Origin of the sequence: uncultured Bacteroides sp. (assembly GCF_902472605.1) — a bacterium.
Taxonomy (GTDB): Bacteria; Bacteroidota; Bacteroidia; order Bacteroidales; family Bacteroidaceae; genus Phocaeicola.
On record NZ_CABROP010000014.1, the window covers coordinates 1 to 57671 of the forward strand.

The window sequence follows — 57671 nt, forward strand, 5'->3', positions numbered from 1 at the left end:
AATTCATATTTTGCTCCCAATACATTCTTAGGGTTAATTTGCCAGTTGAGACCTACATTGGCATTATAAGTTGTGCTGACAGGCAATATGATAATGTCAGAATTCAGCTCATACAGATTATGCCCGGTATTTATCATGGTGACATTGTTCTGCTGCTGATATCGCTTTGAATGATCGAAAGCAAAGGCCCCGAATATGCCAAGATTATTCTTCCTGAAATTGAGAGAAAGGTTGTCCGAATTAGACCAGGAGTGAGCAGCCCGGACGACACCTTGTATTGAGCCGCTTAATCCGTCTCCTTGTTTCTTGATTGTGCGGACTAATAACACCGATTTTACTTCCGCGCCATATTTAGACCCCGGATTACTGATGACTTCTACACTTGCAATATCTTTTGATGACAATCTATATAATTCACTATTGTCTGTCAGTTTTCTCCCATTCACATATATGATTGGTGTCCCTTTGCCAAAAACAGTAAATTTGTCATCTTCACGCATCACGCCCGGAAGTTGTCCGATTACATCCATTGCATTTCCGAGCAGGCTCAAAACAGACCCATTTACAGTTGTAATTATGCCTCCTTTAGTCAAATGTTGAGAAGGCCGTTGTGCCGTTACTGTAACTTCGTCCAGCAGAATATTGTCTGAAACGAGCACGAGTGTTCCAATATCATTCTTTCCATCCAGTGTTTTTATGATAGTCTTATATCCGAGAGCGGAAATTTGTAGAAGCCCTGCGTTTGAATAATCGGTTAAAAAATCAAATTTACCGCTTGCGTCTGTTACTGTTCCTGCGATATATACGGAATCAGTACCCATCAAAATAACATTTGCAAACTCTACGGGGTTCTGGTTCTCATCACATACCACACCTTTGATTTGTGCCTTGACAGTAAATGGCACAATCATTAAAACGAAAATAAATAAAAGATTTCTTTTCATACTTGCTTGCATTTTTATGACTCAATGCAAAAGTATGATTTTAGTTATAGGGGCTTTAGGACTATGCATTGCAGATTTGTTGCAATGTGCGTTTCAGTGTTTCACATTTGTTTCAATGCTTGTATATTATGATGTATATCAGTTTGTTATCTACCGAATATAAATTGATACATCTGAGGGGCAAGCTTTTCTTTAAGTCTGCTTTTTCGGGTTCTGATAGCGTTTTCAGAAGCTCCCATGCACTTGGAAATCGTTGTATTATTTATTTTCAGAAGACAAAAGAGACAGAGTGTCAGATCATCCAGATTGACTCCATTGCCTGCCGCTTTTATATCGATTATCATGTCTGTGAATTCTTCGAATAACTGTTTCCTGAGTCTGTCCCTTTCTGCAGGCGGAAGAAAAGAACCATTGGCATGCTTGTCATTCCCTTCCAATATTTGAAGTTTCTTCATCCATCCATTCCGAATGAAATTGTCTCTGCAAATATCAGCTCTTTTTTTCCAAATCTTAGTCAATTCAGAATTTTGGCCATTTTCAGAATCGATAGATTGTAATTCTATCTGATTGACACGAATTTGGTCCAGTTCTTTTCTTATTTTGATATATCGTTTCTTGTTATTTCTGTCGTATAGGAAGAACAATATTATACCAAAGAATACGATTGACAGTATGATGACAATCTTTCTTTGAGTTCTTAGTTGAGATTCATGAATGTGTTTCTGCAATAGTAAGTTGTTGCTTGAAATCTCACTATTCAGAGCTTCTTTTCTTGAAATGACTTGTGAAATTGAATCGTTCCTTGTAATCCCTTCACTTGCAGAAACTTCTTCATCCAAGGTGTATTTTATACATGCATTGAGTATTCTAAGACTGTTGTATGTATTGATTGAATACTTATCAGGGGCACTACTATATAACGAATCAGCTTTGTCGCAAAAAGATTTTGCAATGCCTGTATGCCTGTTGTTTAGATTGAGAAAACCTAAAGTAATTAACCTTCCCAAACTGTTTTCAGGTAATTCCGTTAAATAGCTTTTGGCTTTTTCGTAATTTACGCCTGGTGTATTTGCATAATTCAGCACATAGGTTGTATAATTAGATTCTTCTTTATTTTGTTGTGAAAAATCAATGGCACGGGCGATATAAACCAATGCGGAGTCATTTTCATTGATGAAGCCATAGCAGGCTCCAATTTGGTGCAGAGCATAGGCCTTTTGTTGTGCTGTCTCCGCATAAGTCAATGCTTTCCTTGCATATAGTATTGCTTTATTGTAATCTTTTTCAGCAGATGGTTCACAATAAATATCTGCCAGTTTCATATACAAAGAATATAGCTGGGTTTTATTTCCCTCACCTATCATGTTGATTGACTGCTGCCAATAATAGGACATTGAATCTTGTTGTCCACGCCACATAGCCTGATAGGCTTTGAGCTGATAGGCCTTGAATAGCTCTATGCTGTCACAATTCTGCTTGAAATATGATATACTGTTGTCCAAAAGGCTATCGGAAGCAAAGGCTTTGTTTTGTTGAAGTTTTACTGTAGCAAGTAGTATACCGCATCGTGCTCTTTGCTGCTGTGTCAATTTTGAATATGGATATAATGTTTCCAGTATCGTTTGGGCAGAATCGGGATGCTCAACGGCCATTGATTCTGCCGTATCCAAGATCCTCTCTTTTTGTGCGGAATTGTTACATGCACATAATGCGACTACTAATATAATGACATATAGTATATTTTTCATATTTGTCCATTTTCATGCAAAAGTATATATTTCTTTTAAGAAACCGTTAAGAAAAAAAGGATACATCAAACAGAATATTTATTGGTATTGAAATAAGATAGCTCCGAGCATCAAACCGAGAAGAAAGGTAAAATATCGGCTACTCTTTGAAAAGAAAACTTGGAAGAATCTTTCGCATAGGGTACCTAATTTAAAGTAACTTTGCATAAACATATCACTGGATTTCAGTGATATGTTCTCTATCTATACTTGATATAAAACTTATTTGTGTTCTTTGGAGTCATATTTATGCGACTTATACATTTCCCTTTTTTGAAGAAGTTGTTCTATAGTTTCTCTTCATATGTTCACAACATAGATCTATCCATTTAAATCTGTGAGCTGCATCATAAAATTTAGGCGAGCCTAACATAAAATCCTTTTTGGTTTGATATTTTAAAGCTTCTTCTTTACACTTCTCTAATGTATAGAATCCTTTGGGTTGTACTAATCTTTTCATGTGAGAAGTTACATCTTTTAAACATTTATATTTAAAAGATGCCATATAAGCCTTCATATCATATTTTTTAAAGTCTTTGATATTATTATATTTCAATGCTATTTCTCTAATCTTGTCGATAGTCCAATCTTCTCTACAGATTTTCATATGAGAGCATGCAGAATCTAAAAGTCCATTATTCCATAATAAATGATATGCGTATGGTGACTGTTTATGAAAAAGGCTTCGTGTATCAAATCTTAAAGCTTCTTCTTTTGCATCATCAATAGTCCATTTTTGTGTAGTCTCCATATGTGCAAATGCAATATCTACCAAATTATGACGATATATGTATACAAAAGCTGGATAATTATGTTCTTGCATTTCATTTCTGTTTTTATACTTTTTAGCTTCTAAAATAGCCGTTTCATCAGTCCATCTACGCCTTTTTATTTTCATATGAGCGCATATTTCATCAATAATTCCTTGTTTACGAGCATTATCGTATGCAACAGAGTTCGATTTCTTAAAATCCGTCTTTGTTTGATATTTTAATGCTTCTTGTTTTAATGTTTCATAGTTCCAATTAGATTCATGTCCTCCTAAATCTCCGGCATTTTTTGTATTCAATATAATCCAACCTTGACTTCTATATTTCTCTATAAATTCACTTTCCTTTTTTTGAGCTTCTTCTACTTCTAAGAAATCTGTTAAGACTTTAAATGTATAAGAGGATTCTGTCATTTGGAGGTGTTGATAAACGGCTGTATTCCCTTGTCCTGTAATATGTTGCCATTTCCTTTTTGAAGGATTGAAAGTAAGGCCTATATAAGCAAAATTATCACTAAATTCAAAAGCATAAATAGCTCTATGGAGTCTATCACCAATCTTATGCATATGGGAACATGCTAAATTCGCCAAATTATTTTTACATAAAATATTATAAGCTGCACTATATCTATGACGAAACTCTTTCCTGCTGTTACATTTCTTAGCTGCATCAAAACATTCACCAATAGTCCAAAAATGCTTTTTGTCAAAGTGTGAACATAATTCACTCCACCATCCAGACTTACGAACTTTAAAATAAGCTGCTTGATTTCCTTTACGCAAATCTGTGCAACGATGATATTTGAGCGCTTCTATTGCACAACGTTCTTTAGTCCAATATCCGTTCTTATGTTCTTTATTTGCCATTCTTATCCAAATTATTCTTATTAAAGTGTGATGAATTATTGAATACTATATAAGCCCGTTTCTTTTAATCATGTTCAGTCCCTAATTAGTTGATTTATAAAAGAAACAGGCTTATATTGGTTATTGATATTAGATGGCTATTAATTAAATCCACCTTCTCCATCTTCTCCGGTACCACTGCCTCCGGTACTGCTTCCACCGCTGTCATCACTTCCACCGGAAGTAATGCCTTTTGCTTTTTTATAGTCAGAAAGGCTTGCATAGCTAATGCCTTCGTCCAATACTCCGGCATTTTGGAATTGAATACCTTGAAGTACACTTTCACGGAATTCCTTACTTGGAGTGAATATGATACGTGGATTCTTAATCATTGCTCCGGCATTGAAATCGGTAATGTTTTCTACACCGTCACTTTTGAACGAAACACGTATAGTACCTAAATCACCTACTCTTACTGTGTGTCCCTGCTGCAATTGCTGACGTGCGTGTCTTCCAAGTAATTCAAGAGCTGCTTCCATTTCTATGGGAGCGGTTGTCGTGTTTTCCGTAGCTGCACGTGTCATGGCTTTTACAGTCTGTGGAACTTCGCTGATAGGAATTGCATACCATTTCTTTGGTGCTGCTTTATCCTGCGGATTGATTTTCTTTACGAGCTTGTACTTATACATACTGACCTCCTTTTTTATTAGTGGGGACTGTAATGACAAAATTACAATTTTATTTGAAATGGCAAAGCTTTCTTGCAGATTATTACATACGTTAGTCGTTTCTTGTTACTAACGTATGCAATGATTGATTACTAACGTATGTGATAAGCAACCACATGCGTTAGCAATAATAGCCCTTATAAGTATATTACCTTATAACTAAAATCAGTAAAAAAAGACACGATTATCAACCCCCATGCGCACATCATCTCAGACGGCTTTATATTTTGATATACCATTCAAAACAATAATAAAACCAACATTCGGCCACATAGCCGTCTGTATTCTTCTGTTGGATATACCATAATAAAACCAACTCTGTGCCGGTTGTGCTGGGTGTAGGACTTGTTGGATATACCATTCAAAACAATAATAAAACCAACGCTCCCGTCGGTATCGACCAGTAAGCTGGCGTTGGATATACCATTCAAAACAATGATAAAACCAACCATGGCCAATAAGAGATAATAACACAACAGTTGGATATACCATTCAAAACAATGATAAAACCAACCGGAACTTGAAAATTCATTATTGGAATTTAGTTGGATATACCATTCAAAACAATGATAAAACCAACCGTTAGTTTCTAAGTTTATTAATTTCAATGTTTTGACGTACTTCCCGAGTATAGTTTCCTATCTCAGGTTAAGGACTTCCAGCAGCCCCAATTAGAAAATTTCTTTTCTAATTATCTTTCACGATTTTTTTACTCATCGCAATATTTCTTGCAGCATTAAAGTCTGCATTTATTTTCTCTCCTCGTCGTTTACACTGGGGATTCGTACAAACAAATTCTTCTTGCTTCTTACGTTCTCCACGTTCTCCGCAATAGCTGCATGTCTGGCTGGTATATGCAGGGTCTATATATTTCACTTCAATACCTTCCAATTTCGCCTTATATTCTATCATACTTTGCAGTTCGTAATACGACCAATAACGAAGCAGATACTTATACTCGTCTTTTACATAACCTTCCTTACCTTTTCCGAAATCTTTCAATGACTCCATGTGGATAGTTCCGGCATTCTGTTTTAAAGCCTGCTTTATAACCTCACGGCTATAAACATGGTTTTGTGTATGCACCCAATTACGCTCTTTTTCCTTCAGCTTTTCCAAAGGCTCCAGTTTCTTCTTTCGTCCGTGTCCACCTTGGGTACACATTAGTTTCTGCAAACTTTTAAAACGTTTCTGAAACATCGTCCGCTGATTGTGAAAATGTTCTATATCGCCAATCTGCATCTTGAAATTGTCATCCTTGTTGATAGCAAGGTATAACGGACATTTGATGCCCAAATCTACACCTAACACAACTTCCTTATCCAACACTTGTTTCTTAGCAGGAATGTCAATAGACAGCAACAGGAATATTCTTGTATTCTTTCCATTCTTTACAAGCTTTATAGAAGAATTATTGGCTACATAATCTTCGCCCTTTTTCTTTTGTTGCTTGTCGCTTTCTATCAGTCTTTCAACGATACAGCGGTTATTGCTTGCGTCTTTTCCAAACTCAAGCCTGAAAAGTATTCCTTTAAACCATTTTAGATAGATTCCTTCCTCTTTTACAAAAAGTCTCAATCCACTTTCCGGTTTAATGGAAAATGGAATTCCCATACCTTTCTTGTAAGTACTTAAGGCTCTTTCACCAGACTTGACTTTATTTTTGTTATTGTTGTGATTATTTTGCACATATTGGTTTAAATCGGTCAATATCTCGGCTGGTATATAATTTAGAAATTCTTTCGATACCAATTGATAGGTGGAGTTTCTTTTGATACGCTGAAAATCCTGCTTTTTATTTTTAAAATCTTCATCAAGTTCTTTTCTTTCATTAAGCAGCCTATATTGTTCCTCTTTATCGGATGTTTTTTTATCTGGATTCAGTTTTTCCAGTTTTTTATCTATTTTATTGCACTGTGACATATAACGTAATCTCAATCGCATTTCATACTCATCGTTAAAAAGGCAATGAGTAGAGATTCTGTTGGCAGCCTGATAAATGGTGTTGTTTATCTGGTAAAGATATTTCCATTGTTGGTCATATTCTTCATCTGTCAATCTTACGATTTTCAATTCTATCTTACGTGTAATAATAGGCATACTCTTTTTAATTTTACAACCGCAAATATTGTAATTATAATTGTAAGTCTCAAATCCAACTCAAATAATTTTCAGAATTTCACAAATTCTCAAAATCGCCCATAAAAAATCCCCCATGCAACCGCATGAGGGATTCCACAAGTAAATTCTATTTCGAGAAATTTATTTTGCTACACGTTCCAGCCATTTTACCATGAACAACATGACTCCCATTGAAACGAGGCATACAATCATGAAAATAGCCCAGCAATATCCGATAGGAATAGCGTTATACATAAGAGGGCCAATCCACAACAGAAGATTACCTACAGCAGTCGCACCCAGCCATAATCCCTGGCAAAGTCCCAGAAGATGCTTTGGAGCCACCTTCGAAACGAATGACAATCCAAGTGGAGAGATAAACAACTCGGCCACAGTAAGCAAGAAGTAAAGAACAATCAATACCCATGCTCCTGCCTTTACCTGCTGGTCAATAGGAAGTTCCCGATATTCTGCAGCAGAAGGATAACCCATAATGAGTGAATATGCAGACAGGAAGAGATAAGCCAAACCTGCAATGAGCATACCGATGGCAATCTTACGCGGAGTAGAAATTTCCTTTCCTCTTCTTGAAAGAGAACCAAAAATCATCATGATAATCGGAGTCAATGTGATCACAAAGAAAGGATTCACTGCCTGCCATATTTCCGGAGCAATGGTAGATGTATCGACGAAGTCTCTCGCAAAGAGTGAAAGTGAAGTACCGTTCTGATGGAAGGAGAACCAGAAGAAAATAACAACACCCAGCACTGCAAACAAGGCGTAAAGACGTTGTTTGATTTCCTTAGCCATGGCAGCCTTTTCTTCTGCTGAATAAGTAACAGCAGCTGCGGCTTCTTTCTTTCCCGGATTCGGGAACTGGCTCTTGGTTACAAAGAAGATAATCAAAGAAATGAGCATTGCCGCAACAGATGCAACAAACGAATAATGAATACCTTCATTAAATATCTGCAAATATTGTGCACAAGAAGCAGCCATATCGGTAGTTGTGCCTACGCACTGTGACATCAACTGATTCAAGTTGCCCATAGCCTCAGCCGACATTCCGTCTGCACCTTTCGCTATATATTCATGACACAGAGCAGGAAGACTTGCATTGTAAACCATGTTGTGTGCGCTCAGCCACCAGCTTCTCAACAGAGGAGCGATAAACGGAGCTACCAATCCACCGATATTGATAAATACATAAAATATCTGGAATCCGGAATCTCTCTTGCTCTTGGCTTCAATCAGTTCCTTTTCTCCCTTCTGTGCAGCCTCTGCTTCAAGGTCATCGTACATCTGACCTACAATGGCCTGAAGGTTTCCCTTGAACAGACCATTACCAAATGCGATGAAGAACAAGGCAATACAAGTAAGCGTAAGCAACCATGATGTATTACCTGCATTGGCAGTAATCGGAATAGACAATGCAATATATCCCACAGCCATGACCACGAGACCGGCCATAATTGTACCTTTATAATTCTGCTTTCTGTCGGCTATCAGACCCCCTACAAGACTTAACAGATAAATACCTGCATAAAAGAATGAATAGATAAGTGTACTTTTTTCCTCACTTATACCAAATTTAGAACAAAGAAATAATACCAATACGGCATTCATGATGTAGTAGCCGAAACGCTCCCCCATGTTAGAAAGTGCAGCAGGTATCAGACCTTTAGGATGCTTGTTAAACATAAATAATGAAGATTTTAATGATTAATAGTGTTAATACTCGTATATATTCTGTCTCTAGTTCGCAAATATACAATTATTCAGATAAATATGCAAAATAGAGATTCATTTACTCCGCTCCATTCGGAAGCCTTCCACGATAGGCCCGGTTCATAACCCGTTCAAAACTATGAATGATTTCCTGTCCCATGTTGACACGGGTACTGTCCACCTTCCGGATTTCAACCGGGGTTACTGCATTTTTATACTTCGCCTTTCCGATGCGTATCTTCATCTTATCCAGGTTTCCGGTAATGTTGACACCCGCCTTGAACGGCAACGGCGATTTCAAAATGGAAATGTGATAATTAAAGTTCATATCCAGTCCCTGCGTTCCTCCTACCGCTGCCTTGTAACGGTCTATCTGAAGCACGAAAGGATAGACGGTGACATTTCCATCTTTCACGGTCAGATTCACTGAAATACTGTCGAACACATTCCGTTTCTTGTTCTTGAACATCAGCGTCTTGGATATTTCTGCAAAGGTTTCTCCATCCATCAGGACCAGACTGTCACCTTTGATGTGTATGGCTGCCTTCAACGTCGGAATCTTCACGTTCAGATTGGAATCAAGTACCGCTTCAGCAGCCGCATCAAAATCGACCATTCCCTTGAACGAACGCAACATCGGCACAATCGTATCCAAAGAAGGAATGAAATCGACCAACTTTCCGATATTGACTTTCTGCAATTGGAAATCAAATCCCGCGTATCCACGAGTCTTTTTTCGGGCACGATAAACCAAAGTCGTTTCCACATCTGCACCCAGACCTTTCATTGTCAGTTTTCTCAGATATACGGCCTGATTGCGGATATCCACCGCTCCTTTTACCTGCTCAAAGACCATATTGCCATACGTCACCTTATGCAGATTGGTTTTCAGCTCGAAATCTATTTTCGGCGGAATGACAAACAATTGCAGCGGTTCAGTACTTGACACCGTATCCGTTTCAGTCTGAAGCGTATCTTGAGGAAAGTTCAATGCATTGATCAGCTGGTTGCAGTCCAAGTTACGGGAAGAAATCTCCAGATTAGCCTTCAACATTTTGCCTTTCTTCATGGCTGCATACAACCCATATACCGCTCCAGTTGCCGTCAGATTGGAACGCCCGATACGAAGGCTGGCATTTTTCAGCGTAATCTTTCGGTCGCCGACCGTCACGGCTGTTTTTCGCATCCTTACCGGCAAAGCCAGTTCCGGTGTCCGAAGGGTAAGCCGGTTAAATCCGACAATTCCTTTCGGAAGCCAAAGCGAATCCCGAACTTTGTCTGCCGACAAATTAAAGCCACCTTTGTCCATGCCCATCTTCATCTGCCCCATCCGGCAGAAAAGCGTATCGGTTTCCAAGGCTACCTTTACATTCGGCATGGAAGGGTTCCGCTTGCTGGGCTGCAAATGTAAAGAAGCTTTCGCCTTTTTACTGAATACCCTCAATGAGTCTCCTATTCCTCCTTTCAAACGACTCATCTGCAATTTACACTCCACATCAATCAAACGAGTAGTATCCTGAGGATTTGTTGATTTAATGGTCGCATTCAGCGCCTCCAACTCGGCCGACAGGGTCGAAGCCCGCAACACTGCCTTCTGAATATTAATCTGAGCCGCCAGATTATCTTCTCCGATGAAACGTAAAGCCGCATTGCTGGTAAACTCAAAATTCTTCTTCGTATCACGCAAATACATATTCTGCATATCCAGCTTTCCTTTCAGACGTACCCGTCCCCAATCTTGTTTCTGAATAGACGACAAGCGACAGCGCAACCGGAAATCGGCTCCTACCCGTCCTCCAATAGACACTCCTTCCTGCAAAGGAAACGTCTTGGCCAACGACGTCAGGTCAATCTCCGAACGAGTGTGAAACGTGATGTCAGGATCACCCAACAAGTCTTTCACCTCTCCATCGGCCAATATATCCGTATGGGCTCCCTTAAACTGGAAAATCTCCAGATGAGCGTACGACTCCTTCTGACGCATCAAATCGACGTAACCGTTGAATTCCGCCGTCAGTTCATCCACTCCATAAGGCAAATCGGCATACTTGGCCGAAGCCTTCTGTATGTTCACCTTTAACGTAGCCTCCGGCATGTGCTGCTTACCGTAAAGTCCCTTCAAGGTACCTTCCAGCGTGACTTCTCCGTTAGCCGTAAGCTTCTGACGCTTCAACACACTCTCCGGAACCATGTTCAATACCGTTTCCAAAGAAGGTGCATGCAGTCTGTAGCCTATATCTACCCGAGCCGGGGCGCCCACGCTGTCTCTGCCAAGTGTTCCCGACACATCGAGTGCCACTCCGTTCAACGTCAATCCAGTATCTTTAAAGGTCAGCGTCCTGGAAGCACGATCCAGCTGCATATCTGCATTCAACCCTACGGCCAAATGATTGACCAGCAGTTGTCCGTCTTGCCAGAAAAGCAGATTCTCATTGTCATATTGCAGCGCCAGCATCGAATAATCCTTTTTCAAGGAAGCCTTCAAATTCAGATTCAAATTCTGTATCCGGGCGTATACTCTTGTGTTCAGGTCATCAAACGTCACATTCGACCGCTTCAAAGAGACCCGATTAATTTCTATCTCCTGAATCGTGGTATCCCTTTGCGCCACTGTATCCTCTTCCAGCTGGTCGTCCGTATTCTTCACGATATCCCAGTTGCTTTTTCCCTCTTTGTTGGTAAATGCGTATACCGAAGCATCCTCCAGTCCCAAATACCGGAGATTGATCTTATGTTTCCAGAAATAATCTATGGGATTGACCACTACCACGCATTTCTTGAACGAAACCAGCGAATCGGTTTTCTGCCACAACGTATCATTCATCGCCTTGGATACCAGTACTCCGTCCGTTACTTTCAGTCCGAAACGCGGAAAAGTAGAAAAGAACGTCAGTTCCACTTTCTCCATCTCCAAATGGGCATTCAACGTACGGTTAGCCACATTCAAGACCACCGGAGTCAGTTTTTCCGGCGTAAAAATAAAATTCACCACGATTGTCACGGCCAGCAAGAAAACAACCAATAACGAACCAAGTGAAATAGCCGTCAGCCGAATTGTTTTACGTAATTTCTTATTCATCTTTTTCCTTAAAATAAAATCATCCATCATTTGTCTCGTTATGTACCCATGCCATACGTACAGACAAACTCCGGATGAATCAGATAATGAATCATAAAATGTCTGGATGAATCCGGACGGCAAAATTCTCCCCTAAACGTCCCGGAAGCAGCCAGTTTGAAGGGTTCCACTTTCAGATGGGCCAGGAAGTCGACTTCTGTACAATCCAGCACCTTGAACATCGTTTCCTTGGCAGACCAGTGCAACAACAACTGATACAGCTCCTCCTGTGGATCCATATTTTTCCGGTCGGGCATTTCATCATCCCGTACAAAACGGGAAACCACCTTCCGGACTCTCTCTCCATGCCACTCGATATCGATTCCCGGAGAGACAGTGGCATGCAAGCCTACGGCCACATAATTTCGGGTGTGAGAGATAGAAATACGCCTGCTATCATCCCACAGGAAAGGCTTTCCCGACGGCTCATGCCCAATTCGGACCTCCTTTCCACATAAGGTTTTCAGCAGAACCCGTACAGCCAGATATTCCTGCTTCCGCGAAGGAGCCCTCAAACGGTCCAGTTCTTCCTGTACCCTTGTATCCGACAGGCAGGCACGAAGCTCTTCCGGTGTTTCGGTCACTTGCCAGATGCCCCATCTTCCTCCATCCTCTTCCCAGGTCTTCCACAGCGGCATAATTACTTTTTCTCCTTCTCGTCATTGTCTTCTTCCGCTGGAGCAGAAGGCAAGATGGTTACTTTCACTTTCAAAATCCGCCGAGAATTCATTTCGAGAATTTCAAAGCGATAATTCATATAGTTGATAATTTCATGCAATGCCGGAAATTCACCTTTCAACTCCAGCAAAAGTCCCGCCAGCGAATCGGCATCCCCTGAAACCTTGTCAAACACATCTTCACTGTCTTTGATAATCTTATAGAAATCAGAAAGTAACGTCTTTCCTTCGAACACATAGACGTTCTCTGTCAGCTTCACATAAGTACGTTCTTCCTCGTCGTATTCATCATTGATTTCTCCGACGATTTCCTCAATGATGTCTTCCATTGTCACAATACCCGAAGTACCACCAAATTCATCCACGACCACAGCAATATGAATCTTGTTGGCCTGGAAGTCACGTAACAAGTCACCAATCATCTTATTCTCCGGAACAAACAGAGCCGGCCGAATCAAATTCTGCCACTTGAAATCGTCGCCTCTTCCTAAATACGGAAGCAGGTCCTTGATGTACAAAATACCTTTGATGCAATCACGCGTTTCCTCGTATACAGGAATACGTGAATAGCCGTTTTCATTGATGCACTTCAACACCTCTGAAAAAGAAGAATCAATATCCAGGTCTACAATATCCAGACGGGAGGTCATGACCTCTTTCGCAGTTTCCTCTCCAAAACGGATGATACCTTCGAGCATATTGCTTTCTTCCGAAGTATCCTGAATATCTGTCAGTTCCAAAGCTTGAGAGAGTTCATTGACCGACAAGTTCCGTGCTTTCTTCTGAGAGAAACGATTGAGAAAAAACGATGAGCGGACTAAGACTGAAGATACCGGCCAAAACACCGTCCGCAGCACAGTAATGGCTGGCGCCGCTTTTCGGGCAAACGATAACGTATGCTGAGCCGAATAAATTTTAGGCATGATTTCACCGAACAGCAGCAACAAGAAGGTCAGTACCACAGTGACAATCAAGAACTCCAGGATTTTTGCCTGGCCAAAATCAATCAAACTGGCAAACACGTAGTTCAACAGCATGATAATCGTCACATTGACAAAATTATTTGAAATCAAAATTGTGGCCAGCAAACGTTCCGAATCATCCAGCAAGCCTTTGATTTTAGTGTCAGAAGGATGATTCTCCTCTTCAATTTCATTCAAATCAGAAGGAGAAAGCGAAAAGAAAGCAATTTCAGAAGCCGACACAAAACCCGATACATACAGCAGCATCAGGGTCAGAAGTAAAGCTATAACCGCCCCCCATGTAAGGGGCATTACGGTAATTCCGTCACACAGCTCCGACAAGCGGAGCAAACACGAGTCAGGGTCCATCCTATAATATTCCTATTTTTTTAATTAAAGAGACTATCTGAGTATCAGAACGGCAAATCATCCGAAGGGTTATTTTCCGATTGAGCCGGAGCCGATGCTGAAGAAGCCGGTTGAACTTGTGCAGGCGCTGCTGTCTGTGCACTCCGCGGAGTCAGCATCTCCATGTTATCACCGAAAATTTCCGTCACATAACGTTTCACGCCATTCTGGTCGTCATACGAACGGGTACGGATTTTACCCTCAATGTACAATTTATCGCCTTTATGCACATATTTTTCAGCAGTCTCCGCCAATCCGCGCCACAGCACAATATTATGCCATTCCGTACGTTCCGGCACCTGTGTACCATTAGCCAGCGTATAAGCACGATCAGTAGTCGCCAACGGAAAAGTCGCTACGGCCACACCACTGTCCAAATATCTTACTTCAGGGTCTTTACCCACGTTACCAATCAATTGTACTTTATTCAATGACATAATTCTATTTTTTATGATTTGGTTTCAAAAGTAACGAAAAAAAACGAGATATCAAGCGCGATACCGGGAAATTATGAAAATCGTCAATCGGAATCTGCTGATATCCAGAAAGTGCGACAGGTTCTTCCTTCAACACCACCTCATAACACCTGGCGTGAATCACCCGATGCGACAACACATGCTTGATTTCAGGGCACACCACCCGGAACGATTCAATCTCAGCACTACCCAAAAGAGTCTGAAATTCAGGAAGAGAGAGAAGTTCCTCCTCTCCTACTTCCTTAGCGGTTTCTATCAATGGAAATTCATACAAATTCTGCCAGATATCGCCTGCCGCCCGCTTCTTTATATAAGTATACGCGCCTGCCCGCACATAAATATATGAAAAATAGCGGTCGAGCACCTTAGTCTTCCGTTCCTTCCGCGGCAACCTGTCCACCCAGTTTTTCTGCAAGGCCACACAACTGTCTGCCAGCGGGCAAAACAAACACGAAGGAGACGAAGGCACACACTGCAGGGCACCGAAATCCATGATGGCCTGATTATATAAAGCCGGACGGTTCTTATCCAGCATCTCACCGGCGAGGGAGGCAAACAATTTCTTCCCGGCACCCGTATCAATGGGTTCTTCCACTCCCATCCAACGTGACAATACCCGGTACACATTACCGTCGACCACCGCATAGGGCAGATCGTAGGCAAACGAACAAATAGCCGCCGCCGTATAGTCTCCCACTCCTTTCAAGGCCCTCACCTCCTCATAGGTCGTAGGGAAACTGCCTTTTTCGGCAATTACCTTTGCTGCCGCATGCAGATTGCGGGCACGTGAATAATAACCCAATCCCTGCCAGCACTTCATCACCTCGTCTTCCGAAGCACGGGCCAACGTGTCCACGTCGGGAAAATGTTCCATAAAACGACAGTAATAATCATATCCCTGTACGACCCGGGTCTGCTGAAGAATGATTTCTGAAATCCATATTTTATAAGGATCCTTGGTGTTCCGCCAAGGCAAATCACGCTTGTTTTCCTCGTACCAACCGATTATCTTATCTGCAAAAAAATTCATCTGACACATATTTGCCCGCAAAAATAATATATTTGCCCGACATACACAGACAAACCTCTCTACACACCCTTTAAAAAGGAATAAAACCCTCAAAAAGCACGACTTTTCAAAAAAAATATTCCCGATATATTTCCAAAAGATACAGAAAAGCTATATATTTGCAGTCCAAAAAATTAAGATAACGTATAACAATAATTATTAGCGAAATGACTAAAGCAGATATTGTAAACGAAATTGCTAAAAACACAGGTATTGATAAGGCAACAGTCCTGACTACGCTTGAAGCGTTTATGGATTCAGTAAAAGAATCATTGTCAAACGACGAAAACGTATACCTTCGTGGTTTCGGCAGTTTCATTGTGAAGAAAAGAGCGCAGAAGACTGCCCGTAACATTTCAAAGAATACAACTATTATCATTCCGGAGCACAACATTCCGGCATTCAAACCAGCAAAAACATTTACTCTTTCAGTAAAAAAATAAATTAACATTAGTATTAACCCTATAAATTTAACAAGTATGCCTAGCGGAAAGAAAAGAAAAAGACATAAAATGTCTACACACAAGCGTAAAAAAAGACTAAGAAAGAACAGACATAAAAGCAAAAAATAATTGTTAGTCTGTCCGACTTCAATAAAGAACAAACTTGCAAAGCTACAAAAAGTCTTTCAGGTTTGTTCTTTGTGTAATTAGCAACCTATTAAGAACAAAAAACCAAGCAAAAAGTGACAAGCGAATTAGTAGTAGACGTACAGCCCAAGGAAATTTCTATCGCCCTCATGGAAGACAAGAAGCTGGTAGAGTTCCAGAAAGAAGAACGCAACCTGTCGTTCTCGGTCGGCAACATGTACGTAGGAAAAGTCCGGAAACTCATGCCCGGCCTCAACGCCTGTTTCGTAGATGTAGGCTTTGAGAAAGACGCTTTTCTCCACTATTTAGACTTGGGACCACAATTTCATTCTTACCAGAAGTACCTCAAGCAAGTCATCAGTGACCGGAAAAAACTCTATCCCATGTCGAAAGCTTCCATGCTTCCCGACATTGAAAAAGACGGAACCATTTCCAGTGTGCTCCAGCAGGGACAGGAGGTCATCGTGCAGATTGTCAAGGAACCGATTTCGACCAAAGGCCCACGACTGACCTGTGAACTGTCGTTCGCCGGACGCTATCTGGTATTGATTCCTTTCAATGACAAGGTATCCGTTTCACAAAAAATTAAATCCAGCGAGGAAAGAGCTCGCCTCAAACAGCTGCTCCAGAGCATCAAGCCCAAGAACTTCGGAGTGATTGTACGTACCGTAGCCGAAGGCAAACGAGTAGCAGAGCTGGATGCGGAACTGAAAGTCTTGCTGAAACATTGGGAAGATACCATCACAAAAGTACAAAAGGCCACCAAACTGCCCTCATTGGTTTATGAGGAGACAAGCCGTACCGTAGCCATGCTGCGCGACTTGTTCAACCCATCGTACGAAAACATTTACGTCAACGACGAAACCGTTTATAACGAAGTAAAAGATTATGTGGCGCTCATTGCCCCTGAACGTACAGGCATCGTGAAACGCTACACCGGCCAGCTTCCTATTTTCGATAATTTCGGAATCACCAAACAAATCAAGTCCTCCTTTGGAAAAACCGTTTCCTACAAGAGCGGGGCTTATCTGATTATCGAACACACGGAAGCGCTCCATGTGGTGGACGTGAACAGTGGAAACCGCTCCAAATCAACCAACGGACAAGAAGCAAACGCACTCGACGTGAATTTAGGCGCAGCCGATGAGTTGGCACGCCAGCTCCGGTTGAGAGATATGGGCGGAATCATTGTGGTAGATTTCATCGATATGAACCTGGCAGAAAACCGGCAGAAACTTTACGAACGCATGTGTCAGAACATGCAGAAAGACCGGGCCAAACACAACATCCTGCCTCTGAGCAAGTTCGGACTGATGCAGATCACACGCCAGCGTGTACGTCCGGCGATGGATGTCACTACCGATGAAGACTGCCCTGTTTGTTTCGGAAAGGGGAAAATCAAACCTTCCATCCTGTTCACCGATACATTGGAAAGTAAGATTGACTATTTGGTCAACAAGCTGAAAGTGAAGAAATTCACGCTGCACATCCATCCTTATGTGGCTGCCTACGTAAACCAAGGGCTCATGTCCTTGAAACGAAAATGGCAGATGAAGTATGGATTCGGCATCAAGGTCATTCCGAACCAGAACCTGGCGTTCCTGCAATATAAATTCTTCGATGCACACAACCAGGAACTGGACATGAAGGAAGAATTCGAAATCAAATAAGCAAAAAGGCCGTTTCCACAAAAACAAAGGAAACGGCCTTTTTTGTCAACTATCCCGCCCTTTTACTTAATCCGCCTTTGCATAAAGACCTCGTCACGACCGTGTCAAGACCTCGTCACGTTCGTGTCGACCTCTCATCACGTGCATGCTGAGCTCTCCGCACGTTCGTGTCGAGGTAAATTTGTCTATACTTTCTGACAACTTTTCACCCAGAAATGAATATTTTTGTACGCATACTTCAGTTTTATCGAAGCATTTTCATAGGAGAATTACTTTGATAATTCACATATTTTTCTCTATCTTTGCAAACAAATAACATTTTAACACAAAAACATGAAAATAAGTAGCATTTTATTTTTCATTGGGATTACATTCTCACAGCTGTCTATGGCACAGCAGACGCTGCTTCATGACCCGGACTGCTGTACCAGCATCATGGTGGGAAAGGCAGCCTCTACCGACGGATCCGTCATGACCAGTCACACCTGCGACAGCTGGTACCGGACCTGGGTCAATGTAGTTCCAGCGGCAGATTATGCCAACGACACAGTCATGAACATTTACCAAGGCCGTATGCATACGGAATCGGTCACTGACCAGACCAACCTGACCGTAAAGGGACAGATTCCGCAAGTCAAACACACTTATGCCTTTCTGGATACGGCTTACCCCTGCCTCAACGAAAAGCAGCTGGCCATGGGAGAAACCACCATTAGTGGAAGAGACACCCTGCGCAATTCCAAAGGCATGTTTATGATTGAAGAACTGGCCCGGGTAGCCCTGCAACGTTGCACTACCGCCCGCCAGGCCATCCAGCTCATGGGGAAACTGGTAAAGGAATACGGATACGGCGACTCAGGCGAATGCCTTACCATTGCCGACCCGCAGGAAGTATGGCACTTTGAAATCTTCGGCGAAGGTCCTGATAAAATCGGAGGTGTATGGGCAGCTGTCCGTATCCCCGACGATGAAGTAGGCGTATCGGCCAACATTCCACGTATCAGTACCCTCAATTTGAAAGATACCCGCAATTACATGGCTTCCGACAATGTGTTCAGCGTGGCCAAGAAACTCAAGCTGTGGGACGGAAAAGAACCGTTCAAGTTCTGGAAAGCCTACGGAGGTCCGAACTATTCGGGCAAGATGCGCTCCTTCAGCATCCGCGAGTTCTTTATCCTGAGCACCCTGGCTCCTTCACTCAAGCTCAGCATGGACGATGAAGAACTGCCGTTGAGTGTGAAGCCGGAAAAGAAACTCAGCAATGCCGATGTCATGGCCTATCTGCGACAGACCTATGAAGGCACGGAATGGAGTGCGACAAAGAACCTTAAAGTAGTTGTCAAAGACCGGAAAACGGGAAAAACGGATACCATCACCAGCCCACGGGCCAATCCGTGGATGCGTACCGACGAAGTACAGCTGTACAACGCGCTTCAGAAAGGCAGCGTGAAAGCCAACCGAAACATCGCCGTACCGCAATGTGCCTACTCTACCGTCATCCAGTTGAGAAGCTGGCTTCCGGACGCCGTAGGAGGGGTCTGCTGGTTCGCCATGGACAACCCGGGACAAAGCCCACGTGTACCTATTTTCTGTGGCACTACCGACCTTCCTGAAATGTTCAAGATTTGCGGCAACCATCGCTACCGTCTGGATGCAGCCCTGTGGCACTACCGCCAGGCCAACAAGCTGGCTACCGTAAGATGGGGAAATGCCCGGAAGATTTTAGAGAAGAACCAAATGCACTTTGAACGGAAAGGACTGGAAGAACTCCCACTGGTGGAACAGCGTTATGCCGAACTGGTCAAAAGCGAAGGCGAAGAAGCTGCCAAAGCCTACCTGACCGACTATACCAAGGACTTCATCGGAGCTACCCTGCTGCGCTGGGACGAAATGACCGCCAAATACTGGAACGATTACCGCTTCGGATTCTAAATCTCTCAATTTCATTCATTACCTATAATATACAGAAAATATGAAAACAATTGCGTTTATCTCAGCCTTATTGCTTGCTTCCGCCTCTCTCCAGGCACAACCCGAAGCCAAAGGCTATCAGTTTACTACCGTAGTCAACCAGAAAGTGACTCCGGTCAAGAATCAGGCTGCCACAGGCACCTGCTGGTGCTTTGCCACCACTTCCTTCATTGAAGCAGAACTACTCCGCCAGGGAAAAGGCGAATACGACCTTTCGGAAATGTACATCGTCCGTCAGAAATACATGAACCAGCTGAAGGACAATTACCTGCGCCACGGACGCGGCAACATCGGTCAGGGAAGTATCTCTCCCAGCTGGTTTACGGCCTTCAAGCAGGTAGGCATCGTTCCGGAAGAGGTGTACAGCGGCATCAACTACAACTCACCTACCCACAACCACAAAGAGCTGACCGCTTACCTGGAAGCCATTGCCGAAAAGGCCATCAAGCTTCGCCAGCAAAGCCCTGAATATGAAAAACTGATTCAGAGTCTGTTTGATATTTACCTGGGAGAACTTCCTGAAAAGTTCACCTACAAAGGCAAGGAATATACTCCGAAATCCTTTGCGCAGAGCCTGGACATTCATCCGGAAGACTACGTCATGCTGACCAGCTTCACACACCAGCCTTATTATCAGGCTTTCGACCTCGAAATTCCGGACAACTGGGAACACGCCAAGATTTATAACCTTCCACTCGACGAAATGATGGAGGCCGCAGACCATGCCCTGGAAAACGGATATACCGTTGCCTGGGACGGAGATGTCAGTGAAAAAGGATTCTCGTTCAAACACGGAGTGGCCATCAATCCGGAAGTAGAAAAGACCGAAGACTTGAAAGACACTGACTTTGCCCGCTGGCAGAAAATGGATGCCAAGGAAAAACTTGACGAAGCCTTCAAGTTTGAATACCCGTGTCCGGAAGTAAAGGTAACTCCTGAAATCCGCCAGAAAGGCTACGAAACTTTCACTACGACCGACGACCACCTGATGCACCTCACCGGTATCGCCAAGGATCAGAACGGCACCAAGTACTACATCACCAAAAACTCCTGGGGAACCAACCGTAACGACTTCGGCGGCTACCTGAACATGTCGGAAAGCTACGTACGTGCCAAAACCATCTATATTCTGATGCACAAGGATGCCTTGACCAAGGACTTGAAGAAGAAACTCGGTCTGGACAAATAAAAAAACCTACCTGAAAAACAACCAGGTTGCCAAAAGGGATGCTTATCTTTGCAGCAAGTCACAAGATAAGCATCCTTTTTTTATGAAAACAGAAGACTATGCCCTCATTCTGGAAACGGCTGGCATCCGCCCTACTTCCACCCGACTTCTCATCTACGAAGCCATTGCCGGACAAACCGACACATTCAGTCTGAGTACTTTGGAAAAGGAACTCGACAGCATCGACAAGTCGGTCATTTTCCGTACACTCGTTCTCTTCCACGAACATCATCTCATCCACAGTGTAGACGACGGAAGTGGCTCCCACAAATATTGCATCTGCCACAACCACGGCCACTGCAACGACGATGAAGCCCACTGCCATTTCTATTGTGAGGTATGTCAGAATACCTATTGTCTGAGCCAGGATCTCATTCCGCACATCGACCTGCCCGAAGGATTCATTGCCCGGAAAGTGAACTATATCGTGAAAGGCGTATGCGCCAAATGCGCCTCCAAGCACCAGAAATGAGCGTTTTTTTGACCTACATCAATAAAACGCTGTTTTCCTTCATTTTTATGTTGTAAAGCATGAATTCTATTCAGAAAAGCCCTATCTTTGCAGCGTAATCAAGAACGGAAGTTCAATGATTCACACAGTAGAAAGATTGTTTTTTTAGATTATAAGATTGTTTTCAACCTCGTCGGGAGACGATATTTTTAAGGTTAAATTGAAAAGGTATTAAGGTTTATTTAAAAAGAAAGGGTAACAACATGAAAACGATGAAAAATTTCATTCAGAAGATCTTCAAGGGAGATCCGATGGTTTGGGGTTACGTAATGCTCGGATAAGGAGGAAGTAACCCCTTTGCTGGCCAGGATGTCAGCTTGTTTAATTGAAAGTTGTAAAGTTTACTGCATATTCTGTACCGGTATTCCGGTATAAATCTAAGAGTATCCTACCGAACCCGTCGGTGGGATATTTTTGTTTTTACCTCCCCCCTTGCCTGAATCTGAAGCAAATCCTTGCCAGTTCTAAATCTTTTCCCTAACTTTCCCTCAAATTTCTAAAACCCACACAGAAATGTCATTAATCAGAGTGATTCTCTCTCTTATTTTTCCGCCCCTTGCCGTCATCGACAAAGGGTGCGGATCGGTACTGATTGTCTTTATCCTCACGCTGTGCGGATGGATTCCAGGAGTCATCGGCGCCCTTATCATCCTGAACAAACAAAATTAAGTTTCTAATTCAATATCCTAAATACTTACACCATGAAAGAATTACATGTACCCGAAATTACCGGACAGTCCCACGTGGCTGCCACAGACATCCCAACCCTGCTCGATACGCATCAGGTAGAGTTCCAGCCGATTTCCTGCGTGAACTGGAAAGATTTTCCCTACTGCCCGGAGGTGTCCTTCCGAATGGCCCACACCGACGATTGCATCTTGCTGAACTACCGCGTAAAAGAAGAAAGCGTACGGGCCATCGCTGCCGAAGACAACGGCAGAGTTTGGGAAGACTCCTGTTGTGAATTCTTTTTCCAGCTTCCGGAAGACCAGGAAGAAAACGTATATTATAACTTTGAATGTAACTGTGGGGGAACCCTTCTTATCGGTGGCGGACGCCCGGGCGACAGACCTCATGCTCCCCAAGAGATTCTCCAGCAAGTAGACCGATGGACTTCACTCGGAAAGGCTCCGTTTGAAGAACGAATGGGAGAATGCAGTTGGCAACTGGCTCTTTGCATCCCCAAGGAAGCGTTCTTCCGTCATCAGCTGAAAGGCTTCAAAGGACTGACTGCTCGTGCCAATTTCTACAAATGCGGAGACTTGCAGAACACGCCACACTTCCTGTCATGGAATCCCATCGACTTGCCAAAACCGTGCTTCCACTGTCCGGAATTCTTCGGGAAGGTTATATTCGAATAATCCTCCCCACCTGATAAACACGCCAGCGGCCTACCTTCAAACATAGAATTTTGAAAGCAGGCCGCTGTCCGTATCACTTCCTCGCAATCCACACATAGACACTTTTCTTTCCTTTAAACAGCCATAGAACGCTCAAGGAAATAATCCATGCCACAGCCAAGAGTACAAAAAGGAACTCCATGAAAGCCCCCCACCCATAGTGAGACAACACGATGCCGGAAAAAGAACCAACCAGACTGGAGCCTGCATAATAAAACAACCAGTAAATGCTGGTGGCACTGCTTTTCATCTGTCCGGCATGCACCGATACAATCCGGCTGGCCAGCGTATGAGTTCCGAAAAAAGCAAAAGTCATCAATCCCAGTCCCAGCACGATGGCCCAAAGCTGCATCCATAGCAACAAGGCCATCCCGACTCCCATCAGCCCCAACGTACCTTGCAAGAGCATCTCCGAACTATACTTGTCCGAAAGACCTCCGGCCACGACCGAACCGATAATTCCTGCCACATACATGGTGAAAATCAGTGCCACCCAATGATGAGGCAATGAAAAAGGAGGTGCCTCCAGCAAGAAAGACAGATAATTATAGATACTCACAAAAATTCCCATGGAAAGAGCGGCAATGAGATACATCGAAAGAAATGTACTCCGGGTTAAAAGAAAATGCATCTGACGCAATTTCTCCCGAAAAGGTACCGACACCGCAGAAAAATTTTTCCCAGCTGGAATCTTCCAGCAGAACAATCCTCCTAACAGCAGGCTGACAATACCAATCGACCACACGGCCGACTGCCATCCGCCCCACCCGGACATCAGCGTAGCAGCCACTCGCCCTGACATTCCTCCCAGGGTATTCCCGCTCAAATACAAACTGATGGCCAACCCAATCATAGCTTTATCTACTTCCTCTGAAAGATAAGCCAACGCTACCGATGACACCCCGGCCAACACCATTCCTTTTAACAAATTCAGAACTAAGAGAAAAGAATAATTGTCAATAAAGGCAGACATGATGGTCAACAGGGAAGAAAGCAACAACGAAGCTCCCATCAGGCGTTCGCGCGACACAGAATCGGCCTTGAAAGCCATAACAATCAATCCCAATGCCATGCCGGCAGTAGAGGCCGACACCGACAGACTGCTTTCTGCCGGACTGACACCAAAATTCCGGCACATTTCCGAGAGCATGGGTTGAAACAAATACAGCTGGGCAAAAACCGACAAGCCGGACAAAAACATGCAGTTACGTATCAGGCGAAACCGAGCAACTGACTCACGCGAACAATTCATTTCTTTCATTTCCCTTTTCCTTTCATGATTATGAAAACAAAGGTAGGCCGTCGGTTCCAATCCCCATCTATCGGAAAAACTCTTTTTCTCGATAATAATCATCGATAAAAGCTATAAATATAAAAGCAAATGCCCTTGACTGTCTTCCCCTGTAAACATGAATGTGAAAATGAATATAAGTATGAGAGAATGAGAAAGACTAGTCAAGAGGCACTCGCCTGCAACACAATAGAAACTAAAAAAGAGAACTAAATATGTTGTCCGCCCCCCAGTGCCTGATACAAGTTGATAAGACTCTGTATCTCCTTGAAACAGTTAGCCGTTTGTGACAACTGTGCACTGAGTAGCGTCTGATGAGCCGTCAACACCTCCAGATAAGTCGTATTCCCGTACTCCATTAAGAGTGAAGTGCTGGTAAAGGCCTTCTCCAGTGCGGTTATCTGCTGCTCATAATTATCTTTTTTCTTCTTACTGGTCTGATAAGATACCAATGCATCGTTTACTTCCGTTCCAGCATCCAGCAGCTTCTGCCTGAAGGTCAGAAGTACCTCCTCCTGCTGTGCCTTGGCGATGCGCCGACGGGCAATAAGCGTCCCCTTGTTGAACAGAGGTTCGGTCAATGAAGCCAAAGCGGAGGTCACAAACTTACCGGGATTCGTAATCAGCCCTCCTACGGAATTGGTCCAACCCGCACTTCCACTCAGCGTAATCGCTGGATAAAAGGCAGCATTAGCCTGGTTGGTCACATAAAATGCCTGTTCCACATCGCGTTCCGCCACACGCACATCCGGACGATTCGAGAGAAGCTGAAGTGGTATACCTACCGACAAATCCTTCGTGAAACTCTGTGCAGAAAGTTTTCCCCGGGCTATCTGGTGAGGAGTTTCCGCCAGCAACAAAGAAAGACTGTTTTCCACCTGATTCACTTGTTCTTCCAAGTCAATCACAGAATTTTTCACTTCATAATAAGTTGCCCGCATCTGCGAAACAGCCGCCTCATCCGCCTGTCCGGCATCCATCAAGGCTTGCGTGGAAGCCACTGTTTCCTTCCATGTCTCTGCCGTCCGACGGGAAATCTCCAACTGTTCATCCAACATCAGCAAGGTGTAATACGTATTGGCGATATTAGCTATCAGACTGGAGTATACCGCCTGCTTATAATCTTCACTTTGCAAATATGCTGCCTTCGACTGCCGCTTTGCATTCCGTAACTTGCCGAAAATATCCAGCTCCCAACTGGCAGTCACCGGCAGCGTATAGGTATGCGACGCCTTACTGCCTTCCACCGTATTGACCCCTCCTTGCGGAGACAAGGCAAACGACGGAAGAAAGGCCAGTTTGGCCGAAAGCAAAGAAGCCTTCGCTTCTTCCACACGCAGACTGGCTGTCTGCACATCCGTATTCTGTGCCAGTCCCTTTTCAATCAGATCCTGCAAATAAGGATCGGTAAAGAAATCCCGCCAGTGGATGTTTCCGATACTTGCCGTATCGGAAACTGTGACCTCTTCGCCGTACAAGTTCTCGGGAACCGAGGTCTGTGGTTCATAGCTGGTATATATTCCGCAACTGCTCAACAAGAGCGTTGCACCACATACGATTATCTTTGATATGTTCATATTATTCATTTACTTTTCTGTATTAAAGACACTTTTTTCAATCAAGGTCTGCTCCTTTTCATAAAGAATCTGCTGATCAGGCTCTTTCTTCATAGGATTTCGTAACTTTTCCTGCAAGTATTCAAATACCACGAAGAACACAGGAACCACAAAGAGTAAAGCCAAAGTTCCCACCAGCATACCTCCTACGACACCCGTAGCCAGCGAACTGTTACCATTGGCTCCAGCGCCAGAAGAAAACATCAACGGAAGCATACCGAAAATCATACACAACACCGTCATGATGATAGGACGGAAACGAGCCTGGGCAGCCGAGTAGGCAGAAGAAATAATCCCCATCCCTTTCCGTCGGCGTTCAATGGCATACTCCGTAATCAGAATGGCCGTCTTGGCCAGCAGACCAATCAGCATAATGGCTCCCGTCTGCAAATAGATGTTGTTTTCCAATCCTGCCACACGGGCAAACAGGAAACTTCCCATCAGGCCGAAAGGTACGGAAAGTATGACGGCCAGAGGTACCAGAAAACTTTCGTAAAGGCATGACAGAATCAAGTAAATCAGGATTACACAGAGGGTATAGATAAACACAGTCTGTGCACCTCCACTACTGGCTTCCTCACGAGCCATACCTCCATACTCATAACCATAACCCGAAGGAAGAATCTCTCCGGCAACTTCCTTGATAGCTTTCTGCACTTCACCCGTTGAGTATCCGTCGGCCACGTTCACATTGACGTTGATAGTGTTATACAGATTAAAACGCTTGGCTATTTCCGCCCCCTGTTCCGAACGAAGTGTCACAAACTGGCTGACCGGTGCCATCTCCGTGCCATTACGTACAAACATGTTGTCCAATGCATGCTGGTTCAAACGTGCATCAGGTGAAGCCTGGATCATGACACGATAGACCTTTCCAAACTTATTATAATTGGAGACATACGACCCACCGCAGTAGGAACCCACCACATCCAGCACCTCATTTGGGCTGATTCCGGCACGCTTGCACTTGGCCGCATCCACATCAACAGCTACCTGAGGAAAATTCATGGCATACGAACTATAGGCCATAGCCACTTCCGGACGTTGGTTCAAAGCCATAATAAACCGCTGTACAGACTCATAGAAAGGCTTCATATCACCTCCAGTCTTGTCCTCCATATACAATTCTACGGCATTACCGGTTCCGTAACCCGGAATCATTGCCGGCTGGAAACAGAATATCTGCGCTTCCTTGATGGCACTGAACTGTTCATTCAGCCGCTTCATAACCGCATCCACCGTATGTTCCTTTCCTTTTCGCTTGTCCCAATGATACAAACGGATAATAACCGTACCGTATGACGTTCCCTGTCCGGAAATCAACCCGTAACCCGTGATACGGGAATAATGTTCAATCTCAGGGGTAGCCTTTAGTATATCCTGCACTTTATCCATGACCTTGTTCGTCTCGGCCAAAGAATTACCCGGCGAGGTACTAATGTTAATCATCATGGTACCCTGATCTTCCTGAGGTACCAGACCTGTCTTAGTAGTAGACATCAAATACACCAATAATACAGAAGCGACTCCCAACGAAGCCCAGACCATCCATCGGTGATGGAAGAAAAACATTAGCCCTTTCTTATACTTACCCAATAAAGTATTGAAAGAAACATTATAAGCCGCACGGATACGTCCGCTAAAACTCTTGATACTCTTCTCTGTATCCGAAGGACGCATCATCATGGCACACAATGCCGGACAAAGCGTCAGGGCATTTACACAAGATAGTCCTACAGCCACCGCCATCGTAATACCAAACTGCGTGTAGAACACCCCTGACGTTCCCCCCATAAAGGTGACAGGAATAAATACGGCCATGAACACAAGGGTACATGAAACAACCGCCATCGTCACATCGTTCATGGCATCCTTGGTAGCCAAATATGGCGACCTGTATCCCACATCAAATTTGGCCTGCACGGCCTCCACCACAATAATGGCATCATCTACCACCGTACCAATCGCCAGCACAAGGGCAAACAAAGTCAAAATATTGATACTAAATCCTGCTACAGACAAGAAGGCAAACGTACCAATCAGTGACACAATGATGGAAATGGAAGGAATCAACGTACTTTTAAAATCATGCAAAAAGAAATAGACAACCAAAATCACCAGAATAATGGCAATCACCAACGTCTCAATCACATTGTCGATAGAAGCAAAGAGGAAATCATTCACACTCATCATCTGAATAAATTCCGTGCCTTCAGGCAAATCTTTTGAGATTTCATCCAGCAAGCTAGTAATTTCCTGATTCACAGCGGTTGCATTAGCCCCGGCCACCTGAAAGGCCATAAAAGTAACACCCGGAACTCCATCTGCTTCCCCATGAAAACTATAAGATTCACGCCCCAGCTCTACATCAGCTATATCCTTCACACGAAGTACGGAACCATCTTTTTGAGAACGTATCACTATATTTTCAAACTCTTCCACACTTTTCAGTCGCCCTTTATATTTCATTGTATACTGAAATACATTGTCCGAACTTTCACCCAACGATCCCGTAGGAGCCTCAATGTTCTGTTCCCCCAATACAGAAGTCACATCAGAAGGCACCAGACCATATTGTGCCATCTTTTCCGGCTTCATCCAGATACGCATACTATAAGTATCTCCCATCAATTGCACATCGCCGACTCCCTGGATACGCTTTATCTGCGGAATCACATTGATGTCAAGATAATTGGCCAAAAAGGTTTCATCATAACGTTTATCCGGACTAATCAAACTGTTAATCTGAAGAAAACTGTTCTGACGCTTCATGGTACTGACACCGATAGCCGTTACTTCAGAAGGCAGAAGTCCCTGAGCCTCAGACACACGATTCTGCACATTGACAGCGGCCATATCCGGGTCAGTTCCCTGCTTGAAATAGACCAATATTTCTGCCGTACCCGCATTGGTCGCTGTAGAAGTAATATAAATCATGTTCTCCACTCCGTTGATACTTTCTTCCAACGGCATAATGACACTGTTCATCACCGCATCGGCATTGGCACCGGTATAAGTGGCTTCCACACGTACGGTAGGCGGAGCAATGTCAGGATATTGTTCCACGGGAAGTGTATAAAGTGATATAAATCCCACTATCAGAATCAAGACCGATATGGAGAGGGCCATCACCGGCCGTTTAATGAATATATTTCCTTTCATAATCGTCTGTTATTTTACTTGTGTTCCTTCACGAATCATTCCGGCTCCGTCGGCCACAATCTCATCTCCGGCTTTCAGACCATCCAGCACGATGTATTCTTTCCCATCATTGACCGAAGCTACTTTTATTAGAGTAGATACCGCTTTCCCGTCTACTACCTTATAAGCCAAAATTTTATCCTGCAACTGTACGGTAGCTCCCTGCGGAATCACTATACATTTTTTATAAACACTTGGAATCAGCACGTTGCCCGATGCACCACTATGTAACAGACGGGAGGCATTCGGAAACACCGCACGTACACCCACCGTACCCGTCTCCTTGTCAATCACTCCACTGATGGATTCTATACGCCCTTTTTCTTCGTACATAGAACCGTCGTTCAGTTGAAGCTGGATTTCAGGCATATTCTGTATGGCTTTTTCCGTAGTTCCATACTGACGGGAGAGTGAGAGAAACTGATTTTCAGTCATCGAAAAATACACATACATCTTGGCATTATCAGAAACCGTAGTCAACGGCTGAGCTATATTCGAACTGACCAGTGCCCCTACACGATAAGGCAACATACCGACCACTCCGTCACTTGGACTCTTTACCTCTGTATAAGAAAGGTTATTCCGTGCATTCACCTCCTGTGCTTTAGCCTGTGCCAGTTGTGCCTTGGCAGTCAGAAATTCATTCTCTGTAGTCTGTAAGTTAAAGCTGGAGACCACCTTCCTAGCATACAATTCCTTTGTACTCTTATAAGTAAGTTCGGCTGTAGCCAGACTGGCTTTCGCTACTTCCACATTGGCAACAGCCGTTTCCAAAGCCGCCTTATAAGGAACCTGATCAATCACAAACAAGACTTCTCCCTTGCGTACGACATCTCCTTCCGAGACATTCAACTTTTCAATATATCCTGACACTTGCGGATAAATGTCGATGTCCTGCATACCTTCAATGGATGCTGAATATGAGGTCATGATTTCCTTATCCGTGTCTGCAGTAAGCGTTACAAGTTTATAGCCTTTCTGAGTGTTTTCTTTGGTTTCCGTCTTACAGGAAGTTATCCCCATCGTACAGCCAACCAGCAACATCAGCCATACGTTTAATTTTCCAATCTTTTTCGTCATATTCGTTTCTTTTTTTGTTCGCGCAAAAGTAGCAAGCATGCAAAAAAGGAAGACAACCAATTTTCGCACAGAAATATTCAATTTTCTCCACCCTTCTGTCAATTTCATAAAATATGGAAAATAAGACATACTTGAGAGAAAATAAAACATAGCACCTTGACCAAAAATCTTCATCTTTGCAAAAAAGAATTATGGAAGAGATTATTAAACATATTCACATGGAAATGCTTCAAGTGCATTGCGATGCCCAAAGCTATATTGACGATTACATGTTTCTGACCGAACGCTTGGAGGATGTGTTCCAAGAAAATAAGAATGTAAAACTGGAAGTTTTTCTGATGCTCTATTGTGAAGAAGGAGAGGTAAAATTAGAGCTAAACAATGCAACCCTGCACTTACAAGCCAACGACCTGCTAATCAGTCTGCCTAATACAATTATAGGCCAGGTAATGGCCAGTCCCAACCATAAAGTAAAAGTATTCTGTTTCTCCAACCGCTTTGTCCAAAGGCTGACCCAAACTCAGAAATACAGCTGGAAATCGATATGTTACATACAAGAAAATCCCATCAAGCATTTTGGAGAAAATCGGAACGAAACATTTCATCAATACCTGAAACTGATAGAAGGTAAGATACAGACTCCCCCCGATAAACACCAGAAAGAAATCCTGCTACACATTGCGTCAGCTTTTTATGGCGAGATGGTGGCCGAAACCACTCGCAAATCCATTGAAAAAGAAAAACTAGGATACCATATTCCTGTTAAACAACCCGACTTCATCTTCAAGCAATTCATGGAAGCTCTGACAGCCGACAACGGTAAACACCGTACACTGACTTATTACGCTGACTTATTTTGCTACTCGCCCAAGTACCTGTCGCGCATCGTCAAGCAAGTTAGCGGGAAAAATGCATTGACACTCATTCATGAAAATGCCATCGAACATATTATTCCTGAACTGAGACATTCCCATAAAAGCATTAAGGAAATATCTGTAGATTTTGAATTTCCCAATGTGTCTTTTTTTGCACAGTACGTAAAAAAACACTTAGGAATGACCCCTACAGAATATCGCAACAGCAGTCAAGATGAGAAATAATATAGACTAAAACTTTTTTACTCATGAAACGCTACATTTTATACAGTCTGAGTAGCTTGGTTGCATTATCAGCCCACTCGCAAAACACATCTAACGAGAATGTTCCTCCCAACATACTACTCATTGTAGTAGACGATATGGGATTTTCAGACACACAACCCTTCGGTGGTGAAATACAAACACCAAATATCAACCGACTGGCAGAGCAAGGTATCCGCTTTACCCGGTTTCACACCTCCTCTTTAAGTGCTCCCACAAGAGCCATGCTCCTGACCGGTGTGGACAATCATCAGAACGGACTGGGCACTATGCCTCCCCTACATGCTGAAAACCAATACATGCAACCTGGTTACGAAGGAGGTATCAACCAGCGCGTAACGACACTGGCTGAAGTGCTGCATGAAAACAATTATTATACTTGTATGGCCGGTAAATGGCATCTTGGTACCAAAAAAGGAAACATCCCTTCCGAACGTGGATTTGAACAGAGCTTTACCATGCTTGGAGGAGGTGCCGGTCATTTCTGTAATTCATTTGCCTTGTCCGACAGCGAACAGCCAGTCACTTTCTACCTGGACAATGGCAAGAAAGTGGAAAAACTTCCTGATGATTTCTACTCCACTCGTTACTATGCTGACAAAATGATTGAATATCTACGTAAATGCCCTCAAGACAAACCGTTCTTCGGCTATCTAGCCTTCACCGCTCCACACGATCCTTTACAGATTATCCCGGAATGGAAAGACCGGGAAAAAGGCACATACGACTGCGGATACGACAGTATTCGTTCTACCAGACTGAATCGCCAAAAGCAGATGGGACTCATTCCATCACAAACTCCTGATACTGGCCTCAGCAATCCTTCTATACAATGGAACAAACTAAGTGAGGAACAAAAAAAGGAACAAAGCCGAAAAATGGAAATCTATGCTTCTATGATAGAATATATAGACTATAGTATCGGACGCGTGCTAGAAGAACTGGAAAACGAAAATAAACAGGACAACACTTTAATCATATTCATGAGTGATAATGGAGCAAACCCCAAAGAACCTGAGAATTATCCTGGAAACACCAAGGAACTTATCCAGAAAAGATACGACAACCAACTAACAAATTATGGAAATCCCAGCTCTTTCATTTCGTTGGGAGAAGCCTGGGCTGAAGTATGCAACACGCCTTATTCTCTTTATAAAATGACTACCCACGAAGGAGGAATCTGTGTACCATTGATTATTTCTGGAAAGAATATAATCCAAAAAGGAAGTATTGACCATATCACACTGCTCCATGTCACTGACTTGTTTCCTACAATTCTGGAATATACTCATACCCAACGGCCATCCTCTTATCACAATACCACATTGGCTCCTCTATACGGAAAATCATTTGCCCAAAAACTCACAAACACAGATTCATCACCCTTGCGCAACTCCAACGATGCACTCTGTTTTGAAATGAAAGAAGACAAAGCTGTGATACAAGGTAAATGGAAAGCTGTACAGCTCACCCCTCCTCATGGAGACGGGGCTACATGGAAATTATATAACCTGGAAACAGATATAGCCGAACAAAATGATTTGTCTGAAATTTATCCAGCCAAGCTAAAAGAACTCATCGCAGTCTGGAAAGAATATGCAAAATCTGTCGGATATATACCATCCGACAAATCCATGATTATTAAAAGGATAGGCGCAAAGGTATTTTACGAATATCAACAATAACTTTTATCCTTCAATTATATTTCGACATATCAAGCCATTCAGGATAGCAGCAAAACCAAAGTTGCTATCCTTTTTTATTTTATCTGTTATCTATTTCGTAATCAGAAACATATAGTCTTCTAATAAAAAAATAACACTATAAAGAGAAAATTGACCGAACAAAAAATAGAATATTACGTTTAAAAACATAAACGGGTAAAATTATTAATGAAATAAATAAACTAGACTACAAAACATTTAATTCTTTATTTTTTATAGATCATAGGAATAGGTTTAAAAGATTATGATTACTGAGAAAACAACAACAAAATGAGAAAATTTACTTTTATTGCATTCTTATGCACTTTGCTATTGGTTTCTTGTAACCAGGAGGAACACTTAGGCACATCTTCCACCGAAAACAAATCTGGGATTGTATTCAAACTGCAAAAACAAGGCTATGAAGGAGTCTCTTCACGCGCCTCGGAAACGGAGACTTCCCTTTATGACCAATTGTATTACTTTATTGTCAATGAAAACGGTGACAAAGTAAAAAACATCAAAAGCTATTATGAAGCTGCCACCTCGGAAATTTATACCGAAGGACTTCACAAAGGAGAGTATCGATTGGTGGTGTTAGGCATCAAAGGCAATCCGGCGGCTGACCGGGCCATTATCCATACTCCGGAACATATTCAAGACGAGTGGCTTGAATTTCCGGCAGACTTGCAGAAACCGCTGGAGGCTGAATATTTCTATTCACAAACTCCTTTCTCCATCGTAGAACAACAAACGGAGGAAGGCATGCAAGAAGTAGCCTCCATCCCGCAGGAAGTGACCCAGAAACGAGTTGTCAGTCGGGTGGATTTTGACTTTGCGTATCAGAATCCCTATGTGAGCTATGCCGTCACAGACAAAAGTCTGGCATTGGGAGACGTGCGATTCTATACTACCCTTTCTGGCAACGGAGAACTGGGCGGAGAAAGCAACGGCACAATGAACGCCCTTTCACTAAACCAGCAGACATCTTATCTGTTCATGCCCTTGTGCAACGGATCGACCCTTCACGGAGATATCCATCTCTCAACTCGCAACTACCGGAAAGAAAACAGAAAGCAGGTGTACAGTTTCGAGCAGAAGGAACTGGCCCCCAACCATATTCATCTGGTTGAAACCCAAGTGAATCATCCGGATGACAAAGCGGTGACCATGTTCATCACTCCAGCAGCCTATAATCAAGGTGAGCATGGCCTGATTTTGCAGGATACAGAACGGAAAGAAGTATATACCGACAAGACTGTACGGTGCTTCAATACCGCCCAGCCATTACAGGTTTCCGTCACAGAAGAAGGAAAGCTGCATACACGTTTCTACTCTCCTCGTAAGCTGACCAATGTACTGATCAAAATGCAACTGCCGCAAGTAAGTGAAGAATTCTTCGACTTGGCTTATTTTGATTCTATTCCGGCTTTCGGCGACTTTTGGGAAGAAATTCCGTTGCTGCAACGTGCCGCCATGTGCCGCACAGAATCCGGACGATACATTGAGGTACAAAAGAAGACAGCGTCTGAACTGAGTAAAGCCGTACTCAAGATTGAATCGGACGACCCTTACTGGAGCAAGCTGCAGGAAATCAAACATGGTTGGACCATCTACTGGGGACTTTACGGAGGTGACCCGGAGAAAGAAGACGGAGGTCCGGTAGGCAACTGGATGGGAATCCGCCCGGTACATTGCCGGGAATCGGTAGCCCTCTTCCTGAACTTTACCTACATGATCGACATGCCGGAACACGAACAGATTCTGCATGACAATGCCCACCAGCTTTACGATGACAACAAACAACTGGTAAAGGTAGAAGAGGTTTTGAGAAAAATGAGAGCCAGCAGAACGCTTCAGGTAGGCCTGGTCTATCCCGGACACGGAATCATCGGATTGGGTGGAGGAAGTACTTTTGGAGCCTACCAGCGAGGATGGTTCGAACATTACTTCAACCGATATGCATGCAGCGTCATGTTCCATGAACTGGGACACGTCATGGGATACGGACATAGCAGTTCCTTCACGTACGGTCCATGGGCAGAGCAGTTGATGAACAACTTCTATGTAGACAACATCCAGCAGATGCCGATAGACTCACGTGATTACCTGAACAGCTCACAGAATCCTTATCAATACAAATAAACAGAAGAAAACCATAAAAATACCTGAACGAATGATGATGAAATATATACTCGCACTGACCAGTGCAAGCTTACTTTTATTGAGCGGATGCCAGCAGGAAGATATCCGGCAAACACCGGATACCCATGGAATGCTCGCTGTAAAATTCTCCAAAGCAGGGGTGATAAACGGAACAGATGCGGATGCAGAATCACAAATCCATACCCTCAACGGTTATCATTTCGAAGACGGCATTCTGAAAGAAACGTTCTCTTCTCTGCAAATGGATGCAGAAGGAATCTGCCACCTGGATATTGCTCCGATGAAGGGCAGCCTGTACTTCCTGGCTAACGGAGAAAAAGCCATTACTCCAGAAAACCTGAAAGAAGGAGTCACTACCTTAGAAGCGTTTCTGAAGCAACAAGCCACCGCCGAAAACATGGCTTCTGAATCTATGCTAATGACAGGAAAGACGGAATTGGGCACAGACGATACTTCGGTATCAGTATCCCTGAAACGTGCGGTGGCCCGCATCGATCTGGATTCACCGTTCGAGGATGCTGAAGTAAATAGTGTCGTACTCAAGAACGTAGCACTGACGGGTTATCTCTATGAGCAGGATGCACTCCAAACCTCTGAGAAGTTTGAAACGACCGACCTGACCAAAGATTTCGGCGAACAACCCTTCAAGAATGACAAGACTTCGCTTTTCTATCTTCCTGAACAAAATTCAAACGGACATGAGGTAGAAATCATGATAACGACCCACGGTGGATGGCACCGGCTGAAGACTACTCTTCCGGCACTGAAACGCAACCACGTCTACACGCTCAAGGTGTATGGAAACGGCTCCAACTGGAAAGTGGAAGTCCTGACGAATGACTGGGAAACTGGCTCTTCTTCCGAATCAGGTCTCACCCACAAAGGGCTGGTGGATAAAGAAAACTCACAACTTTCTGAAGGAGTGACTTTGAATGCACAAGGAGATACGGTATTCGTTCCTTACTGGAAAAGCGATTTTCAACTGACACTGGCAGCAGAAGCCGGAGCGGAAGTAAAGGTCCTTGGACAAGCCAACGGAGTCACCATAACACCTACTCCACTTTCACGCTCCCTCACACCGGTGGCACAGTTCCAAGTATCGAGCAAACAGAAAATGCCGGGAAGCCACTATGAATATATGTACTTGGACGTACATAAAAACGAAGTGCAGACAGGACGTGTCGTACTGGTCTTCATCCCTAATCCGATACAAATGACCGGCGCGCTGCAATTTGACGACAACGGACTTTGTGATTTCCACACCTACATCGACGGAGAACTGGCTCGCATTACCCTTCCGGAGGGAAAAACCATCTCTTTAAACTTCAACGAGGGAGAAGCTCAGTGGATGAAGCTGACAGAAGAAGGAGACCGTACCTACCGCCTGTTAGGAGGATGGAAACCCAACGACCCGAAAGCAGACGGACGGGCACAAACCGGTGAACTGGTGATTGCGGATGCAAACGGTGGACATTCGGAAGTATATACCATCCGACGCCTCAACTGGGGATTGCCCGTGGTACAAGTCAACGGCGTGTGGTGGTGCAAGTATAACCTGAGAGGAAATGTAAAAAATTTCAGTGACCAGATTTTAATAAAATCGGACCCTGCGGCCAACGGCAGTCTGGCTGACTATCTGCGAAGCTGTTCGGACGAAGACTTCCTTCAAGTGTTAGGCGACCAATATCAGGCAGGAAATCCAGATGGATTGAAATTGACTCACAAGGACGGCCAGTTCTATTATGAAGGGTATCAAAGCCAGACGGGTAACTTCGGCACGATGGCTCCCACCGAGATGGCTCCCGACGGATACCAGATTCCGGATTACGACGACTACCGCTTCTATACATGGGGCTCCAACTGCAACTTAGCTTACTTCGACCCCGGAGTCTTCAACAACGGACTGGGACAACGCCTCAACTTCAACGTAGTAGAACGCAATGCCACTTTCAAAGGCCTGAACTATGGTCCGATTTCGTTCTATGATTTTGAATACGAAGGCAATCATCTGACACTTTGCGGACTGGGACACCAATACAACGAAACGACCCTCTCCAGCATGATGATTTTGTTTGCCACCTACGGCAATGCAGGAAACACCTGGATGATAGAAGGATATGCCAAAAGCACCGGAAAAGGAAACTGGTTCAAGTATGCAGGCAGCAATGCCCAAAAGACCCGTACCATCCGATGCATAAAGACTCCGGTAGAATACATTTACGAATAAGAAACAATTACAGATAAATATGCACATAAAAAAATACATACAGCATTTCGGGATACTCTCGGCCATCTTGCTCACAACAGCCTGCCATAACGATTTTATCCCTAAAGATGAAAATACCCCGAATGAAGACAACGGAAGTACCCCTGTACGGACAGTCAGTGTCCGCATCAAGGCCTTCCAGATAGAAGGGGAAAATACGTCGCTCCCTGGAGAAAACAGCGTCACAGACCTGCAAGCCTGCCTGTTTGAAGAAGGAATATTGACTAATGTCTATACGCAACTCTCTCAAAAGGACGACCAATATACCCTTCAGACCGACAAAGAAGCCGGCCACTTGTACTTCGTGGGTAACACAGCGAGCCAGCTTGACCTGCAAGCCCTCAAGGAACAAGGTCTGACAGAAGAAGAATGGCTGAAAACCACTTTAGGATATGCCAAGGAAGATACACAAGCTTCTGAATTTTTCTCCGGCATGCTGGATTTGGGCAAAAACAATGAGAGTACGTTGCACACGGACCTGGAAAGAGGATCAGCCCGGTTTGATTTGTCTTTACCGGCCAACAGTTCCCTCCAGGTAAAAGGAATCACATTCACCCAAATCGCACAACGCACATTCCTGTTCCCGCAGGATCCGGTAGCAAGTCCGGAAAATACGGAACGGACAGATAAGCGCGTTGATTTTCCGGAGGCGCTGAGTGCCAGCACCCAAGGAGTGGCCTACCTGTACGAACAGACTGGTACCGATGTGAAAGCCCAAGTCAATGTCGTGAAGAAAGGAAAAGAAACTACCGTAGAAAGCAGTCTGCCTTCCACCTTGAAGCGCAACACGGTCTATTCCTTGAGCCTCAGCGAAGACCCTGTCAGCGGTAGCGTGAAACTCCAAGTCATTGAATGGGAAAACGGAGGCGAACACAACCTCTCTTCCGAAGCCGGGGCTTTGAAAGTAGATACTCAAGCTTCTACCCTCCCACAAAATGTGACAGTAAACGACGCGAAAAACCGGATTGTATTGCCTTATACAGCTACCGAACTGACACTGGCCATTGACTGTGACGACCAGCTGGAGTTCATCCAAGACCCGATGCCGCTGACCGTACAGACACTGGGAGGCAACAATGCGGAAACCAGAGGCAAAAACCTGTTCCGCATACAGAAAGACAGATGGCGCTTAGGCGTTCCCGGAGAAGAAATCAAACTACGCTTCCACCGGAAGGGATTGCAACAAACTTACCCGGACGACTTCCTGACCGTGGTTCTGACGGAAAACCCGACCCGAGTAGAAGGACTGCTCGATTACCACAACAGCTACGAGTGCCACTTTGACCGTTATATCGACAATGAACTGGGGGTACTGACCTTGCCGGAGTCTAAAAAACTGACCGTAGAGTATGAGAATGGAGAAGGCCACTGGATCAAACTGGCAACACGGGAAGACAATTCCCGCTCCTTCCGCATTTTGGGAGGATGGAAACCGAATGACCCCACAGCCAACGGACGTGTACAGAAAGCCACACTGGTAATCTGCAATAATGACGGCACGGAACGTGAAGAATATACGCTGAGCCGTCGCAACTGGGGACTCCCGGTGACGTACCTCAATGGAGTATGGTGGTGCAAGTACAATGCCATGGGCAATTCAAAGGACTTCAACGACCAGATACTTTCATCGAACGATCCGGCTGCAAAAGCAGGAAAGACCGTTTTCGATTATCTGCGTGACTGCACTCCGGAAGAATTCTTCAAACTCTGGAAATGGCAGTATCAGGGAAAAACCACCCAGGGCATGCAGGTGATAGATGACAACGGAGTAGCCAAGCTGGAAGGATACAGCACGTCAAGCGTCCATATCAACAAGCTGGAACCTACAGCTATGGCTCCCGACGGGTACGAACTGCCTTCGATGGAAAACTTCGAACGTGTACTGAACTCTACCAGTGGTACCATCTGGCTGATGTGGGACGGAAGCCATACCACTGCATGGAACGGAAATACCACCATCCAGCGCCGTCAACGCCGACGGAACGATGTAACGGTCGGCTCCGTCGAAATGACCGACCTGATTTATATCCAGATGTACAATCAGGCAGAACAGCAATATGAACCGCTTGTGTGGTATGGATCAGGAGCACAATGGAACGACAGCGGCATCAAGCACGGACATTACAATGCCATGCTGTGGGCCACGTATTCTCCCGATAACGGACAAGGCTGGTATTATGTAGGTACGATGGGTGGCCTTTACCCGAGCAAGAACGGAGCCGGTTCCAACGATTCCCGCCTTCTGCGGTTCAAAAAATCGGACGTGGAATATATCTATGAGTGACTATGAATAACGTTCCCAAAAACGTCTTTGCGTTCGGATGAAAACGTAAGGACGTTTTACTTGAAACGCAAGTGCGTTTGGACAAAAACTCTTTGACGTTTGACTCCAAACGCACTTGCGTTTTTTTACCCCCTTCCCAACGCCTCCATTTTACCTTTCCACACTACACATTCCACCTGTTCCCGCACAATGAGGAATGAACTTTTCGGATGAATCGCCCCTAAAATCCAAGGAGTTTTATTATTTTTGCAGCCGATTATACGATAAACATAAAAAGACTATTATAACCATGGAATTAGCAAGTAAGTACAATCCCGCTGACGTGGAGGGAAAATGGTACCAATACTGGTTGGACCACAAACTTTTCAGTTCTAAACCCGACGGACGTGAACCTTACACCATCGTCATTCCTCCTCCCAACGTGACAGGAGTACTCCACATGGGACACATGCTGAACAATACCATCCAGGATATCCTTGTAAGACGTGCCCGCATGATGGGCAAAAATGCCTGCTGGGTACCGGGTACGGACCACGCCTCCATCGCCACGGAAGCTAAGGTAGTTAACCGTCTGGCACAACAGGGCATCAAAAAGACAGACCTTACCCGCGAAGAGTTCCTGAAACATGCATGGGCATGGACAGAAGAACACGGAGGCATCATCCTGAAACAGCTCCGCAAGCTTGGAGCATCATGCGACTGGGGCCGCACGGCGTTCACCATGGACGAAACCCGCAGCAAGAGTGTCATCAAGGTATTCGTAGACCTATATAACAAAGGATTGATTTACCGCGGCGTACGTATGGTAAACTGGGACCCGAAAGCACTGACCGCCCTTTCTGACGAGGAAGTTATCTACAAAGAGGAACACAGCAAGCTGTATTACCTGCGTTATTATATTGCCGATGACGACATGAGCGGTGAAACAGGAGCCGAAGGTGAAGTAGTACACCGCGATGCACAGGGACGCCGTTATGCTGTAGTCGCTACGACCCGTCCGGAAACCATCATGGGTGATACGGCTATGTGTATTAACCCGGAAGACCCGAAAAACCAGTGGCTGAAAGGCAAAAAGGTCATTGTGCCATTGGTAGGACGTGTCATCCCGGTTATCCAAGACAGCTACGTAGACATTGAATTCGGTACAGGATGTTTGAAAGTGACTCCGGCACACGATGTAAACGACTACATGTTAGGAGAAAAATACAACCTGCCTTCCATCGACATCTTCAACGACAACGGTACACTGAGTGAGGCTGCCGGACTGTATGTAGGCATGGACCGCTTCGATGTACGTGCACAGATTGAAAAAGACCTGGAGGCTGCCGGACTGTTGGAAAAGGTAGAAGCTTATACCAATAAGGTAGGTTTCTCTGAACGTACCAACGTGGCCATCGAGCCGAAACTGTCCATGCAGTGGTTCCTGAAGATGCAGCACTTTGCCGACATGGCTTTGCCGCCGGTAATGAACGACGAACTGAAGTTCTATCCTGCCAAATATAAGAACACTTACCGCAACTGGCTGGAAAACATCAAGGACTGGTGTATCAGCCGTCAGCTGTGGTGGGGACACCGTATCCCGGCTTACTACCTGCCGAAAGGTGGTTTCGTGGTAGCTGAAACTCCGGAAAAGGCACTGGAACTGGCCAAGGAAAAGACGGGCGATGCCAACCTGAAACTGGAAGACCTGCGTCAGGAAGATGACTGCCTCGATACTTGGTTCTCTTCTTGGTTGTGGCCTATCTCCTTGTTCGACGGTATCAACAATCCGGGCAACGAGGAAATCAAATACTACTACCCGACTTCCGACCTGGTAACCGGACCGGATATCATCTTCTTCTGGGTAGCACGTATGATTATGGCCGGCTACGAATACATGGGCGATATGCCGTTCCGCAACGTATACTTCACCGGTATCGTGCGTGACAAACTGGGTCGCAAGATGTCCAAGTCACTCGGTAACTCTCCTGACCCGCTGGATCTGATTGACCGTTACGGAGCCGATGGCGTACGTATGGGAATGATGCTGGCAGCTCCTGCCGGAAACGACATTCTCTTCGATGAAGCTCTGTGCGAACAAGGACGTAACTTCAACAACAAGATATGGAACGCCTTCCGCCTGGTAAAAGGCTGGCAGGTGGCCGACATCGAACAGCCGGAATATGCAAAACTTGCGACTGAATGGTTCGACTCCATGCTGGCGAAGACCGCAGAAGAAGTCAATGACCTGTTTGGCAAGTACCGTCTGAGCGAGGCCCTGATGGCTGTCTATAAATTGTTCTGGGATGAATTCTCCAGCTGGTACTTGGAAATGGTGAAACCGGCTTACGGACAGCCTATCGACAAGGTAACTTATGAAAAGACTCTGTCCTTCTTTGAAACCTTGCTGAAACTGTTGCATCCGTTCATGCCGTTCATCACAGAGGAATTGTGGCAACACATTTACGACCGTCAGCCGGGCGAAAGCATCATGACGCAGACCCTCGTAAAAGACATGCCGTACAATGAAGCCCTGATTACTCGCTTTGAAGCCGTGAAGGAGGTCATCAGCGGTATCCGTACCATCCGCTTGCAGAAGAACATCGCACAGAAAGAGGCCCTGACACTGGAAGTCATCGGAGAAAATCCGGTAGCCGAATTCACTTCTGTCATTGCCAAACTCTGCAACCTGTCAGAAATCAAGCAGGTAGCCAGCAAGTCGGACGGAGCAGCTGCCTTCATGGTAGGTACAACTGAATATGCCGTACCTCTGGGCAACCTGATTAACGTGGAAGAAGAGCTGAAGAAGCTGGAAGCTGACCTGAAATATCAGGAAGGATTCCTGCAGAGCGTATTGAAAAAGCTGAGCAACGAAAAGTTTGTCAGCAAGGCTCCGGCCAACGTCATCGAAATGGAACGTAAGAAACAGGCTGACGCCGAAACCAAGATTGCAGCCTTGAAAGAAAGCATTGCTGCATTGAAACGCTAACGTGCAGTTTCTATAAAAAACGCCCCGTCCTGAACAACCGTTACGCAAGACAAAACTGGTAACGGAGGCTCAGGACGGGGCTTATTTTTATCGGCTCAGAACAAAACGATTCCTACGGACAATGCGCTAAACTCAGGTCCATAAGTAGAATCAAGCACCTTGCATGGACTGTATTTCACATAAAAACCTACGGTCTTATAACCGACGGAAGCCTGAAGATCGACGGTCACCGGAGTCTGATGGATATTGCTGTCGGTCAATTTATATTCCTTTCCATCCAATTTATACCGCGTTTTCAAGCTGGCATGCGTGTTGAAGTTGACAATGGCTCCCACACTGAAGTTGAAATTATGCTTTGTTTTATGAGTCAGCATCACCGGCACAGCCCAACTGAACACTTTGATACGCGAGAACTGAATATCGGCCCCTTCAGGATAATTCCCCACGTACATATCACTTCCTGCCTCCTTTATAAAACGCTGCTTTCCGGTCATCCGGTAATTACGCCAGCTGCAGGCCACTCCAATGGAGAAAGAAGTCTCCGTAGCCCACGGATAATACTCCCACCCTACTGTCGGCGTCGTAATTTCCCACGATGACCCCATGCTGACATCCATGTTCGCGGGAGCACCCTGCACGCAGGAAAGTCCTATCTTCAGGTTTTTCACCACCAGCTGATTCTGATGATGCCTTCTTTCCGATGTCCGCTTTCTGAACGGAATATTAAAGTCCCAGTTGCTGTTACGTTCCTTTGTCACCGACACGTCCGAAGAAGACATCTCTATTTCACGGACATAACGAAAATTCGGATTATTTTCCTTCCCCTCCACTTCTACCGTAAAACAATTGCCCGATTCGGTAATCTTCACCTGCTCCGGTTTCTGTATACACATCACATTTTCCACCTTCAGCGAATCTTTGGTCTCGGCGTATCCGCCCACTGCGGTCAGCAAGGTGACCACCAGCAAAATCATTTCTTTCATGTTTCTTATCGTATTTTGTTTATTTTCTCTTACTTGAACATCCGTTTCAACTCTTCCAGTGTGACCTTTCCTTCCATATACACCACAGTCACCTCTGTCTTTTTACTGCTGCCAGGAGCTACTGCAGCATTCCGATAAAACAAATAGCGGTAATTATCGTCCTGTCCCGGAAAACAATAGAAACCATAGTACAATTTTTTCCCGACCTTTCCCACTTCTCTGTCAACTGCCGTTTTGGCGTCCAAACTGACCAGTACTTCTATTTCTTCCGAAACCTCCGGTTCATCGGTTATTGTCAGACTGCGGAAAAGGGTTAGATGATATTTTTTCAACTCCCTTCCTTTGATAAGGACTTCCACGGCCTGTCTATCATGCTTGAAGCGTCCCCCAAACAAGTCTTCCACATGCATTCCTTTCTGTGCAAACACAGGCAGCACAGCCAGCAGGCACATCCATAACATAATCCATCGTCTTATCATATCGTCTTCTCCTATTATTCTATTCATTTCTTGTCAGCTGATTCCGTTTCGCCTTCCTCCAGTGTCTGAAATATATCCGACAACTGACTCTGGACTGTTTCTCCAGAAAAACGGTGACTCACCTTTTCCATCGATTTCAACGCTTCGGAAAACACCACCTCCTTGTCGGTACAGCGCTGTCCGTTGATGTAAGCCACACATACATCTGCACTTTCCGTCAACTGCCAGGCGGTGGCCAACACGATGATACCCGCCACCATAGCTGCCGCATAATACCGTAACCGTATGCCTCGTGTGCGCCGCCTGCCATATAAGACACGTCCGGTAGCGGCATACCCCATCACGGCACGAAGTTCATCGAATTCCTTGCCTTGTGAGGCAGGAGTAGCCAGGAAACGTGCCAGCGCTTCCTCCTCGGCCTCAGTTGTTTCAGCCTCGAAATAACGTCTGGCCAGCTCTTTCCAATGTGGGATAGTACGTTCGTATTTTTTCATCGTTCCATCTGTTTTAAATAACATTCTCTAATTTCCTTTCTCGCCCTCGACAGTTGCATACGTACTGCCGGTTCTTGCATACCCAGTATATCGGCTATTTCATCATATTTTCTCCCTTCATACTCTTTCATCCGTAAAATCTGTTGCTGAAGCGGTGTCAGCCTCTGCGCAATGATACGCTCCACCGCACGGAAACGTTCTTCCTTTTCTAGAATCTCGTCAGCCGAATCGGTAACAGATTCGTCCCGGTGTTCGTCCAGTTCCACCGTAGGCAGATGCTCCTTTTTACGCAGGACATCAATGCACAGGTTCTTGACCGTAGCAACCGTAAGAGCTTCTGCCTCTTCGCGCGAGTCAATCCGGTCTGCATGTTTCCACAAGCGGAAGAAAGCCTCCTGCAATGCGTCATCGGCATCCTCTCTATTGGGAAGAAAACGCATTGCCAACCTGAGAAAATTCTTTCTCAAATCAGTGAAGGTCGATGTCAGTGTCTCTTTGCTCATGCTTCTTAAATCGGTCGTACAAGTTGTTTTCAAAAAGGTAAACGTAAAACTATATCTTTTGTAACAAAGAAAACACGAAATCTTATCATTTCTTTTCAGTATAAAATCCCCTTATAGCCATCCTCTCTCTCTTCAAACCGCACATTCTTCATTACCCCCCATACAAAAAACGCAATTCTGTCAGTCTAGGCTGACAGGTTACAACGACAATTTGTCAGTATCCATCAGCTTGATTGATTTGCATCAATAAAACAAGAGAAAAACGAAAAATATGCTTTAAAACATATTCTTTCAAAAAAAAGGCATTACCTTTGCAGTGTAATAAAACGAACGAAGGAACCCAAAAGGGTACCGGAGGGAAAGGATAAAAAGATTAAGGATAACAAAAACAAAAGACAAAACTTCGAAAGGTCCTCTGCGAAGAGCACCTGGAAAAACTAAACTAGAATTATTATATAGGTACTAACTTAAAAAGCAAATGAAAGGATAACAGTTATGAAAAAGGTAACAAAGATTCTTCACAAGATTGCAAATGCAGATCCGATGATCTGGGGGTACGTCATGTTGAGCGACAACACTCACACGAAGTAACCCGCTGCCGATGACCGGCGGATTTATTAGTTGATTGAAACAAACAGACTCATATAGAAAGTCCGGAAATCAGTTCCCTGTCGAAAGACAGAGGGCAGGTTTCCGGACTTTTTTTGTGATATCATTTCTTTTTCCAGCCTCAATCTCACCGAAGAGGCTGCAACTTGACAATTTCTCCCAATTCAGGAATAATAACGGGCATTCCACGTTTCTTTGCCTCAGCGGCAAACACATGGGGCGGATCAAACAAAGGTTCATCTGAAAGATCGAACGTACCATAGTGCATAGGAATCGTTATTCGCGCATGCATATCTGCTGAAGCCGTCAAGGCATCATACGGAGAGATATGGTTAGGCTTCATGAACCAACGCGGCTTATAGGCCCCTATCCCAATCATGCAATAGTCGATATGCGGAAAGAATCGGGCAATCTCCTCAAAATGATGGGCATATCCAGTATCTCCACTGTTGTAAATGGTGATACCACCTCCCTGAATCATAAAGGATCCCCACAGACGCTCTCCCCCGTCGCTTACTCCACGTTTGCTCCAATGCTGTGCAGGAAGGAAAGTAAGTCGGAAATCCCCGTCAGTATACTGATCATACCATGCTGCTTCTATTACTTCCAGGTCTGGGAACCAGCTTTTTATAAGCGCTCCCGTATTCAACCCGCAGAACAATTTCATATGCGGATTATCAGCCACCAACCGTGCTACACTCGGCTTGTCCAAATGATCAAAATGATCATGGCTAATCAACAAATAATCAATTTCCCGGAAAATAGAAGGGTCAGCAGGAAACTGACTGCGCCGCTTGACAAACGGAATACTTCCATACACAGAATCAATCATCAGACGTTTTCCGCCTAACTGTAGAAAAAAAGAATTATGCCCCAGCCAAATCAGGGAATTTCCCACCACTTTCTCCAAAGAGGTGAGATAATGGACCTTTGGATTCCATTTGATGGTCCGCTTTTCCTTCCGCTGGGGGTTGGGAGAGAAACGCCACTTCAATACACTTCCCATACCTGGCTTCCAACGGTGCTGACGATTGAAAAATTTTCCGTTGACCGTCGGATTCCCCCTCCATTGGGGATGTATGCTCCGCAACCTCTCGTTGCGGCGGAATGTGATTCGCTCTCCCATTTTCTCGGAATTTAGCGTTCCAGCAGGTCTTTTAGAAAGGCATCGAGTTCTTCATCAAGTCCTTTCAACAAATCGCCACTCAATAATAAGGTATCATCTTCATCGATAATCTGAAGTTCTGCCACCGTCTCCTTCTCATCGTCTACCAGCACAAAGGAATAAGGTTTCATCAGACAGAGTTTATCCAGTCGTCCTGTTTCCTTCAAAGACTCGATTTCCTTGCGAAGTATCGGTTCTACCACGGCATAAAAGTCATCGCTTTCATACTCTACCCATTCATTGATAATCGTACGCGACAACTCATGATCATCGTCGTCGTAAATCACCAATTCCCCGCTATCTGAATTCGGTTGCAGATGAATGTCTGTCACCACAGAATCTTCTCCTCCCGTAGCATAACGGCAAAGAGCTTCCTGTAAAGCAGCAGCAATTGCAGCACGTGATTGTTCACTTAATTCCATAGGCTATATTTTATTATACTCAAATGTACAAAAAAAATGAATCAGACAAGAAATATTAATTGAAATTGTTTCCAAAACGACGCATTTGCAGGTTCAATCGCTGAAAATCTTTTGTGAGTTCCTGCAATATGGTCGCATAGAACTTTGCTGCACGCTCCTCCTCCGAACCGGGAGAAGCACTTTGCTGCGCCTTTGCAATCCAGGAATTAGCCTCCTCCATTTGTCCCTGTACCTCACAAGCCAACGCCATATTGAAGGCAGCCCGTGATTTCAATTTCCCTTTTTTCGCTGAGTCATACAGATTCGTCCAAATGCGTCCAGCCTCTTGCCAGTCACCTTCCCGCACACAAACCGCTGCATCCCGCATGTCCGGATTTCCACCATCGAAATAGATTCTGTCTGCATTTTGCCAATGAGGCACTAACAGATTGACCAATGTATAGGCCGCATGGTTGGACCCCTCATGCACTACATCATAATCAGACAAAGTAGGCGTAAAATCCCACATCAGACTATCTACTTTCGATAACGTCATTACAGGCATCAGACGCGACGGTATATAGGCCCGTACCACGGGACGAATTTTCAAGTCGAAGGCTGTCAATGGTACAAATCCTGGATAATAAATCTCTTTCTTTGCGGTCAAGATTTGTATCTGGTCTACAGAGAAAATCATATCAGCTCCTAAAACCTGACTCAAACTGTCTACCACAGCCTGAGGCAGCAACTCTCCGCCCGTTCTTTCCTGGGTGAGTATCGAATCTGAAATGACGACCTGATTAAAATATCGGCTATCAGCCAATCCGCCAGCCAGGCCTTCGGCCAGCACTTTGCCATCCCCATCCAGTTTTCCCAATGTAAGCAACGTTTTTTTAGGAGAAGGAATGGAAGGAGCATGATTGACAACAGCTACTGTGCGTACCTGCTCAGGAAAAGTGACATCTGCCGGATGAAGCTGATCAAAAGAGAACGACTGCAAGCCTCCACAAGAAACCAACATGGTCGCTGCCAGCATAATTCCAGCTATCATATATTTCTTCATAATCTATGACTTTTTTGTTTTGAAACAAAAGTAATAAATAAAAAAGACACGGATTCCATCGTTTTCACAGATTATTCTAAATTAAGAAATAAAAATCTGAAAAACGACAGAATACGTGTCTATCTAAGGGAATTCAAATGCTTACTCAAGCATTCTTTCCATGACAGTTCTTGTATTTCAATCCGCTACCACAAGGACATGGATCATTGCGACCTACGGTCTTTTCAGCCCGATAAGGTTCCTGCTTCTGTTCACGTGTATCCTGACCAGCTGCCTCGCTCTGAGCCGGATCGTTCAAATCCTGTTTTTCTTCGCGGTACTGCTGACGGGGAGCCTTAGGTTCGGGAGCAGCCTCACGCACCTGTTCGGGTTCCTGCACAGGAATCTGACCACGCATCAATACGGAAATCGTATTGTTGTTGATCTTGTTGACCATGTTGTCGAACAAGTTCACAGACTCAAGTTTGAAAATCAACAGCGGATCTTTCTGTTCGTAGCTTGCGTTTTGTACAGAATGTTTCAATTCATCCAATTCACGCAGGTTTTCTTTCCATGCATCGTCAATGGTATGCAGCAAGATGGCTTTTTCGAATGCTTTCACAATCTCTTTTGATTCGCTTTCGTAAGCCGCCTTCAGGTTGACAGAGATATTATACATCCGTTTGCCATCGGTAATCGGAATCATGATATTCTCATACATATGACCTTGTGCCTCGTATACCTGCTTGATAACCGGGTTGGCAATCTGAGCCATACGTTCTGTTTTCCGTTTGAAGAGAGCCATCGCGTTCTGGAAAGTTTCTTCTGCCAGATCGTCTTTCTTCTTGGAACGGAAATCTTCTTCCGAGAACGGAGTTTCCATAGCTAATACCTGCAGAATCTCCATCTTGGCATCTTCATAAGTAGGCTGCTGTACGGCATTGTAGCAACGGTCCCAAATCATGTCCACAATATCCATACCGATACGTTCACCCATCAAAGCGTGACGACGTTTGGTATATACTACCGTACGCTGCTTGTTCATCACGTCATCGTATTCCAACAAACGCTTACGGATACCGAAGTTATTTTCTTCAACCTTCTTCTGGGCACGCTCGATAGAGTTGGAAATCATCTTGTGTTCAATCATCTCTCCTTCCTTGAAGCCCAGCTTATCCATTACTTTCGCAATACGGTCGGACGAGAACAAACGCATCAAGTCATCTTCCAATGACACGAAGAATACGGAAGATCCCGGGTCTCCCTGACGTCCGGCACGACCACGCAACTGACGGTCTACACGACGTGACTCGTGACGTTCCGTACCAATGATGGCCAAACCACCCGCAGCTTTCACTTCCGGACTCAGCTTGATATCGGTACCACGACCGGCCATGTTGGTGGCAATGGTTACCGTAGAGCTCTGACCGGCTTTTGCCACAATTTCCGCTTCTTTCTGGTGCAGTTTCGCATTCAATACATTGTGCGGAATCTTACGCATGGTCAGCATCTTGCTCAACATTTCAGAGATTTCAACAGAAGTCGTACCTACCAGTACCGGACGACCGGCCTGTACCATCTTTTCAATTTCTTCGATAACCGCCTTATACTTCTCACGTTTCGTTTTGTACACACGGTCGTTCATATCGATACGGGCAATCGGACGATTTGTCGGGATTACCACCACATCCAATTTATAGATATCCCAGAACTCACCAGCTTCCGTTTCGGCCGTACCGGTCATACCAGACAGCTTGTGATACATACGGAAGTAGTTCTGCAAGGTAATAGTAGCAAATGTCTGAGTTGCGGCTTCCACCTTCACTCCTTCCTTTGCTTCCACAGCCTGATGCAGACCGTCGCTCCAACGACGACCTTCCATGATACGTCCGGTCTGTTCATCGACAATCTTCACCTGACCGTCCATTACCACATAATCTGTATCTTTTTCGAACATAGTGTAAGCCTTCAACAACTGATTGATGGTATGCACACGTTCTGCCTTGATGGCATAATTGGTCATCAACTCGTCTTTCTTAGCCAGACGTTCTTCATCCGAAAGACCTTTCTGATTTTCCAGTTCAGACAACTGGGCAGCGATATCCGGCAATACGAACAAAGTCGGGTCTTGTGAGTTACCTGTAATCAAATCGACACCCTTGTCGGTCAAGTCTACGCTCTTCAGTTTCTCATCAATCACGAAGTACAACGGTTCTACCGCTTCCGGCATACGCTTGTTGTTCTGCTCCATGTAGATTTCTTCCGTCTTCAGCATACCAGCCTTGATACCCGGTTCACTCAGGAACTTAATCAACGGCTTGTTCTTCGGCAATGCCTTGTGACTGCGGAATAAAGCCAAGAATCCGGCTTCCTGATCTTCTTTCTTATCGGAAGCAATCAAACGCTTGGCATCGGCCAAGTATTGAGTAGCCAACTTACGCTGTGCTTCTACCAAACGTTCTACCAACGGACGAAGTACTTCGAACAACTGCTGGTCACCTTTGGGTACCGGACCTGAAATAATCAACGGAGTACGGGCATCATCAATCAATACAGAGTCGACCTCATCGACGATTGCATAATTATGTTTACGCTGTACCAAATCTTTCGGAGAAATCGCCATGTTGTCACGCAGATAGTCGAAACCGAATTCATTGTTGGTACCAAACGTAATATCTGCCATATATGCACGACGACGAGCTTCAGAGTTAGGTTGATGCTTGTCAATACAATCTACGCTCAAACCATGGAACATGTATAACGGGCCCATCCATTCAGAGTCACGCTTAGCCAAGTAATCGTTGACTGTCACCACATGTACCCCATTTCCAGTCAGTGCATTCAGGAATACCGGGAGAGTAGCCACCAAAGTTTTACCTTCACCAGTCGCCATTTCGGCAATCTTACCCTGATGCAGAACCACACCACCAAACAACTGCACGTCGTAATGAATCATGTTCCACGTCATTTCATTACCACCCGCTTTCCAATGATTCTTCCAGATGGCCTTATCGCCTTCAATGCGAACGAAGTCACGTCCCTGAGCGGCCAATTCACGGTCGAAATCAGTAGCTGTCACTTCCAGTTCCTCATTTTCAGCCAAACGACGGGCTGTATCCTTTACAATCGCAAATGCTGTAGGGAGTACCTCATTCAGTGCTTTTTCATATTTTTCCAGCACCTCTTTCTCCAGCTTGTCAATCTGAGAGAAGATAGCTTCACGCTTTTCCAGGTCTGTATCCTCAATAGTGGCTTTCAAGTCCTCTATTTTCTTGTTTTCCTCTGCGGCAGAATCTTTGATATATTTCTTCAACTCTTCCGTTTTCGCACGAAGCTCATCATTTGTCAACTTAGAGATTTCCGGATAAGCGGCTTTTACTTTTTCCACCCATGGCTGGATTTCTTTCATGTCACGAGTTGCCTTGTTTCCGAACAGCTTGCTTATAAATTCATTAAATCCCATTATATATATTTCTTTTTATTATTTACTAATTAAATTTTTTGGTCTCACCGGTGCAAAGATAACCAAATTGTGAATTATCTTTCCGTTCTGTCACAATATTTATTTACGAATATTAAGCATTGGAGCATCGGAACAGGCGTTAGGAGCCCGTATGCGCATGAAATGAGCTAATGTAGGAACTATCGAAGTGATTTTCACCGGCGAATATAATTTCTCCGGCTTTACATCAAATCCCATCAAAACCAAAGGAGCTGTGGCATAAGCTGCCCGCATCACCTCTACTTTCTGAGAATATTCATTCACAACCGACCATCCCGGCATTACTTCCACATAAATATCTCCCGAACAATTCGGATTGTAAGTATTACGAATCTTATCTATTTTCGGAGTCCAAGCCCCTAACAACAGGCGCTGTGCCGAGTAGGCATTCTGTACACCACTCATCTGCACAATAAACTCCGCCGAACGTGACATCACCTCCACCAGGTTCAGTTTCCGTTCTTCTATCAGCTTATGATTCAGATAAATCTGCCGGTCATAATAAGTCTCTACATATTGTCCCTGACCATAAATGGCCATCAGATACATATTCAACAGAGCCGCGCAACGTTTGATATGAAATTCTCCACCGGGAATCTTATATTTCTCAGGATCTACAGGATCCGGATCTGTATACCCCGTGGAGGTGATGAAAAACAACGTATTACGTAACCCTACCTTACGGTCTATCAAATCGAGTAAATCACCCAGGCTATTGTCCAGACGGACATACATATCCTGGATTTCCATCGCATATTCTGTGGTAGGTTTATGGTCATAATTACCTGCATAGTATGATAAGGTAAGCAAATCTGGAGCTGCATCCTGTCCCATCTGTGTACTGTTCAAACAAACATTTACCAGACGGTTTACCTCATCATTCACATACGGACTCGTTTTAAACTTCTTATATTTATCCAGACGTTCGTCTGAAAAATTATGCTTAAAACTTAATTGTTTGGTCTCTGTAGTTACGTACTGATACGAAGTAACTGGAAGATAAGGAAGCCATTCGAGATTATTGATACGAAAATCAAGTCCCTCCTTGTCATTATAATTGCTCACCCACTCCGGGCAATCTCCATAATAAGTTGTACCAGCCCATTTACCTGTTTCATCATTCAACCAGAAGGCCCCGTCGGCCGCATGTCCTGCTGCCAAAATCGCCATTTCGCGCGTCGGCGCAATGGAATAGACTTCTGCCTGCCCTTGAGTGGCCACCTTCAATTCATCAGAAAGCGTGGAACAATGCAATAATTTTGCAGATGAATTTTCTGAGGTATAAACTCCCATAAAACTCTGGTCGTCTACCGATTTTATAATCCGTAAAGAATTGCGATCCATCCATCGGTTAGCAGGAATTCCATTATAATAAGGTGTAGTTCCTGTATAAATGGATGCCGTGGCCGAAGAGCGGTCTACATTAATAAAATCATATTCTGCATTTGTATAAATACGACCTTCCTTGAGCAGACGTTTAAAGCCCCTTTCTCCATACAATGCAGAAAAAGCCTCAATATAATCTGCCCGCAATTGATCGATTGTCAAGCCCACCACCAATCGAGGAACGGGAGCAGGAGACTGAGATTGAATGCCGGTAATAACAAATACCGTCAATAAAGATGTCAGTATGCGTTCTTTCATTATTTTTTATTCAATACTAATACATGGCTTGCAGCATTTACCAACAAACCGAGTGCCAAAGGTAACACTGTTAAATTAAATTTTTGCGGTAAAAGCAGGATTAACAGCATAAAAAGTGTTAAATACACCAGATTCACCAAATGATACAGGTCCTTTTTATGTTTTATATCACGATAAATCATAAACGGAAGATAAAATAAAGGAATCGGATTGAACAATATCAAGAGCCAATTGGACCCTACCGTCGGATGAGAGGATACGAAGAACAAGAAAGCAATAATACACCCCGCTATCCCTTGTGCAGCATATAGAATCACGTCCCATCCCCAGAACACGCGTTTCTTTTTCCACTGCCAAAAACCAATCAATACATTTATGAGCAAGAACAACGAGCCCGCTCCCATCGGCGTCAGACCAAAAGCCGGTTCAACTTCCGGAGCCACATCTACAATCTTCTCTTCATGCAACACCAGCGGGCGAGTCTTTCCATCAGCCCCCTGAATATAGGCTTCACTGGCAAAACGACGCATATAAAAAGGAGCAAACATCTGCCCCCTGTTGTCAATAGGCGCATCGGCCTCTGCCCCGAGACAGAGGTCAATGCCGAACTCATCCCATGGAGAATGTGCGGTAAATTCATGTACAATCCCTCTGAAAGACTTACCACTCTCCCCCGACGGATATATCACTTTCCCTTGGATACTCTTTTCTATTTGGTCACGCGCACGAGTCGTACAATTATCATAGAAATAATTATAACGATAAGTCCTGTTTTCCGGGAGATAATTCTCTTGAAGCAACCTCAACAAAGTTTGCTTCTCAGACGATGTCAGGTTCAAGACCTGCTGGTAAACCGAAGAACCACGCAATGCATATTCCGATTCAAAATAAGGATAAGGCATAATTCCCAGTTGGTAGTCCGTTTCTCCCTTTACAAAACGATATATAAAATGAGGAGTATTAAAGCTGAACATGCCATAATTAAAAACCAGATCTATTCCCCGAGAAAAATTCTGGTAACGAATAGCCGTATGACCGAAAAGTTCATAAATTTCATTACCAGGAGCACACGTCAACAAACTAAACTGAATGCTATCATTCTGGGAAGTCGGCTCTGCATCCGACCGGATGCCACTATAAGTCTCCACAGGGAATACCAACTGAATCATCCCTACAATCCATAAAAGAACTATCCACTTTCGTTTCATAATTTAATATACCTATCAGACCTCAAATTCATCTTTCAGAAATCTGAATAATCCATAATATTCTTTTTTCGCATGCAAAAATACATGGATTCTCACATAACCGCGAAATAAATAATCAGTTTTATTGAGGTACATATCCAAATTTTATCTTACTTTGCAAGCAAAACAAAGCAGACAAAGGTGAATTTAGTAATTGATATTGGCAATACTGTTGCAAAACTAGCAGTGTTCGAAGGTGATAAAGTGGTGGAAGTTTTACGAGGATCGAACCATTCGCTGGACTGGCTGTCAATGCTATGCAACAAATATCCAATCAAAAGAGGAATCATTGCATCAGTCATCACACTGAGCAACACTATACGACGACAATTGGCCGGAGTTCCGTTTGATGTCATCGAACTGAACCATCAAACCCCTATCCCTATCCGGAACTTATACAAGACCCCCGAAACACTTGGGATGGACCGGCTTGCAGCCGTAGTAGGCGCAAATTATCTTGCTCCCGGGAAGAACCTGTTGGTCGTAGATGCCGGAACTGCGCTTACATACGAGTTTATCGATGCAGAAGGTAACTACTGGGGCGGGAATATCTCACCCGGTATGTACACCCGCTTTAAGACACTAAATGCCTGCTGCGACAAACTTCCGTTGATAGAGAGTAAAGGGGAAACACCAGAATTCGGATTCGATACAGAAACAGCTATCCGAGCCGGAGTCATCCGAGGAATTGAATTTGAAATTATCGGTTATATCACCCTATTGCAGAAGAAATATCCTGACCTTTTGGTTTTTTTAACTGGAGGAGATAAATTTTCTTTTGATACCAATTTAAAAAGTATCATCTTTGCAGATAGATTTTTAGTATTGAAAGGTTTAAACAGAATATTGAATTATAATGTTAAGTAAAAAGATACTTGTTGGTTCATGTTTTATAGCAAGTGCTACGATTGCGAGTGCACAGATAAGCACAAACTCACCTTACACGCGTTACGGATTAGGAGACATGTTTGACCAGAGCTTCACAAACAATGCGGCTATGGGAGGTGTAGGCTATGCACTCCGCACAAACGAACACATAAACGCAATGAATCCAGCATCTTATACGGCGGTAGACTCTCTTTCCTTCATTTTTGATGCAGGTATGTCACTAAAAAGCTCGAATTTCCAGGAAGGACAATATAAATCAAACGCGAAAAATGCAAGTTTTGACTATATTGGCATGCAGTTCAGACTTCATCCCCGCTTGGGTATGACCATTGGATATACTCCATTTTCTACTGTCGGATACAACTTTACCCGAACCAAACCGATAGATAACAGCAGCGATGTCACCATTTCCAACAACTTTTATGGCGACGGAGGCTTGCAGCAGATTTTTGGAGGACTGGGTTTCAAGGTGTTTGACCACTTGTCTATTGGCGCCAACATCGGCTATCTGTATGGAAAACTCCAATATCAGACTACAGCCACCCTTAGTAACGGAGGAGACCAGACCATTACCTACAACACCGTATCGGTAAGCACTTATCATGCAAGTTTCGGCCTTCAGTATACTCAACCTATCAATAAAACAGATGAAATCACACTGGGATTGACCTATAACTTAGGGCACGTGCTCAACAGCCATGACACCCAAGGTACACAAATCACAAATGGGAGCAACTATTCTGTCGTGAATGAACAGAGAATAGATGATTCTTATGGAATTCCTCATACCTACGGAGCCGGATTAGCTTGGAAACACCAAAAGAATCTGACTGTAGAAGCAGATTACACCCTGCAGAAATGGAGCGGAGTAAAATACAATAACCGCACTGATTTATATCAGGACCGCACAAAAGTAGCAGTGGGAGCTGAATACCTGCCCAAAGAATACGGAAGAAACTATCTCAGCCGTATACGCTATCGAGTAGGTGCCTATTATGCCAACTCTAATCTCCAGATTCCAATCGGACAGAATATGGTAAAAGGACCGGATGAATACGGAGTTAGTTTCGGATTCGGACTACCGTTGAGACTTTACCAGCGGAACAGCGTATTAAGCATCACTGGACAATATGTCCATGCAAAACCATCAACGAGCAACATGCTATCCGAAAACCGGTTTGTCTTAAAAATAGGTCTGACCTTCAATGAACACTGGTTCATGAAGTGGAGAGTTAATTAATATGAGAATAAACACAATGAACAACTAATCTTACATACGATGAAAATGAAAATGTTTACAATGCTGTGTGCTTTATCTTTAAGTGCTACAGCAACTTTCGCTCAAAAAGGAGTGGAAGACGGTTCTCGTTTTGGACACGGAGAAGACAGTCTCCGCTGTTTGCAAAACATCAGTATTTACAGTGAGTATGTAAAAACTGACAACTATGTGGACGCATACAAGCCTTGGATGGCTGTATTTACTGAAGCACCTTTGGCTCAAGTAAGTACTTACACAAATGGTGCAAAAATCTTACGTGCATTGATTGCCAGTTCAAAAGATGCTGCACAACAGAAGAAGTATCTGGATGAATTGATGGCCGTTCATGACCAGCGAATCAAATACCTTGACGGATTGAATCAACTGGTAAAAACTCCGACCACTAAAGGTTCCATCCTCGGAATGAAAGCTCACGACTACATCATGTTCTCTGGATCAAACATAGATGTAAATAAGGCTTATGAAATGACTAAAGAAGCCGTAGACCTGGAAAAATCTGCTTCCGATTATTTCATGTTCCAAGATTTGATGGATATGTCCTCTCGTAAACTGAAAATAGATGACGCCCACAAGGAACAGTTTATCCAGGATTACCTGACGACTTCTGGTTATGCAGAAGAAGCACTGAAAGCTGCTACTAAAGAAAAAGACCAAAAATTACTGAAAACAGCCAAGGACAATGTAGATGCATACTTCATCAACAGTGGTGCTGCAAGCTGCG

41 protein-coding genes and 1 CRISPR repeat array (1 of these 42 running past the window's edge) are annotated in these 57671 nt (G+C 44.1%); of the genes, 16 read left to right on the forward strand and 25 right to left on the reverse strand.

The features are described from left to right. The 11 genes from RDP42_RS04755 to mutY all read right to left on the reverse strand — a co-directional run. The coding region (locus RDP42_RS04755; protein WP_308762752.1) for a carboxypeptidase-like regulatory domain-containing protein at positions 1–944 on the reverse strand (944 nt) is incomplete at its 3' end. Between the two features lie 146 nt (positions 945–1090). Next, complete coding sequence (locus tag RDP42_RS04760; RefSeq protein WP_308762753.1) at positions 1091–2692, reverse strand: hypothetical protein; 1602 nt, start codon at positions 2690–2692, stop codon at positions 1091–1093. A gap of 295 nt (positions 2693–2987) precedes the next feature. Next, the gene (locus RDP42_RS04765; protein ID WP_308762754.1) at positions 2988–4367 is read right to left on the reverse strand and encodes a hypothetical protein; all 1380 of its coding nucleotides are present in this window, start codon (positions 4365–4367) and stop codon (positions 2988–2990) included. 140 nt (positions 4368–4507) lie between these two features. After that, complete coding sequence (locus RDP42_RS04770) at positions 4508–5035, reverse strand: hypothetical protein (RefSeq protein ID WP_118244788.1); 528 nt, start codon at positions 5033–5035, stop codon at positions 4508–4510. Positions 5036–5299: 264 nt separating this feature from the next. After that, positions 5300–5654: direct repeats of the CRISPR family, unit length 24 nt; unit sequence GTTGGATATACCATTCAAAACAAT. Positions 5655–5761: 107 nt separating this feature from the next. Then, positions 5762–7174, reverse strand: coding sequence for a transposase (locus RDP42_RS04775; protein WP_308762755.1), 1413 nt, complete (start codon positions 7172–7174; stop codon positions 5762–5764). Between the two features lie 162 nt (positions 7175–7336). Beyond that, the gene (locus tag RDP42_RS04780) at positions 7337–8893 is read right to left on the reverse strand and encodes a peptide MFS transporter (RefSeq protein ID WP_308762756.1); all 1557 of its coding nucleotides are present in this window, start codon (positions 8891–8893) and stop codon (positions 7337–7339) included. Positions 8894–8999: 106 nt separating this feature from the next. Next, entirely contained in the window at positions 9000–11999 is a 3000-nt protein-coding gene (locus RDP42_RS04785; protein WP_308762757.1) for an AsmA-like C-terminal region-containing protein, read from the reverse strand. Between the two features lie 38 nt (positions 12000–12037). After that, entirely contained in the window at positions 12038–12676 is a 639-nt protein-coding gene (locus RDP42_RS04790) for a 4'-phosphopantetheinyl transferase superfamily protein (protein ID WP_308762758.1), read from the reverse strand. A 2-nt stretch (positions 12677–12678) separates the two neighbouring features. Next, a complete protein-coding gene (gldE, locus tag RDP42_RS04795) occupies positions 12679–14046 on the reverse strand; it encodes a gliding motility-associated protein GldE (protein WP_308762759.1) in 1368 nt (455 codons plus the stop codon). A 44-nt stretch (positions 14047–14090) separates the two neighbouring features. Next, positions 14091–14522 carry a single-stranded DNA-binding protein gene (locus tag RDP42_RS04800; protein WP_308762760.1) on the reverse strand — a complete coding sequence of 144 codons (432 nt, stop codon included), beginning with the start codon at positions 14520–14522 and terminating at the stop codon, positions 14091–14093. A 4-nt stretch (positions 14523–14526) separates the two neighbouring features. Then, positions 14527–15591, reverse strand: coding sequence for an A/G-specific adenine glycosylase (gene mutY, locus RDP42_RS04805; RefSeq protein ID WP_308762761.1), 1065 nt, complete (start codon positions 15589–15591; stop codon positions 14527–14529). Positions 15592–15797: 206 nt separating this feature from the next. Between mutY and RDP42_RS04810 the strand changes: the two genes are divergently transcribed. From RDP42_RS04810 to RDP42_RS04840, 7 genes are all read left to right on the forward strand, one after another. Next, entirely contained in the window at positions 15798–16073 is a 276-nt protein-coding gene (locus tag RDP42_RS04810) for an HU family DNA-binding protein (protein ID WP_022231270.1), read from the forward strand. Positions 16074–16315: 242 nt separating this feature from the next. Then, positions 16316–17890 carry an Rne/Rng family ribonuclease gene (locus tag RDP42_RS04815; protein ID WP_204474140.1) on the forward strand — a complete coding sequence of 525 codons (1575 nt, stop codon included), beginning with the start codon at positions 16316–16318 and terminating at the stop codon, positions 17888–17890. Positions 17891–18277: 387 nt separating this feature from the next. Continuing rightward, complete coding sequence (locus RDP42_RS04820; RefSeq protein ID WP_374046918.1) at positions 18278–19822, forward strand: dipeptidase; 1545 nt, start codon at positions 18278–18280, stop codon at positions 19820–19822. A gap of 40 nt (positions 19823–19862) precedes the next feature. Further along, positions 19863–21050 carry a C1 family peptidase gene (locus tag RDP42_RS04825; protein ID WP_308762763.1) on the forward strand — a complete coding sequence of 396 codons (1188 nt, stop codon included), beginning with the start codon at positions 19863–19865 and terminating at the stop codon, positions 21048–21050. 82 nt (positions 21051–21132) lie between these two features. Beyond that, entirely contained in the window at positions 21133–21561 is a 429-nt protein-coding gene (locus RDP42_RS04830) for a Fur family transcriptional regulator (RefSeq protein WP_204474146.1), read from the forward strand. A 552-nt stretch (positions 21562–22113) separates the two neighbouring features. Beyond that, complete coding sequence (locus tag RDP42_RS04835; RefSeq protein ID WP_204474147.1) at positions 22114–22269, forward strand: YqaE/Pmp3 family membrane protein; 156 nt, start codon at positions 22114–22116, stop codon at positions 22267–22269. A gap of 32 nt (positions 22270–22301) precedes the next feature. Beyond that, positions 22302–22961: a carbohydrate-binding family 9-like protein gene (locus tag RDP42_RS04840; RefSeq protein WP_308762764.1), complete on the forward strand. Its 660-nt coding sequence runs from the start codon at positions 22302–22304 to the stop codon at positions 22959–22961. A 73-nt stretch (positions 22962–23034) separates the two neighbouring features. Here the strand turns inward: RDP42_RS04840 and RDP42_RS04845 are convergent, their stop codons facing one another. The 4 genes from RDP42_RS04845 to RDP42_RS04860 all read right to left on the reverse strand — a co-directional run bounded on the left by RDP42_RS04845 (position 23035) and on the right by RDP42_RS04860 (position 30188). Continuing rightward, the gene (locus RDP42_RS04845) at positions 23035–24261 is read right to left on the reverse strand and encodes an MFS transporter (protein ID WP_308762765.1); all 1227 of its coding nucleotides are present in this window, start codon (positions 24259–24261) and stop codon (positions 23035–23037) included. A gap of 239 nt (positions 24262–24500) precedes the next feature. After that, positions 24501–25868 (reverse strand): TolC family protein, encoded by a 1368-nt coding sequence (locus tag RDP42_RS04850; RefSeq protein WP_308762766.1) that lies wholly within the window; start codon positions 25866–25868, stop codon positions 24501–24503. Between the two features lie 9 nt (positions 25869–25877). Beyond that, on the reverse strand, positions 25878–29069 hold the full coding sequence (locus RDP42_RS04855; protein ID WP_308762767.1) for an efflux RND transporter permease subunit: 3192 nt from the start codon (positions 29067–29069) through the stop codon (positions 25878–25880). Between the two features lie 9 nt (positions 29070–29078). Further along, positions 29079–30188, reverse strand: coding sequence for an efflux RND transporter periplasmic adaptor subunit (locus tag RDP42_RS04860; protein ID WP_308762768.1), 1110 nt, complete (start codon positions 30186–30188; stop codon positions 29079–29081). 218 nt (positions 30189–30406) lie between these two features. Here RDP42_RS04860 and RDP42_RS04865 point away from each other — a divergent pair, with 218 nt between their 5' ends. From RDP42_RS04865 to RDP42_RS04890, 6 genes are all read left to right on the forward strand, one after another. Continuing rightward, the gene (locus RDP42_RS04865; protein WP_308762769.1) at positions 30407–31288 is read left to right on the forward strand and encodes a helix-turn-helix domain-containing protein; all 882 of its coding nucleotides are present in this window, start codon (positions 30407–30409) and stop codon (positions 31286–31288) included. A 23-nt stretch (positions 31289–31311) separates the two neighbouring features. After that, positions 31312–33012 carry an arylsulfatase gene (locus tag RDP42_RS04870; RefSeq protein ID WP_308762770.1) on the forward strand — a complete coding sequence of 567 codons (1701 nt, stop codon included), beginning with the start codon at positions 31312–31314 and terminating at the stop codon, positions 33010–33012. Between the two features lie 309 nt (positions 33013–33321). Continuing rightward, a complete protein-coding gene (locus RDP42_RS04875) occupies positions 33322–35175 on the forward strand; it encodes a hypothetical protein (protein ID WP_308762771.1) in 1854 nt (617 codons plus the stop codon). Positions 35176–35206: 31 nt separating this feature from the next. Further along, positions 35207–37423, forward strand: coding sequence for a hypothetical protein (locus RDP42_RS04880; protein ID WP_308762772.1), 2217 nt, complete (start codon positions 35207–35209; stop codon positions 37421–37423). Positions 37424–37442: 19 nt separating this feature from the next. After that, positions 37443–39746: a hypothetical protein gene (locus RDP42_RS04885; protein ID WP_308762773.1), complete on the forward strand. Its 2304-nt coding sequence runs from the start codon at positions 37443–37445 to the stop codon at positions 39744–39746. A 289-nt stretch (positions 39747–40035) separates the two neighbouring features. Continuing rightward, a complete protein-coding gene (locus tag RDP42_RS04890) occupies positions 40036–42714 on the forward strand; it encodes a valine--tRNA ligase (protein WP_308762774.1) in 2679 nt (892 codons plus the stop codon). A gap of 95 nt (positions 42715–42809) precedes the next feature. Here RDP42_RS04890 and RDP42_RS04895 read toward each other — a convergent pair whose 3' ends face one another. From RDP42_RS04895 to RDP42_RS04940, 10 genes are all read right to left on the reverse strand, one after another. Beyond that, positions 42810–43697 (reverse strand): hypothetical protein, encoded by an 888-nt coding sequence (locus tag RDP42_RS04895; protein WP_308762775.1) that lies wholly within the window; start codon positions 43695–43697, stop codon positions 42810–42812. Positions 43698–43726: 29 nt separating this feature from the next. Beyond that, on the reverse strand, positions 43727–44203 hold the full coding sequence (locus RDP42_RS04900) for a DUF6108 family protein (RefSeq protein ID WP_308762776.1): 477 nt from the start codon (positions 44201–44203) through the stop codon (positions 43727–43729). Continuing rightward, positions 44200–44670, reverse strand: a complete 471-nt coding sequence (locus RDP42_RS04905; protein WP_308762777.1) for a hypothetical protein — start codon at positions 44668–44670, stop codon at positions 44200–44202. Before RDP42_RS04905 ends, RDP42_RS04900 begins: the two co-directional genes overlap by 4 nt. Then, the gene (locus RDP42_RS04910; protein ID WP_308762778.1) at positions 44667–45173 is read right to left on the reverse strand and encodes a sigma-70 family RNA polymerase sigma factor; all 507 of its coding nucleotides are present in this window, start codon (positions 45171–45173) and stop codon (positions 44667–44669) included. Before RDP42_RS04910 ends, RDP42_RS04905 begins: the two co-directional genes overlap by 4 nt. A 736-nt stretch (positions 45174–45909) precedes the next feature. After that, positions 45910–46908, reverse strand: coding sequence for an MBL fold metallo-hydrolase (locus RDP42_RS04915; RefSeq protein WP_308762779.1), 999 nt, complete (start codon positions 46906–46908; stop codon positions 45910–45912). 11 nt (positions 46909–46919) lie between these two features. Beyond that, entirely contained in the window at positions 46920–47369 is a 450-nt protein-coding gene (locus RDP42_RS04920; protein ID WP_303912342.1) for a hypothetical protein, read from the reverse strand. A gap of 55 nt (positions 47370–47424) precedes the next feature. After that, positions 47425–48411, reverse strand: a complete 987-nt coding sequence (locus RDP42_RS04925; protein ID WP_308762780.1) for a DUF6340 family protein — start codon at positions 48409–48411, stop codon at positions 47425–47427. Positions 48412–48556: 145 nt separating this feature from the next. Next, on the reverse strand, positions 48557–51853 hold the full coding sequence (secA, locus tag RDP42_RS04930) for a preprotein translocase subunit SecA (protein WP_308762781.1): 3297 nt from the start codon (positions 51851–51853) through the stop codon (positions 48557–48559). A 99-nt stretch (positions 51854–51952) separates the two neighbouring features. Then, positions 51953–53536, reverse strand: coding sequence for an alkaline phosphatase family protein (locus tag RDP42_RS04935; protein WP_308762782.1), 1584 nt, complete (start codon positions 53534–53536; stop codon positions 51953–51955). Beyond that, entirely contained in the window at positions 53536–54744 is a 1209-nt protein-coding gene (locus tag RDP42_RS04940) for a DUF4105 domain-containing protein (protein WP_308762783.1), read from the reverse strand. The genes RDP42_RS04935 and RDP42_RS04940 overlap by 1 nt, the downstream gene beginning before the upstream one ends. Before the next feature lie 180 nt (positions 54745–54924). On the opposite strand from RDP42_RS04940, the gene RDP42_RS04945 reads away from it, so the two are divergent. The 3 genes from RDP42_RS04945 to RDP42_RS04955 form a co-directional block, all read left to right on the forward strand. Then, positions 54925–55650 (forward strand): type III pantothenate kinase, encoded by a 726-nt coding sequence (locus RDP42_RS04945; protein WP_303912331.1) that lies wholly within the window; start codon positions 54925–54927, stop codon positions 55648–55650. 97 nt (positions 55651–55747) lie between these two features. After that, on the forward strand, positions 55748–56911 hold the full coding sequence (locus RDP42_RS04950) for a hypothetical protein (protein WP_308762784.1): 1164 nt from the start codon (positions 55748–55750) through the stop codon (positions 56909–56911). Between the two features lie 39 nt (positions 56912–56950). Further along, a protein-coding gene (locus RDP42_RS04955) for a hypothetical protein (protein ID WP_308762785.1) crosses the window boundary here: on the forward strand, positions 56951–57671 show its 5' portion. It continues 641 nt past the right edge of the window; only the first 721 of its 1362 coding nucleotides appear in the window; it begins with the start codon at positions 56951–56953; its stop codon lies off the right edge, out of view.

What these genes read in the sequence shown, in the direction of transcription:
- RDP42_RS04760 (WP_308762753.1), bottom strand. Translation starts at nt 2,692, where the DNA reads ATGAAAAATATACTATATGTCATTATATTAGTAGTCGCATTATGTGCA.
- RDP42_RS04765 (WP_308762754.1), bottom strand. Translation starts at nt 4,367, where the DNA reads ATGGCAAATAAAGAACATAAGAACGGATATTGGACTAAAGAACGTTGT.
- RDP42_RS04770 (WP_118244788.1), bottom strand. Translation starts at nt 5,035, where the DNA reads ATGTATAAGTACAAGCTCGTAAAGAAAATCAATCCGCAGGATAAAGCA.
- RDP42_RS04775 (WP_308762755.1), bottom strand. Translation starts at nt 7,174, where the DNA reads ATGCCTATTATTACACGTAAGATAGAATTGAAAATCGTAAGATTGACA.
- RDP42_RS04780 (WP_308762756.1), bottom strand. Translation starts at nt 8,893, where the DNA reads ATGTTTAACAAGCATCCTAAAGGTCTGATACCTGCTGCACTTTCTAAC.
- RDP42_RS04785 (WP_308762757.1), bottom strand. Translation starts at nt 11,999, where the DNA reads ATGAATAAGAAATTACGTAAAACAATTCGGCTGACGGCTATTTCACTT.
- RDP42_RS04790 (WP_308762758.1), bottom strand. Translation starts at nt 12,676, where the DNA reads ATGCCGCTGTGGAAGACCTGGGAAGAGGATGGAGGAAGATGGGGCATC.
- gldE (WP_308762759.1), bottom strand. Translation starts at nt 14,046, where the DNA reads ATGGACCCTGACTCGTGTTTGCTCCGCTTGTCGGAGCTGTGTGACGGA.
- RDP42_RS04800 (WP_308762760.1), bottom strand. Translation starts at nt 14,522, where the DNA reads ATGTCATTGAATAAAGTACAATTGATTGGTAACGTGGGTAAAGACCCT.
- mutY (WP_308762761.1), bottom strand. Translation starts at nt 15,591, where the DNA reads ATGAATTTTTTTGCAGATAAGATAATCGGTTGGTACGAGGAAAACAAG.
- RDP42_RS04810 (WP_022231270.1), top strand. Translation starts at nt 15,798, where the DNA reads ATGACTAAAGCAGATATTGTAAACGAAATTGCTAAAAACACAGGTATT.
- RDP42_RS04820 (WP_374046918.1), top strand. Translation starts at nt 18,278, where the DNA reads ATGGCACAGCAGACGCTGCTTCATGACCCGGACTGCTGTACCAGCATC.
- RDP42_RS04825 (WP_308762763.1), top strand. Translation starts at nt 19,863, where the DNA reads ATGAAAACAATTGCGTTTATCTCAGCCTTATTGCTTGCTTCCGCCTCT.
- RDP42_RS04830 (WP_204474146.1), top strand. Translation starts at nt 21,133, where the DNA reads ATGAAAACAGAAGACTATGCCCTCATTCTGGAAACGGCTGGCATCCGC.
- RDP42_RS04835 (WP_204474147.1), top strand. Translation starts at nt 22,114, where the DNA reads ATGTCATTAATCAGAGTGATTCTCTCTCTTATTTTTCCGCCCCTTGCC.
- RDP42_RS04840 (WP_308762764.1), top strand. Translation starts at nt 22,302, where the DNA reads ATGAAAGAATTACATGTACCCGAAATTACCGGACAGTCCCACGTGGCT.
- RDP42_RS04845 (WP_308762765.1), bottom strand. Translation starts at nt 24,261, where the DNA reads ATGAAAGAAATGAATTGTTCGCGTGAGTCAGTTGCTCGGTTTCGCCTG.
- RDP42_RS04850 (WP_308762766.1), bottom strand. Translation starts at nt 25,868, where the DNA reads ATGAACATATCAAAGATAATCGTATGTGGTGCAACGCTCTTGTTGAGC.
- RDP42_RS04855 (WP_308762767.1), bottom strand. Translation starts at nt 29,069, where the DNA reads ATGAAAGGAAATATATTCATTAAACGGCCGGTGATGGCCCTCTCCATA.
- RDP42_RS04860 (WP_308762768.1), bottom strand. Translation starts at nt 30,188, where the DNA reads ATGACGAAAAAGATTGGAAAATTAAACGTATGGCTGATGTTGCTGGTT.
- RDP42_RS04865 (WP_308762769.1), top strand. Translation starts at nt 30,407, where the DNA reads ATGGAAATGCTTCAAGTGCATTGCGATGCCCAAAGCTATATTGACGAT.
- RDP42_RS04870 (WP_308762770.1), top strand. Translation starts at nt 31,312, where the DNA reads ATGAAACGCTACATTTTATACAGTCTGAGTAGCTTGGTTGCATTATCA.
- RDP42_RS04875 (WP_308762771.1), top strand. Translation starts at nt 33,322, where the DNA reads ATGAGAAAATTTACTTTTATTGCATTCTTATGCACTTTGCTATTGGTT.
- RDP42_RS04880 (WP_308762772.1), top strand. Translation starts at nt 35,207, where the DNA reads ATGATGATGAAATATATACTCGCACTGACCAGTGCAAGCTTACTTTTA.
- RDP42_RS04885 (WP_308762773.1), top strand. Translation starts at nt 37,443, where the DNA reads ATGCACATAAAAAAATACATACAGCATTTCGGGATACTCTCGGCCATC.
- RDP42_RS04890 (WP_308762774.1), top strand. Translation starts at nt 40,036, where the DNA reads ATGGAATTAGCAAGTAAGTACAATCCCGCTGACGTGGAGGGAAAATGG.
- RDP42_RS04895 (WP_308762775.1), bottom strand. Translation starts at nt 43,697, where the DNA reads ATGAAAGAAATGATTTTGCTGGTGGTCACCTTGCTGACCGCAGTGGGC.
- RDP42_RS04900 (WP_308762776.1), bottom strand. Translation starts at nt 44,203, where the DNA reads ATGAATAGAATAATAGGAGAAGACGATATGATAAGACGATGGATTATG.
- RDP42_RS04905 (WP_308762777.1), bottom strand. Translation starts at nt 44,670, where the DNA reads ATGAAAAAATACGAACGTACTATCCCACATTGGAAAGAGCTGGCCAGA.
- RDP42_RS04910 (WP_308762778.1), bottom strand. Translation starts at nt 45,173, where the DNA reads ATGAGCAAAGAGACACTGACATCGACCTTCACTGATTTGAGAAAGAAT.
- RDP42_RS04915 (WP_308762779.1), bottom strand. Translation starts at nt 46,908, where the DNA reads ATGGGAGAGCGAATCACATTCCGCCGCAACGAGAGGTTGCGGAGCATA.
- RDP42_RS04920 (WP_303912342.1), bottom strand. Translation starts at nt 47,369, where the DNA reads ATGGAATTAAGTGAACAATCACGTGCTGCAATTGCTGCTGCTTTACAG.
- RDP42_RS04925 (WP_308762780.1), bottom strand. Translation starts at nt 48,411, where the DNA reads ATGAAGAAATATATGATAGCTGGAATTATGCTGGCAGCGACCATGTTG.
- secA (WP_308762781.1), bottom strand. Translation starts at nt 51,853, where the DNA reads ATGGGATTTAATGAATTTATAAGCAAGCTGTTCGGAAACAAGGCAACT.
- RDP42_RS04935 (WP_308762782.1), bottom strand. Translation starts at nt 53,536, where the DNA reads ATGAAAGAACGCATACTGACATCTTTATTGACGGTATTTGTTATTACC.
- RDP42_RS04940 (WP_308762783.1), bottom strand. Translation starts at nt 54,744, where the DNA reads ATGAAACGAAAGTGGATAGTTCTTTTATGGATTGTAGGGATGATTCAG.
- RDP42_RS04950 (WP_308762784.1), top strand. Translation starts at nt 55,748, where the DNA reads ATGTTTGACCAGAGCTTCACAAACAATGCGGCTATGGGAGGTGTAGGC.